Here is a 57671-nt window from a genome sequence, read left to right on the forward strand (position 1 = left end):
TGCTGTAGTTTTCAAAGGAAAAAAATTAGCTGGAGGTAGCTTTACAGTTGACATGACTTCATTAACTGCTACAGATTTAACTGGAGAATACCAAGGAAAATTAAACGGTCACTTAAAAGCTGACGATTTCTTCGGAACTGATAAATTCCCAACTTCAAAATTAGTTTTCAAAACTGTTAATGCAAAATCTGCTGACGTTTATTCTGTAACTGCAGATTTAACTATCAAAGGAATCACTAAACCAGTATCTTTTGACATCACTGTAAAAGGAAACACTGCTACAACTGCTTTCAAAGTTGACAGAACTAAATACGATATTAAATACGGTTCAGGTAGCTTCTTCGACGGTTTAGGAGATAAAACTATCAACGACGAATTCGAATTGGCTGTAGCTTTAAAATTCTAATATTTCAGGCTTACTAAATTCAGAAATACAATAAACCCCAACGGTGTAAAACTGTTGGGGTTTTGTTTTTTTTAAATTATTTATTTCTATAGATTTTCTCGGGATTTTGTCTGGTATCAAATACGTCCAAAATTTCGATAGTGTTTTTCTCCACATTAATCCAATAAATAATTTTATAGTTTTTGTATATTAAATAACGTATTCCGTTCGGATTATTTATTAAAAGCTCTTCTTCTTGACCAATTTCCAAATGTGAAATTAATTTGACAGTTTCTTTTGTAATTCCTGACACAAGATTTCTCGCGACATTTAAACTAGCTTCCCTTTTATAATAATCAAAAATATTCCGTAACTCTTTCTTCGCAAAATCTGTCCAAAATATTTTTAATCCCATTTTTCAATTTCTGTAATTAAATCATGAACCTCAGTCACATGACCATTTTTAGAATCTTGCAAAGAAAGGTCAATTCTTTTTTGAAATTCAGAAATAGACATAGGATTTAATTTAGACTCTTTTTCATTTTCTTTACGCAACAATTTTTCAAACTGTAAAATAGCTTTCTCGCTCTCAAGCTTTAAAAACTCTTTTATGAAAATTATTTTTCTAGTATCTAAGTCCATTTTTACTATTTTTTTCAAAGTTACAAATTATCTGAATATCAAGATTTAATTCTAACTATTTAACAGGTACTGAATATTCAGAACTTCTAACCTTAAACTTTCCACAATCTTAACATTCTTAATATTATAATAACGCTTTCGTAATAAGTATCGGGGCTTTGATTAACATACGGCTTCTAATTTTGGGACAATTAAAAAAAATCACAAACTAGAAATTAAAATCATAGTTATGAAAACAAAATTACGTATTGCATCTATTATCTTCATTATCAGCTTTTTCGCACAAGCTCAACAACAGCAAAAAGGAATCGTTGGTGCAACAAACTGGATGAATAACTGGACGAACTTTAAACCAGCGATAAATGAATACGATGAAGCAACCAATATAATTGCCGGAACAATTGACAAAGATACTAGATTAGTAAAACGTAGTGTTTACCATTTAGTTGGCGTTGTGTACGTTACCAACAATGCTACCTTAACTATCGAGCCTGGAACAGTAATTCGCGGAGACGATAAAACCTGCGGAACTTTGGTTATTACCAATGGTGCAAAAATTATGGCTGAAGGTTTAGAAACTGATCCAATTGTTTTTACTTCAGAAAATGAAAAAAACAATAGAAAACCTGGTGACTGGGGCGGAATTATTATTTTAGGAAAAGCACCAATTAACTCGCTAGGAGGAATCAACACTTTGCCTTTTGATCTAGATCCAACTTTAAACCATTATGGAGGTCAGGATCCAGAAGATAATTCAGGTGTTTTAAAATATGTTCGTATCGAATATGCTGGAAGAAAATTAAGCGCATCTAAAGAGTTAAATGGACTTTCGCTTGCTGGAGTTGGAAGAAAAACTACGGTAAGTAATGTTCAAATTAGTTTTTCAAATGATGATTCTTTCGAATGTTATGGAGGAGATTTAAATTTGAGCAATTTAGTTTCATACAGAACAACAGATGATGACTTTGATTTTACTCAAGGTGCTCAAATCAACATTAGCAATAGTATTGCAATTCGTCACCCATTTTCATCGGATATTTCGGGTTCAAGATGTTTTGAAGTTGATTCATACGAAAAAGTTGCAACGACAGATATGACGAAAAAAATGACCAAAATAAACGCAAACAATATTACTTTGGTCAATTTGGAAGAGAATAATCAGGGCTTAGTAAGAGAATCAGCTCACATTAAAGAAAACACTTTTTTTAATTTAACGAACAGTGTCGTTTCAGGATTTGCGCCTTTTATTTTATTGGAAGGAAATATCGGAAATGGTGAAGCTAATTTATCTAAAATTACTTTTAAAAATGTCGTGGCAAACAACTGTCAAGGTGAAATTGAAAGCGAATCTGGCAGCAATATTCCTGGCATAAAAAGCTATTACAGCAATCCTGCTTTTGGAATAGAATATACTAAAATGAAACTTACAGAGTTATTTGCTATTCCAAGTATTAAAGGAAATCCAGATTTTAGATTAAATGTAAACAACACGTTAGCAATTGGAAATTAAAGAATTACAAAAACACTTTCGATTAAAATTTAACAAATTTCACAGAATCGAAAAGTTTTTTTTCAAATTTTATATACTCTAATTCAAATTACATTTATATCTTTGTGACATCAAAATAAGATATGAAAACAACAATGAACAATATTTGGTGGTGGAAGAATTTACGTCAGACGTCGTGAACGAAGCTTCCTATGGTATTGTAAAAACTATAAAAATTTAAAGGGCTTGTCATCACGACAAGCCTTTTTTTTTGATCAAAACTGAAACACATTAACGAACAACATAAAACTATATATTTTGAAACCTTTTATTCTTAATACACATTACAAACAAATTCTGGCAGATACCGTTACGCCTGTGAGCATTTATTTCAAAATCAGAGATAAATTTCCAAACAGTTTATTGCTGGAAAGTAGCGATTATCATGGTAACGATAACAGTTTCTCTTACATCTGCTGCAATCCGATTGCTACAATTAAAATTGAAAACGAGGTTATCTCCAAAACTTTCCCAGACGGAACTTCAGAAAAAATCACAATCGATTCTTCAACAAATATTCCTCAAGTCATTCAGGAATTTTCAAGTCAGTTTCAATCGGAGAAAAACGATTTCAAATTCATCAACAATGGTTTATTCGGCTACATTTCTTATGATGCTGTTCGTTATTTTGAAAAAGTTTCGATTGCCAAAAAAGACAATGCGACTTCTATTCCAGATGTTTTTTACGCGGTTTACCAGAATATTATTGCGATTAATCACTTTAAAAACGAAGCTTATATTTTCTGCCACAGCGTAGACAATAAAAATAACATTGCAGAAATTGAGCAATTGTTGCAATCCAGAAATATCGCTTCATATAAATTTTCTAAAGAAGGAGAAGGTTTTTCAAATTTAACAGATGAAGAGTTTAAAGCAAATGTGGCTTTAGCCAAAAAACATTGTTACCGCGGAGATGTTTTCCAATTGGTTCTTTCTCGCCGATTTACTCAAGGTTTCAAAGGAGATGAATTTAATGTGTACCGAGCTTTACGAAGCATCAATCCTTCGCCATATTTATTCTTCTTTGATTATGGTGATTTCAAAATATTTGGTTCTTCTCCAGAAGCCCAAATTATTGTAAAAAACAGAAAAGCTGAAATTCATCCAATCGCAGGAACTTTCAAAAGAACTGGAAATGATGAACGCGATGCTCTTTTAGCAAAAGAACTTTCAGAAGATAAAAAAGAAAATAGCGAACACGTTATGCTTGTGGACTTAGCAAGAAACGATTTAAGCCGCAACGGACATGATGTAAATGTAGAAAAATACAGAGAAGTTCAGTTTTTTTCTCACGTAATTCATTTGGTTTCAAAAGTTACGGGGCATTTGCACGACAAAGCAACTACTATGCAAGTTGTAGCCGATACTTTTCCTGCAGGAACTTTGAGCGGAGCGCCAAAACACAGAGCAATGCAGTTAATTGAAGAATGCGAAAAAACAAATCGTAATTTTTACGGAGGCGCAATCGGCGTGATGGATTTTGACGGAAACTTTAACCATGCGATTATGATTAGAACTTTCCTTTCTAAAAATCATCAATTGCATTGTCAAGCCGGAGCCGGAATTGTAGCAAGTTCTGACGAAGAAAGTGAAATGCAAGAAGTTTATAATAAGTTAAGAGCGTTGAATACAGCGCTTGAAATGGCAGAGAAAATATAATTTTTTTTTCAAGTTTTCTTTGTTTAAAGTTATTGGAACGCAAAGCAAACTTGAAACCATAAAAAACAAATCAAAAAACAAACCATAAAAACCACAAATCACATGAAAAAAGCAATGTCAATTTTAATTCTAATCATTACCATTACTTCTTGTAATTCAGAAAAAAAACAGAATCCGATTGAAGGAACCTGGCGACTTATATCGGCAGAAACTACGGAGAAAGATTCGACTTTTTCTACATTCAATAAAAACACCAAAATGATTAAAATTATAAACAGCACTCATTTTGCTTTTATGAACCATGATTTAAAAAACGGCAAAGATTCTACAACAGCGCTATATTTTGCTGGAGGTGGAAAATATACATTGAAAGACAGCATTTATACCGAAAATCTGGAATATTTTAATAATCGTGATTGGGAAAATGGAAAATTTGAGTTTGTGGTAAAAGTTCAAAACGACACTTTAATTCAAAAGGGAGTAGAAAAATTAGAAAAATTAGGAATAGACCGAATTATTACTGAAAAGTACGTTCGAGAGAAATAGAAAAAATTGGTTTCAGGTTTAAAGTTTAAAGTTTCACGTTGCTGGAACTTGAAACAAAAAAACTTGAAACCTGAAACAAAAAATAAAAATGAAAAAAATACTAGTTATAGACAATTACGATAGTTTCACTTACAATTTAGTGCACTATTTAGAAGATTTAAACTGCGAAGTTACAGTTTATAGAAACGACGAATTTGATATTGATGAAATTGCATCTTTTGAGAAAATTTTACTTTCTCCGGGACCTGGAATTCCAGATGAAGCGGGCTTATTAAAAGCGGTAATCGAAAAATACAGTCCTACGAAAAGCATTCTTGGAGTTTGTTTGGGACAGCAAGCAATTGGAGAAGTTTTTGGCGGAACGCTTTCGAATTTGGATAAAGTGTATCATGGTGTAGCTACAAACGTAAAAACTGTGGTTTCAGACGAAATTTTATTTGAAGGTTTAGGAAACGAATTTGAAGTAGGAAGATACCATTCTTGGGTCGTTGACAGTAATTTACCAGACGTTTTAGAAGCAACTTCGGTAGATGAAAATGGCCAGATCATGTCTTTACGCCACAAAAATTATGATGTAAGAGGCGTTCAGTTTCACCCAGAAAGTGTTTTAACACCAAACGGAAAAAGGATTTTAGAGAATTGGATTAAGAGTTAGTGATCAGTGGTCATTATTTTTAGTACTCAGATACAGTAAAACTTTATTCATTTAACATCTTATTGCCATAAAAAATGGAAATATCAATTCTAGAAACTAAAGAAATCAAAATTGAAGATATTTTGATTTTATATAAAGCCAATGAATGGAGTTCGGCGAGCAAACCAAATGAGTTGTATAACGGCCTTTTGAATTCTGAAACTTTGATAACAGCTTGGGAAGGGAAAAAATTGGTCGGACTTGGAAATGCAATTTCAGATGGATTTTTAACCGTTTATTATCCGCATTTATTGGTGCTTCCTGAGTACCAAGGAAAAGGAATTGGAAAGATGATTTTGGATAAAATGCAGGAAAAATATCGTCGCTTTCACATGCAGATGCTTACGGCAGACGGACGCTCCGTTGATTTTTATAAAAAAAACGGATTTGAACGAGCAGGAAAAACAGAGCCGATGTGGATTTATCACGGTAACGAACATTAAGAAATATTATTCAGTTACAGTTTACAGTCAAAAAAACTTAGAACCTTAGCATCTCAGCACCTTAGAACCTTAGAATAAAAAAAATGAAAACAATATTAAATAAATTAATCAATCACGAAGTGCTTTCTAAAGAAGAAGCAAAAAATGTATTGATTAATATTTCAAGCGGTCAGTATAATCCGAGTCAGATTTCGGCATTTTTGACTGTTTTTATGATGCGAAGCATTACAATTGAAGAACTTTCAGGTTTTCGCGAAGCTTTATTAGACCTTTGCGTAAGAGTAGATTTATCAGCTTACAACACGATCGATTTGTGCGGAACAGGCGGTGACGGAAAAGATACTTTCAATATTTCGACTTTGGCTTCTTTTGTTTCTGCAGGAGCAGGAATTAAAGTGGCTAAACACGGAAATTACGGGGTTTCTTCTATTTCTGGATCAAGCAACGTGATGGAAAAAATGGGAATTAAATTTAGCAACGATCCTTCATTTTTAGAAAAATGTATGGACAAAGCAGGAATCTGTGTTTTGCACGCTCCCCTATTTCACCCAGCAATGAAAAATGTCGGACCAATCAGAAAAGAGTTGGCGGTAAAAACCTTCTTTAATATGTTGGGCCCAATGGTAAATCCGGCATTCCCGCAAAATCAATTGGTTGGAGTTTTTAACTTAGAACTAGCGAGAATGTATGCTTATTTATATCAAAATACCGATGTGAATTTTACCATCCTGCATTCGCTTGACGGATATGATGAAATTTCACTGACAGGACCAACCAAAACGATTTCAAATCATATGGAAGGAATGCTAAACCCAGAAGATTTTGGTGTTCGTCTTTTATCTCAAACTGAAATTGAAGGCGGAAAAACGATTGAAGAATCGGCTGAAATTTTCACGAATATCATTTCAGGAAAAGGGAATGAAGCGCAGAATAATGTCGTTTGTGCCAATGCTGCAATGGCGATTTCAACCGTTACAAAATGTTCTCCGCAAGAAGGATTTGAATTAGCAAAAGAAAGTTTATTGTCTGGAAAAGGATTAAAGGCATTACAAACGTTACAAGAATTGAGTAAATAAAATTAAACACAAATTTCACGAATTATCACGAATAAACTTTACGTCTTTGTGACTTTGTGGCAAAACAACAACAATGAACATTTTAGATAAAATAATAATAGACAAAAAACGAGAAGTGATTCTGAAGAAATCAATTATTCCGGTTTCTCAATTAGAGGCTTCTGTGTTTTTTGAAAAGAAAATCATTTCTCTTAGTCAAAAATTGAGAGAAAGCAATTCTGGAATTATTGCCGAACACAAGCGTCGTTCTCCTTCAAAATCAATTATCAACAATAATTTTACTGTTGAAGAAGTCGTTAAAGGTTATGAAAATGCTGGTGCCTGCGGAATCTCCGTTTTAACCGATGGAAAATATTTTGGAGGTTCACTTGACGATTTACTTTTAGCAAGAGCTAGTGTAAATATTCCGCTTTTGCGAAAAGAATTTATTGTAGACGAATATCAGATTCTGGAAGCCAAAGCGCACGGAGCTGATTTAATTTTGCTAATCGCAGCGGTTTTGACGAGAGAAGAAATTAAATCTTTATCTGAATTTGCTAAAAAATTAGGTTTAGAGGTTTTATTGGAAGTTCACAATCAGGAGGAATTAGAAAAATCGATTATGCCAACTTTAGATATGATTGGCGTAAACAACAGAAATTTAAAAACTTTCGAGGTTAGTTTAGATTTCAGTAAAGAATTGGCATCGCAGATTCCAAACGAATTTGTAAAAGTATCAGAAAGCGGAATTTCATCCGTAGAAGCCATTCAAGAACTGAAACCTTATGGATACAAAGGATTTTTAATTGGAGAAAACTTCATGAAAACCGACAACGCAGGAGAAGCTGCAACTGAATTTATTAAACAGCTTTAAAAGTTTTGCCACAAATTTCACAAATTTTCGCGAATTTTTCTTTAGCCACAGATTAAAAGGATTAAAATGATTTAATCTGTAAAATCTTTTAATCTGTGGCAGATAAAAAAGAAATTAGAGTAATTCGTGAAATTCGTGGCAAAAAAACAAAAAGCTTAGTGACTTAGTGTCTTCGTGGCAGAAAAAAAACAAAAACTTAGTGTCTTAGCGCCTTCGTGGCAAAACAACAATAACAATGAAACTTAAAATTTGCGGCATGAAAAATCCAGAAAACATCCTCGAGGTAGGTGCGCTCCTACCCGATTATATGGGATTTATTTTCTGGGAAAAATCCGCTAGATATTGCAATGGGAATGTTCCCGAACTGATCAAAACCATCAAAAAAGTAGGTGTTTTTGTCAATCAGAGTTTGGAAGAAATTCTGGAAAAAGTAGAAAAATACAATTTACAAGCTGTTCAATTACACGGAGAAGAATCAGTCGAATTCTGTTCAGCCTTAAAAGAAAAACTTCCCAAGAAAATTGAAATTATCAAAGTCTTTTCTGCAGATGAAAATTTTGATTTTGAAGTTATTAAGCCTTTTGAAAATGTCTGCGATTATTTTCTGTTTGACACGAAAGGAAAACTGCCAGGCGGAAACGGAACCACTTTTGACTGGACAATATTAAAAAAATACAATTCGAAAAAGCCTTTCTTTTTAAGCGGCGGAATTGGAATGAACGAATTAAAAGCCATTGAAGAAATTTCAAAAACCAAATTGCCTATTTACGCTATTGATGTAAACAGTAAATTTGAAATCGAACCAGGGCTGAAAAATAGAAATCTATTAAGCAATTTCAAACGCAAATTTGATGTTGCCAACTTTTAAAATTTAAAAAAATGAGTTTTAACGTTAACGAAAAAGGATATTACGGAGAATTCGGAGGAGCTTTCATTCCAGAAATGCTATACCCAAACGTAGAAGAATTACGCCAGAAATATCTAAGCATAATGGACGAACCTGATTTTAAAGCAGAGTTCAATCAATTACTGAAAGATTACGTTGGGCGCCCTAGTCCGTTGTATTTTGCAAAACGCTTGTCTGAAAAATACAATACCAAAGTTTACTTGAAAAGAGAAGACTTGAACCATACCGGAGCGCACAAAGTCAACAATACTATCGGACAGATTTTATTAGCAAAACGCCTTGGTAAAAAAAGAATTATTGCAGAAACAGGTGCTGGACAGCATGGCGTAGCAACTGCAACAGTTTGTGCTTTAATGGGAATTGAGTGTATTGTATACATGGGTGAAATCGACATTGCGCGTCAGGCACCAAACGTGGCACGTATGAAAATGTTAGGCGCAGAAGTTCGTCCGGCGCTTTCGGGTTCAAGAACTTTGAAAGATGCCACAAACGAAGCCATTCGCGACTGGATTAATAATCCTGTTGACACGCATTATATTATCGGATCTGCGATTGGACCACATCCTTATCCAGATATGGTAACTCGTTTTCAAAGCATTATTTCAGAAGAAATTAAATGGCAGTTAAAAGAAAAAGAAGGGCGTGAAAATCCTGATTATGTAGTAGCTTGTATTGGCGGAGGAAGTAACGCTGCGGGAACTTATTATCACTTTTTGCACGAACCAGAAGTTGGAATTATTGCGGTTGAAGCAGCAGGAAAAGGTGTTGATTCAGGACATAGCGCCGCGACTAGTAAATTAGGGAAAGTTGGTGTTATTCACGGTTGTAAAACTCTTTTAATGCAAACTCCGGATGGACAGATTACAGAACCGTATTCTATTTCTGCCGGATTAGATTATCCAGGAGTTGGACCTTTACATGCGCATTTGGCGCAAACTGGACGCGGAGAATTTTTCTCTGTTACCGATGATGATGCGATGAATGCTGGTCTGCAGTTAACTAAATTAGAAGGAATTATTCCAGCTATAGAAAGTGCACATGCATTTGCGGTTTTAGATCAGAAAAAGTTTAAGCCGACAGATGTTGTCGTAATTAGTCTTTCTGGTCGTGGCGACAAAGATTTAGATAATTACATTGAGTATTTTAAATTGTAATAAAAGTTATACTTTTGGTGTTAGCGCTTCGGCGATCTGAGATTTATTCTAAATGCTAAAAATTAACGGGAAATATAATTATTATGGAACTATTATTCTCATACGGAACATTAAGATCAAAACAAATTCAAATGCAGATTTTCAATAAAGTTTTAAGTGGATCTCCAGATCAGATTCTGGGCTTTAAACTTAAAAGTTTACAAATTGAAGAAGAATTTGGAATGGCAGATTATGTTGTTGCAGTGCCAAGTGATAATCTTGAAGATATTATACATGGAGTTGTTTTTGAAGTGTCGAGTTCTGAAATGTTAAAAGTTGACCAATTTGAATCTAATTCATACAAAAGAGTTCAGGTGAAACTAAAATCTGGAAAAACGGCTTGGGTTTATACCGAAAACAAATAATAAAAAATGATTTTAGCAGCAGCGCAGACCAAACCAAAACGCGGAGATATATCTTCTAATTTATTAAATCATTATCAGCTTATTGAATTGGCTGTTGAAAACGGGGCTAATTTAATTGCATTTCCAGAATTATCTATTACGGGTTACGAAAGAGAAAATGCTGAAGAATTGGTTTTTACAGAAGACGATTATAGAATTGATCATTTAAAGGAGCTGTCGACTAGATATAACATCGTCATTATAGCTGGAGCTCCAATTAAGATAGATTCGAAAATGTTTATTGGCGAATTTGTCATTGCTCCAGATGATTCGGTTTCTATTTACACGAAACAATTTTTACATGAGGGAGAAGATGAATTTTTCGAATCTTCTTTTGATTATAATCCGATGATTGAGATCGAAAACCAGAAGATTTCTTTGGCTATTTGTGCTGATATTGACAATCCGCTGCATCCTGAAAATGCGAAGAAAAGAGATACCGATATTTATATTGCCAGTATTTTCTTTTCGCCAAACGGAATTCCGAATGCCTACAACCATTTACAAAGCTATGCCGAAAAACATAAAATGAATATTATGATGTCCAATTTCAGCGGTGAATCGTGGGGATCGCCTTCTGCAGGACAAAGCGCTTTTTGGAATAACAAAGGAGAATTAGTTGCCCAAATGAATGATTCTGATTCTGGATTATTGCTTGTTGAAAAACAAGGCAATGATTGGGAAAGCCGAATCGTAAAATTTTAAAATTGTTTCACACTCCCGATAGCTATCGGGATGGCAGATCATTGCAGATTAAAATTAAAAAAATCTGTGAGAATCAGCTTAAATCTTTTTAAATCTGCGTGAAATAAAATTTATTGATAATAAAAACATAAACATACCTACAAGGTTTTGGAAACCTTGCAGGAGTAAAAAATATAGTAAAATGAACAGAATAACTCAGAAATTACAAGAAGATAAAAAGATACTTTCTATTTATTTTTCTGCCGGATATCCGAACTTAAACGATACGGTGCAGATTATTCAGGACTTAGAAAAAAATGGAGTTGATTTAATCGAAATCGGACTTCCATTTAGTGATCCTTTAGCAGATGGACCTACAATTCAGGCGAGTTCGACAGCGGCACTTCATAATGGAATGACAACTCAAATTCTTTTCGATCAGCTGAAGAACATTCGCGAAAGCGTAAAAATTCCGTTGATTATCATGGGATATTTTAATCCGATGTTGCAATATGGTGTTGAAGCTTTCTGCCAAAAATGCGCTGAAATCGGAATTGACGGTTTAATTATTCCAGATCTACCAGTTGACGTTTATGCCGATGAATACAAAGGGATTTTCGAAAAATATGGATTAATCAATGTCTTTTTAATTACGCCTCAAACCTCAGACGAAAGAATTCGTTTTATCGACAGCGTTTCAAACGGATTTATTTATATGGTAAGTTCTGCGAGCGTGACGGGTTCTCAAAGCGGATTTGGCGATACTCAAGAAACGTATTTTGAAAGAATTGCCGATATGAACTTGAAAAATCCTCAAATTGTTGGTTTCGGAATTTCAAATAAAGAAACTTTCAATCAAGCAACTAAATATGCTAAAGGCGCTATTATTGGAAGTGCTTTTATTAAACATTTAAGCGAAAGCGGAAGTGGAAAAATTGAGGAATTTGTTGGAGGGATTCGATAAAATTAATCTTTAATTAATTTGTATCTTTGAAGAAAATCAAACAAAATGGACTTAGAAGCTCGTAAAATATCTTTTGTTCAAGAATTCTTGAGACTTGAAAATGAAGAAATTGTAACTCGATTAGAAGATTTCATGCATGAACAAAAAGTAGAATTATCAGATTCAGAAATGAAGCCGATGAGTATTGAGAAGTTTAATAACGAAATCGATCAATCTCTTAATGATGCTGCTCAAGGAAGAGTCATTTCTGCTAAAGATTTAAAATCTAGAATTCAAAAATGGGATTAAATGTTTCTTGGACTCAATTTGCAGAAAATAAATTGGAGGACATTTTTGAATATTACAAATTTAAAGCAGGCGTTAGAGTTGCTCAGGCATTAGTAGATGGGATAATTGATTCTACTTTAACTTTAGAATTTAATGCATTTGGAGGCCAGAGAGAGGGACTTTTATCTGACAGAATTCAAGATTTCAGATATTTGGTTTTTAAGAACTATAAAATAATCTATTGGATTGATGAACCTCAAAATACTGTTTTTATCTCCAATATTTTTGACACTAGACAAAATCCTGATAAACTTAAATTAGGAAAATAAATTTTTATATCTATTACAAATTGATAAAATAGTTTCATCATTTATTGAACTATTATTTAAAAAAAAGCTGAAACAACAACTGTTTCAGCTTTTTTTTGCTTCAAAATATCGAAACCGTTTTATGTTAATATTGTGTTAAAATAAAATTAAACAAGTGTTTAAATTAAACAAGTGTTTAATTTTGCATCCGATTAGAAACAATACCATGTCCAACATCGAATTAAACGACAAAAAAATTCAGATTCTTGAAGTCGCAGAAAAGCTGTTTTCTGAAAAAGGATTTGAAGGTACATCGATACGAGATATCTCCAAAGAGGCAAAAATCAACATTGCCATGGTCTCGTATTATTTTGGTTCAAAGGAAAGGCTCTTGGAAGCTCTAATTCTCTACAAAACCGTTGATTTAAAATTACAACTCGAAAATTTATTGCAGGAAGATCTTGAGCCTCTTGAAAAAGTCAATAAATTAATCGAAATTTACATTAGTAGAATTTGCCTTAACAAGGGGATTTACAGGGTTTTACATTTTGAACTTAACGCAAAAAAAAGAGAAAAAAGCTTAAATGCTTTTACAGAACTTAAAAAAGGAAATTTAAAATCTGTTGAAAGCATTATCAAACAAGGGCAAGCTCAAGGAGTTATTAGAAAAGATATTAATATCCAACTTATAACGCCAACCATTATTGGAACCTTTTTTCACTTTCACATGAATCGCTCTTTCTTCGAAGAATTACTGGATTTAAAAACAGAAGAAATGTTTAACAATTACATTAAAAACGATCTCACAAAGCACATTCAACAAACTATAAAAGCGCTACTTGTTTATGAAAATTAGTCAATTAATGCTCTTTGGAGTTTTCTTTATCGGAATATCTTCAATTGAAGCACAAGAAAAAACAAGTTTAACCTTAAGCGAAGCCGTGCAAATGGCTTGGGAAAAGAGTAACGAAGTTACGCTTGCCAATACTAAGGTAAACACAAAAATGTACGAATTAAAAACCGTAAAAAACAATCAGTACCCAGATCTTAAAATTTCTGGCCAATATCAGCGCCTTACAAAAGCATCGATTGATATGCCAAATCAAGGTGAAAGCGCTTCTTTAGCATCTCCAGATCGTGCAATGTTGGGAATGGCAAATTTAAGTCTTCCTATTTTTGCTGGATTTAAAATTCAAAGTAGCATAGATGCCTATGAAGGAATGTACGAAGCAGAAACTGCTAATGCTGAAAAAACTAAAGAAGATGTAGCTTTAAAAGCAATCACTTATTACACAGCACTATACAAAGCTCAAAAAACATTAGATGTTTTAAACGAAAATCAAAAAAGTGCGAAACAGCGTGTTACCGATTTTACAGAGTTGGAGAAAAACGGAATTATTCCGAGAAATGATTTATTAAAAGCGCAATTATTAGTTTCTAAAACGCAATTATCTATCGATGAAGCTAATAATAATATTAATAACATCAATTACTACCTAACTACTTTGCTTAAATTAGATCCTAATGTAAAAATTGAGGTAAACGAGCAAGATTTCTTTAATCTGAAAACAAGCAACACTATAACATCTGATGCTGTTGCACTTGAGAGCAGAAAAGATTTAGAAGCAATAAGATTGCAAAGCAAAGCTTCTGAAGCTAATGTAAAAATTGCAAAAGCAGGATATTATCCAGCAATCTCATTACTTGGTGGTTATACAGCGTTGGATCTGAAAGATATCATAACTGTAAAATATGCTATGAATTTTGGAATCGGATTATCTTATGATTTATCAGGAATTCTAAAAAACAATGTGCACGTTAAAGAAGCAGAAAGTAGAGCTTTGGAAGTAAAAAACACAGAAGCAATTATGACGGATCGTATTAAAGTTGAAGTTCAAAAATCTATTGAAGATTATGACTTAGCTATTAATCAAAGTGTTGTTTATGATGAAGCGCTTCAGCAAGCGGCAGAAAATTACAGATTAGTAAAAGATAAGTTTGACAATGGTTTATCTGACACCAACGATCTGGTAGAAGCTGACGTAGAACATTTAAATGCCAAAATTCAAACTGCTTTATCTAAAGCCACAATTATTCAAAAATATTACGAATTACTTTCAGTATCAGGACAATTATCACAATCATTCAATCTTTCTAAAATATAATCGATAGCTCTCATGGAAAAGAAAAAGACAAATAAAAAATTCATCATCATACTAACCGTTTTGGTTTTAGTGGGCGGAACTTACGGAATATCTAAATACTTACACGCTCAAGCACACGAAGAAACTGATGATGCTCAGATCGAAAAAAGAATGAATCCGATTATCCCGAGAGTATCAGGATATATCAGCAAAGTATATGTGAAAGATAATGATTATGTAAAAAAAGGTGATACTTTGTTTACAATTGATAAGAGAGATTACCAATTAAAGATTGATGAAGCTAATGCTGCTTTATTAGGAGCTGAAGGGCAATTTGAAGCTGCAAAAGCAGATATCGGAAGTGCTTATGCAAGTATTTCTGTTTCAGATGCTCAAATGAGATCTGCAAGTGGTTCTATCGAAAGTGCAAGAATTAGATTGAGACAGCTTACAAATGATTATAACCGTTACAACAACTTGTACAAAACGCATACAATTACAAAACAGCAATATGAGCAAGCTTTAACAGCGAAAGAAGAAGCTGAAAATCAAGTTCGCGTTTTAGAACAACAGCAAAAAGCTACTTCTTACCAAAAATCGGTTATTCAGTCAAAATCTAAAGTTTCTGACAAACAAACAGAAGTTGCTGCTGCAAACATTAAAAAAGCAAAAACAATGCTTGATGTTGCACACTTAAACCTTTCTTATACTGTAGTTACGGCTGCAATTGATGGTCAGGTTTCTAAAGTTGATATTCAACCAGGACAATTAGTTCAGCCAGGACAATCTTTATTCTATATCATCAACAATAATGAAGCTTGGGTTGTAGCTAACTTTAAAGAAACACAGTTAAACAAAATGGTTGTAGGACAAAAAGTAAGCTTAAAAGTAGATGCTTATCCAAACTATGAGTTTAAAGGAACTGTATCTTCTTTTTCTCCTGCAACAGGATCTCGTTTTTCATTATTACCTCCTGATAATGCAACAGGAAACTTCGTAAAAACAATTCAGAGATTACCAGTAAAAATTACAATCGATCAATCAAACGATCCTGAAAAAGTAAAACTTTTAAGACCAGGAATGAATGTTGATGTAGATGTACATTTGAAATAAAATAAATGGCTACAGCAGTACAAGATGACGATTTAGTAGAATACGGTTTCAGACGTGTTATCATTACGATTACCGCAGTACTTTGTGCATTGCTGGAAATTGTTGATACGACGATTGTAAACGTAGCGCTAACAGACATGCGCGGAAGTCTTGGTGCTACCTTGACCGATGTGGCATGGGTAATTACAGCATACGCAATTGCGAATGTTATTGTAATTCCGATGACGAGCTGGCTATCACAGCAATTTGGACGACGTAATTATTTTGTGGCTTCGATCATAGTATTTACGGTCTGTTCCTTCTTGTGTGGTAATGCCACAAATATATGGGAACTTGTCGCTTTTCGATTCGTACAAGGTATGGGCGGTGGAGCGCTTCTAGTAACAGCCCAAACTATTATTACAGAAAGTTACCCCGTAGCAAAACGTGGAATGGCACAGGCGATTTACGGAATGGGTGTAATTGTTGGTCCAACTCTTGGTCCGCCTTTAGGAGGATATTTGGTTGATAATTATTCTTGGCCTTATATTTTCTACATCAATATTCCGTTGGGAATTATTGCAACGATTTTGGCTCTAACATTTGTGAAAAGTCCAAAATATGGTGAGAAATTAAAAGCCAATCAGGTGGACTGGTGGGGAATTATATTGTTGACCGCTTTTATCGGATCTTTACAATTCGTATTGGAACACGGACAGCAAGACGACTGGTTTAATGATTCTACAATTGTAGCGTTAAGTGTTGTAACCGTTTTGGGATTGGTTCTTTTTATTTGGCGAGAACTTACATATGATTATCCAATTGTAAACTTGAGTGTTTTAAAAGATGGAAACTTAAGAATTGGAACCATAATGTGTTTTATTCTTGGTTTCGGATTATATGGATCAACATTAATTATTCCGATTTATACGCAGTCTATTTTAGGATGGACCGCAACAGACGCAGGTTTATTATTAATTCCGGGATCTATTACAACGGCGATCATGATGCCATTTGTTGGTAATATGATCCAGAAAGGAGTTCCGCAGGGATATATGGTTGGAGTTGGATTTTTAGTTTTCTTCTTCTTTACCTTTATGATGTATAGCCGCATGACCCCTGATACTGGAGTTGAACATATGTATTGGCCATTAATCTTAAGAGGGGTTGGTTTAGGATTGCTTTTCGTACCTATTACAACGCTTTCTCTTTCTACTTTGAAAGGAAAACAAATTGGTGAAGGAGCTGCATTTACAGGAATGATGCGTCAGTTAGGCGGATCTTTTGGTATTGCGATTATTACCACTTTCATTACACGTTTCAGCCAGTCACACCGAGTAGATTTAATTAATAATTTAGATCCTGCCAAGTTTGAGGTACAGCAGCGTATTGCAGGAATGCAGCACGCCTTCATGGCAAAGGGTTACAGTGCAGATGTCGCTTTGAAAAAAGCCTATCAAGCTATAGAAGGCTCTATAATGAAGCAAAGTACTGTAATGGCTTATATGGATATTTTCCTTTACCTAGGGATTATGTTTTTATGTTGCATACCGATTATTCTCTTTATCAAAAAAGGGAAGAACAAAATTAGTGCAGCCGACGCAATGCATTAATAATAATAATTTTATAATACGCAAAAACGCCGAATTCAATTTAGAATTCGGCGTTTATTTTTTTGTTTTAATTTGATTTATTAAATCTGCAGGGATTAAAATCCCTGCCTACAATATGTTTCGAGTCTACGACTCTATAATAACCTTTGTCGCTTTGTCGCTTTGTCACTTTGCCCCTTACTACGATCTAACGAGTAAAAACCAAATGATTCCCTTTAGAAAGATTCGCATCAAACTGATATCCTTCGTAATTGAAACCTTTTAAATCATCAATAGTTTCTGCATTGGTATCAATAATATAACGAACCATCATACCTCTCGCCTTCTTCGCAAAGAAACTGATCATTTTTAGTTTTCCATCTTTGTAGTCTTTAAAATCTGGAGTAATTACAGGAACTTTTAAAGCTTTTACATCAACAGCTGAAAAATATTCGTTACTGGCTAAATTCACGAATAACTCGTCTTTTTTCAATTCTTTGTTTAAAGCCTTTGTTACTGTCGGTTTCCAAAACTCGTGCAAATTTTTAGATTCGCCAACTGGCATTTTGGTTCCCATTTCTAAACGGTACGCCTGCATTAAATCAAGCGGTTTCAAAAGTCCGTAAAGTCCAGATAAGATTCTTAATTTATCTTGCAAAGCGTCTAATTTCTCTAACGGAATGGTATAGGCATCTAAGCCTGTATAAACATCTCCATCAAAAGTATAAACAGCTGGACGTGCATTTTCTGGAGTAAAAGGCGTTTTCCATTCCTGATTTCTTTTCCAATTTAAGTCGGCTAGTTTGTCTGAGATGGACATTAATTCTGATAATTCAGACGGCTTTTTTGTTTTTACTACTTTATGAACGATTCTTGCTTCTTTTAGAAAAGCTGGTTCTGTATGTTGTTTTGTAGGTAATTCTTTTTCGAAATTTAATGACTTCGCTGGCGATATAACAATTTTCATTTGTGCATTTTTAAGTGATTCAAAAATACAAATTGAATTTCGAAAAATGGAGATAATGTAATTGATTTGTTTTATGGACATATAGTTTTTTTTCGCCACGAATTGCACAAATTTCACTAATTTTCTTTTGCCACTCCCGATAGTTATCGAGATAAAAGATTTTCACAGATTAATATTGCTGGAGTTTCTAAAAGACAAGCATAAAACAGAATCCGAAGGATTCAAATATTTATAGAATTGTTATATTGACAGAGGCGTGCGACCCCGAAGGGGTCGAATCAAAAGCACCAAATTATTTTTCTATAAACATTTGAATACTTCGGATTCATATTTTCTAGAATTGCCCATTTTTTTCTGCCATAGATTAAAAGGATTTTCACAGATTTAATCCTTTTAATACTTTAATCTGTGGCAAAAAAATTATACGGTTTACAATAAAATAATTCTTGGAAATTCGTGTAATTCGTGGCAAACCTTTTTCTGCTTTTCTATTTCAATAAAAATTGATGCCTCAAACTAAGAATTTCTTCAAAAAAGTCGTCGATAGATTGTATTAGGCATTTTCTATGTTGTAAATTTGCAGTCGTTCATTCTCTTCAAGAATAAACATATTTAAAATCCGTGAATTCGTGGCTGTACAAACAAACTATAAATCTGCTTTACAAAACAAAATCTTCGATATCATTTCGAAAGCTTCTAAGGAATTAAACGTTGACTCTTACGTAATCGGCGGATTTGTCCGTGACTTGCTTTTAAACCGAGGTTCTAAAAAAGACATCGACGTTGTGGCTGTTGGAAGCGGAATTGAATTGGCGCTTAAGGTTTCTGACTTACTTCCGAACAAACCAAAAGTTCAGGTTTTTAAAACTTACGGAACTGCAATGCTTCGTTTTGAAGATACGGATATTGAATTTGTTGGTGCTAGAAAAGAATCTTACACTCGTGACAGCCGAAATCCGATTGTGGAAAACGGAACATTGCAAGACGATCAAAACCGCCGTGATTTTACGATCAATGCATTTGCTCTTTCCTTAAATGAAAATAATTTTGGAGACCTTTTAGATCCTTTTAATGGTCTTCAAGATTTAGAAAATAAAACAATAAAAACACCTTTGGATCCAGATATTACGTATTCTGATGATCCATTGAGAATGTTGCGTGCGATTCGTTTTGCTACTCAACTGAATTTCGAAATTGAAGAAAATTCATTGAATGCAATTACAAAAAATGCAGATCGCATTAAAATTATTTCTGGCGAGAGAATCGTAGATGAATTGAACAAAATTCTTTTAACAGATAAACCTTCAACAGGATTTTTACTTTTATATAAAACAGGACTTTTGGATATCATTTTACCTGAATTGACAGCGTTGAATCAGGTAGAAGAAATTGAAGGCCATACCCATAAAAACAATTTTTACCATACGCTAGAAGTAGTGGATAATATTTGTCCAAATACTGACGATGTTTGGCTTCGCTGGTCAGCTTTATTGCATGATATTGGAAAAGCGCCAACAAAACGTTTCAGTAAAAAACAAGGATGGACTTTTCACGGTCATGAATTCTTGGGCGGAAAAATGGCTAAAAAAATATTCGAACGCTTACACATGCCTTTGAACCATAAAATGAAATTCGTTCAGAAAATGGTTATCATGAGTTCTCGCCCGATTGTTTTGGCACAGGATATTGTGACAGATAGTGCGGTTCGCCGTTTGGTTTTTGATGCTGGCGAAGATGTAGAAAACTTAATGACTTTGTGTGAAGCGGATATCACAACCAAAAATCCAGCAAAATTTAAAAAGTATCACAAAAATTTCGAGCTTGTCCGCAAGAAAATCGTTGAAGTCGAAGAACGCGATCATGTTCGTAATTTTCAACCGCCAATTACGGGAGAAGAAATTATGGAAATGTTTGACTTAAAACCTTCACGCGAAATCGGAATTTTAAAAGAAGCGGTAAAAGAAGCTATTTTAGAAGGAGATATTCCAAACGAATATCAAGCTGCTTATGATTTTGTGATTAAAAGAGCTGAAAAGTTAAATCTTACACTTAAGAAGTAATGGATCTAGTAAGCTATTTAATTTTTATTTTATTTTTTGCACTCATATCATTATCTTATTTTCTTTTTTTCAAAGAATTAAGAAGAAGGCAAGAACAAATAAAAAGCAAATACAAGTGGATCGTTATATTTTATTGTATAGCTATAAATATCACAGTTGTTTTACTATACTTTAGTTTCGAACTTTACATTTTAACAGACACTTTAAAATTCAAGTTAAATAATAATTTTATTGAAAGAATACTTAAAACATTAGTAATATTTGCTTTGAATGGTATTTCAAACTTCTTTATACTGAAATTTTATTTAAAAAGAATTTCTCAACAAAAAACTGAAATCGAATTAATCGGAAAAGAATGAAAACACAGAATAAATCAGTAATCATTTGGTTACTATCAGGTTGCGTATTATTATTTTTAATGGTTGTTGTTGGCGGAATCACCCGTTTAACCAATTCAGGTTTATCAATGACCGACTGGCATTTGGTAACCGACACCTTCCCTCCTCTAACAGAAGCCAAATGGCAAGCCGCTTTTGACGAATACAAAAAATTCCCTGAATATCAAAAAATCAATATTCATAACGATTTTCAATTGGCAGATTATAAATTCATTTATTTCTGGGAATGGTTTCACCGTTTTATCGGTCGTATTATCGGTTTGGTTTTCTTTGTTCCGTTTCTTTACTTTTTAGCTAAAAAGAAATTAGATACGGATACAATCAAAAAATGTATTGTGCTTCTAGCAATGGGAGGTTTCCAAGGATTTTTAGGCTGGTTTATGGTAAGAAGCGGATTAATTGACAATCCAGATGTGAGCCATTTTAGACTTTCATTACACTTAACTTTTGCTTTTATTACTTTTGCTTATACGCTTTGGGTTGCATTAGATTTAATTTATCCAGAGAGAAATATCAATAAAATTCTGCCTCTTCGAAATATTGCCCGTTATGCTTTAGTGGCTTTATTAATTCAAATTATTTACGGCGGATTTGTAGCGGGGTTAAATGCAGGATTAATTCACAATCACTGGCCTTTAATGAGCGATGGCGAATTTATTCACGAATCGGTTTTTATTGAGCAATCGACTTTAGTGAAGAATTTAATTGAAGGAAAAAGCGGTGTTCAGTTTGTGCACAGAACTTTCGCTTATGTAGTGGTTGCCATTATTCTTTTTCTTTTCTTCAAAAGCAAAAAATATACGCTTACGCACACTCAAGCAAACGGAATCAAAACTTTAGTCGTTTTTGTTTTCATTCAGTTTTTATTGGGCGTTTTTACTTTATTATACAGTGTGCCATTGGCTTTAGGACTAATTCACCAGATTATGGCATTTTTCCTTTTGAGTGCTATGACGTATACATTGCACAGATTGAGCAAATAATCTTGAAATATTTAAATAGAAAAACAGCCGATAATAATCGGCTGTTTTTTTTATCTGTTTTTATATGAATTGAGCCGATGGCTCTCTTTTGATTTTGATACCCTTCGCCCCCGGATTAAAATCCGGGGCTACAATATTGGTCGAACCGATGGTTCTTTTTCAACTGAATAATTTAATCTAAAAAGAAATTCCGTAGGAATGGCAAAAATATTGTAGCAACGGATTTTAATCCGTTGAAATCATAATGCACATTTTGCATCTTACATTTTACATTTCACATTAAAAAAACCTATCCCAACCAAGATTTAAAATCCTGAACTTTTTCTCGGCTTACAATTACCTCATCTTCTTTGTAAGTTGGAAGAATCACTTTTAGACGAGAATTGGTATAAACCTGAATTTCTTTAATTGCTTTTAACGGAACAATAAATTTTCTGCTTACGCGAAAGAAATCCTTTTTGTCTAATTCCTGTTCTAAAATCTCTAAAGTCGAATCGATCAAATAATCGCGATTGTCGTAGGTATGAATATAAGTTCCTTTGTTTTCACTAAAAAAACATTCGATTTCTTCTGTGGTAATTACTTTTAGGTGCTGACCGATTTTAACGGTAAATCTTTTTTTATACGTCTTCTCAAAAGGGTTAGAAAGCATCTGACGAATCTGTTCAAAATCCAGATGTAAGTTTGAAGTCTCTGTTGTGGCTTTTGGAAGACGCGATTTGAATTTTGCTACGGCCGTTTCCAGATCATCTTCGTCAATTGGTTTTAAAAGATAATCTATACTGTTAAGTTTGAAGGCTTTTAAAGCATACTCATCATAAGCCGTTGTAAAAATGATAGCGCTTTTAATGTCTATTTTTTCAAAAATTTCGAATGACAAACCATCTGAGAGCTGAATATCCAGAAAAATCAAATCGGGATGCGGATTATTGGAGAACCATTCTACCGATTCTTCAACAGAATGAAGCATTGTTTCTACGGTTACGTCTAATTTTTCAAGCTTTCTTTGCAGCAGTCTTGCCGCTGGTTTTTCGTCTTCTATAATTAATGTGATCATTTACTCGATTGTAAAATTTAGAAAAAATAGTATTTCAAAGTTACTCCCATTTATTTTGATTTGCGGCGTCTTTCTCCATATATTTTTGAATTTTTCTCTTTTCCCAGTCTTGACCGAAAAACAGATCAGAACCAAAAACAGACAATCCGTGAGCCGCTAAACCAATTCCCCAGAAAAATGCAGTCGAATAAGTATGCCATTCAGATAAACCGCTAAAATCAATTCCTCTAGTAAAACTAGATCGGGTTAAACTGGATATAATGATGATAATATTTATGATAATGTAAATTTTCACATGAGAATAAAACCCTTTAAGTTTCTTTACTCTTTTATAAGCTGCATTATAACTTTCGTCATTAGTATACTCTTCTCCAAAATGCTGGCTTGTATAATCTTCGTATCTATTTCTTCTAAAACGTCCCATAACTATATTTTAAATTATTGCCACTTATTTTTATTCTGTTTTTCCTTTTCTTTTTCCATAAACTCCCTGATTTTTCTTTCTTCCCATTCTTTACCCATTCCTGGAAAAACTTCAAAAACTTTTAATCCGTGAAAAAGAACGCCAACTCCCCACCACAGCAATGGCCAGAAAAACCATAAATAACTTGGCGATGTGTATAAATTAATAAAGATTAAAATTGCATTTACTAATACGAAAGCCAGAAGATTTCCGTAAAATCCCTTAATGTTTTCAACCTTCTTTTTAGCTTGGATATATTTTTCCTCTTCGCTTAAATTCCTTTCCATAATTATTCCCATTTTTGTTTTTTATATTTTTTTTCTAGAATGCTTTTCATTTTACGCTTTTCCCATTCTTGCCCAAATATTTTAGTCGAAGCAAACAAATCTATTGCAGAACCTGCTACTACAGCCGACCAGATAATCATAACTACCCAATTTAAATATTTTATCGGAATGAAATTAACGGGAAGATTTGTGTATTCTTTTAAAAGAAAAAGAAGCATTACAATAGTGTAAATGAACAAATGTTTGTAAAAATATTTCAGCTGAATTACTTTTTTACTTGCCAATTCTTTTAGAATTGTTTCTTCCTGATCATTACTCAAATTTGTTTCCATGATTATTTTCAAGTCGTTTTTGGTTTTCTTTTTCTAAAATTTCCTGAATCTTTTTCTGCTCCCATTTTTTATTATAAAAAGGCGGATATTCAAAAGCTTTTAACCCATGCAATACGATTGCCATTCCCCATCCCATTACAGACCATACCCACCAAAGATATTCTGGAGAAGTCATATAATTGACAACAATCACAATGGGATTGCATAAAACGTACACGGTCAAATGCTCGTAAAATCCTCTTATTTCTTTTACTTTTTTCTGGGCATCATAATAACGCTCTGCTTCTGTGAAATCTTTTTCCATTATTTCCACGTTTTTTGTTTGTTGTCTTTTTCTAAAATCTCACGAATTTTTCTTTCTTCCCAATCTGAGCTGTAACCAAAAACCTTAAAAGCATGCATGGCAACTCCGAACCCCCAGCCTAAAGCAGAAAACCAAAACCATTGAAATTGTGGTGAAAATCTTAGATTGATAAAAATCAAAAACGGAATTACACAACAATATGAAATTACATTTCCATAAAATCCCTTTAACTCTTCTACTCTTTTTTTGGCTCTATAATACGCTTTTGCCTCGTCTGTATATTCTGCACTCATTTCCATAACCGCAATTTGTTTGGTTAAAATCGGAATCCTAACGGTGAAATTCTTTTCATCTTCCTGAACTTTCACTTTCCTGTCGGTTATAATTCCGTATCGGTTTACAATATTCTGCAGTCCGACACCTTGTCTGTCCTGCAAAACTTCTTTTTTCTGAAGATCATTCTGAATCGCCAGATAATCTCCATCAATAAAAATTCTAATATGAAGCGGTTTTTGTTCGCTTACCACATTGTGCTTTACGGTATTTTCTAGCAAAAGCTGTAAAGAAAGCGGCACCACTTTGGCTTCTGGATTGATGTTTTCTGTTGGCAATTCGTAAAACAAGCTATTTTCGAAACGCATTTTAAGCAAATTCATATAGGTTTTTGCAAATGACAATTCATCTTCAACCGAAACCAATTCTTTATCTTTCTGTTCTAAAACATAGCGGTAAATTTTAGACAACGAAGTCGTAAAACGCTGTGCATTATCTGGATTTTCTTCAATTAAAGAACTAAGAACATTTAAACTGTTAAAAAGAAAATGCGGATCGATCTGGTTTTTTAAACTCTCAAATTTGGCATTTGCCGTTCCTGCGATAATCTTTTGCTGCGTGACTTTGTTTTCCTGATAGAGTTTATAAAAATTAAGTCCATGAAAAAATAGCAGCACAATAAAGGTCATAACTGCAGATTCTATATAATTTTCTGCCTTTTCATTTGCCAGAAAACCTATGATGGTCTTATTCTCGATTATTACACTTGTAAACAAACGCAATACTCCAATAATGATCATCGATATAAAAAATGAACTTACAAAACCTATTACAATTCTCTTTATGGAATAGGGATTTGCCTTGAAAACTTTATCTAAAAACTCAAAAAGAACAACGTTTACGATATACAAAACCACACTGTAAAGCATGCAGTACAAGAAATAAATAGAAAGATTCTTATTGAAAACTGCAGTTCCTAAAGAAGCAAATCGAATTAGAAAAGAAAATAAAAATACTATTCCTCCAACTAAACATGCTTTTAACAAATTGGGTTTTAATATCATGAGGCTTATAACGATTAAATTATTTACAAGTTTTTTGAATTTCTAACGCTCTTTCTAATCCCCATTTTGGAGAATATGGCGTAGCTGGTTTAAAATTATTAAAAAGTTCGATAGATTTATCAACTTGCGCACATAAAGGTTTTGTGTCTACTCCCGTCCATTTTGCACCGCCCAACTGATAATCTGCTTCACCAAAAACTGCTCTCGGATTTGTTGGGTCTAATGCTTTTGCTTTCGCGTAAGCTTCCATTACTTTACCAGAATATTTCATTCCGTTTGTCATCGGGTCTGCCACAACATATCCTGTGTAAATTAAAGCTTGTAAAACATACAATTCTGAATTGCTTTGATCTTTAATCATTTCAACATCAACAGCATCTTGAGCTTTTGTCAATAGCAAGTCGATTTTTGTTTTATCTTTTTCAGTAAAAACGGCCAATGAATTTATTAAGCCTACATAATAATTTGGCAGGTAACTGTTTTTTTCGGCAGCCGCAATTCTTTCAAATAAAGCAGAAGCTTCAGTATTTTTTCCTTCTTTCCAAAGTCCGAAAGCTTTGTTCATTCCTTGTTCAAATTGTGTTTGTGCTGAACTTATTCCTACTATAAATAATGCGATTAAAGTGATGATTTTTTTCATTTTATAAATAATTAAATGGTTGTTTTTATATGGATTAGTTATTTGTTATTAGAATGTAATTTCAATTCTTGAATCTTTACTTACAGTAAATTTAGCATCATTATACGAAGGAGGTCCCATAAATCCTTTTGCATTGTTTGAAGCTGCATATTCTTCAGACGGAATTCCCATTGCGTTTCTGTCAAGCTTTCCGTTGCTATTTTCATCATGATAAGTCGAAATGGCATATACTCCCGCAGGAAGATTATCAAAAGTTACAACGGCCTTATTGTCTTTAATTTCAGAAGCAAGGCTTTTGTAAATTGTTTTAAGAAATGTCACTTCTGAATTGTACAATCCTACTTTAACGTTTCCCGTATCATTTTTCAATCCTGAAACAGCAACAGTCAATTTCACATTCTGTGCAGACATTAAGTTGCAGATAAATAAAATAGTTATGGTAATAATTTTGGTCATGATTTGTTTTTTTTAAGGTTCTTTTTTTAAGCTTCTAAGGTTCTGAGATGCTAAGGTTCTAAGCTTTGTTTCTTTGTCACTTTGTTTCTCAGTCTCTTTTAATTTACTCTTCAAAAGTATGCTGGTTTTTAGTCTTTTAAAACTAAATGATACTGAGTTGTTGATTTTGGTTACTGAATTGTTTTTTTTGGAGTGACAAAGTTTCAAAGTAGCAAAGTGACAAAGTTTTTACCTGCTTTTTTAAAATCTTTGCCCCTCTGTCACTTTGCCCCTTTGCAACTTATTTACAAATTCTTCAACTGATTCTCATTCTTATTCTGACTAATCGTCCAGAAGAAACCTACGAAGAAGAATCTGTCTGCTGTTGGCACTACCGCTTGTCTTTGATATACTCCGCTTGGGTCTGGGGTTTTAGCATAATCGTAACCGAAAACGTTTTGCGTTCCTAAAAGATTTGAAACGGAGAAATAAAGGATTTTTTGCGTTGTTAATAAATACGCCCAGTTAAAACTCAAGCTATTGTACGATTTTGTTTTTCCATTCATAAACTGCGTCTGATTTGGATCGTTGTACGGACGTCCTGTGCTGAAGCTGTTTGTAAAACCAATTTGCGATTTCCAGTCTGTGATAAAATATTTGGTTACGACAGATAAATTATGATTGGCAATAAAACTTGGAGTTGCCATGTTTGGAAAATTCTTGTATTGTCTTTCTGAATCGATGTAAGAGTATGAGATCCAATATTCTAAGTTTTTGTATAAATTGCTGTCTCTCCAAAAAATATCCAATCCTTTTGCGTAACCCGATCCGTTATTATTAAAAACCGAATTGTATTGAATATCTCTCGTATCGTATTGAACTAAATTGCTGTAATCTTTGTAATAAGCCTCAGCTCTCAGCGTCTGACCAGGTCTTGTAAAGGTGTAATTTAAAATATAATGCTGTGCTTTTTCGCTTTCAAACTGATGGTATTTCGAATATTTAATATAATCTACAACAGGCGTTTGCGAAAAATCTCCGTAAGCAAAAGAGAACTGGCTCGTTTTTGAAACTTTATATCCTAATGAAGCTCTTGGCGCAATATTGTTTTCGTTTAGCAAACTATTATTCGAAAATCTCAAACCTACTTTTAAAGCTAAGTTTTTAGAAAATGAAACATCTCCTTCTGTGTACGCTGCAAAAATGTTAGAATTATAACCATTTGTTACATCAAGCGAAATATTATCAGCTACATTTTCATTGTATTTTGTAATGAAATAATCTGTTCCGGCAGACAATCTGAAATAGTTTGAAAACTTCTTGCTCAACTTCAATTTCAATTGAGCCGCATTTTCTTGAGCATCGATTCCAGTAATATCATATTTCAATTTGTTTTTGCTGTAACCGTAACTCACTCCAGAAGTCAACGTCCAACCTGTTCCGAAACTTCCTTTATAAGATGAATTCAAATAGAAGTTATTATTGTTCATGTCAGTGCGAATCGGGTTTTCGAAGTTGATGTTTTTCTGATTTAAATCGAATTTTTCAGAATCGAATGAAGCATACAATTTAAAAACTCCATTTGTGAATTTATATCTGTAAACCGTTTCACCTCCAAGCGATTGATACGGATTATTCCAATCTACGTTTTGTGGAATCACCGCTTGGTACGGCGCCAGATTGATGTAAGCCATATTTACGCTCAAAGTGCTTTTTTTGAATTTCTGCGTATTTCCTAAACTCAAACCAACGGTCATTAATCCGATATCTGTTTTTTCGTGATCTTCATCATCATTCGTATTCAAAAGCAAAACACTCGATAAAGCTTCACCATACTCTGCAGAATAACCTCCTGTAGAAAATGCGATTCCGCTAAACAAGAAAGGAGAAAAACGGCTTCTAGTTGGCAAATTATTCGTTGTTGCTCCGTAAGGCTGTGCTACGCGAATTCCGTCCACAAAAGTTTGCGTTTCGCTCGCCTCTCCTCCACGTACAAACAAACGTCCGTCTTCGCCAACACTCTGCGTTCCTGGCAAAGTTTGCAATGCCGCCACAATATTTCCAGCAGAACCTGCTGTGGTTACAATATCTAAAGGTTTTAAAACCGAAACTCTTGCCTTGTCTCCAGATTCTAAAGTTCCAGCCGTGATTACAACTGCATCCAACGCGTTTACATTTTCTCTCAGTTTTACTGTTTGATCTTTATAATTGGCAACATCAATTTCTTGTTTGTAAGTTTCGAAAAGTAAAAAACTAACCACTAAAAATTTGTTTCCTGTTTCTGTAGTTTCAAAAGAAAAATCTCCAGTTTCAGAACTTGTTGCTCCGTCGTAAGTTCCGTCAATATATATGTTTGCACCCGCAACTGGTTTTCCTTTTTGATCTACGACTTTTCCTGAAATAGTGTTCTGAGCAAAAATTAATGCCGTAAAAAATAAAAAACTAAGGGTAAAAAATAATTTGGTTTTCATGTCATCTTTGGTTTTGATGAAGCAAATGTATTTCAACCATAAACGTTAAAAAATATATAATAACCCAATTGTAGAATTTCGAGGATGAGTTGTAAATGACTAATTTGTATCTTAGCTTGGAATTCCAAAATCATCATTTTATGTCAGAAAGTAAAAGAATCTCAAATTTATATCAATCCATCTATAACGGAAATCCTTGGCTAGAAGTTAATTTAGCCGATACCTTAAAAAATGTTACTGCAGAACAAGCTTACAAAAAAGCCAATCCGAATCTTAATACGATTTGGGAAATTGTGAATCATTTGATACAATGGAGAAGAAATATTCTAGAGCGCATGCAAGGCGAAGTGATTATTACGCCAGACCATAATTATTTTGTTCCTGTTCTGGATCCTTCAGAAGTAGCTTGGGAACAATCTCTTCAGACTTTAGCAAAATCCCAAGATTCTTGGACTGCTTTTTTCGAAAATTTTAATGATGAAGATTTAGCTAAAATCTACGTTAATAATGGTCATACGTATTACGAACATATTCATGGAATTATTCAGCATGATGTGTATCATTTAGGGCAGATTGTTATTTTGAAGAAACTGGTTTAGTTCAATTGAAACACATAGAAACATAGATTTTTTATTTCTCAGAAAAGAATATTTAAAAATCTAGATTTTACACATAGTCTATGTGAATGTATGGAAATGAAATGCCTTTACTACGCTTTTAAACTATGTTTCTATGTGTTAAAAATAAAAAAACATTTATATGAAAACCTCACTTTTTATTCTAGCATTTCTATTTTTCAGTACAATTGGTTTTTCACAAGAAACTGAAGTAAAATACGATGAAGCCTTAGCCAAATCTCTCCATGCCGACGAATACGGAATGAAGAAATATGTTTTTTGTCTTTTAAAATCTGGAAGCAATACAACGGCTTCTAAAGAAGAAACCAAAAAACTTTTTGAAGGCCACATGGCGAATATTAATAAATTGGCTAAAGAAGGAAAGCTAGTTGTTGCTGGGCCTTTTATGAAAAACGATAGAAATTATCGCGGCATTTATGTTTTTAATGTAGAAACTGTAGAAGAAGCCAAAGCGCTTGTTGCTACCGATCCCGCCATAAAAGCCAATCTGCTCGAAGCCGAATTAACGCCTTGGTATTGCACCGCAGCACTACAGGAAACTGTAAAAATTCATGACAAAATTGCCAAGACGAAAATGTAAAATATGAAATCAGAAAAAGAAAAAATGATCTCTGGCGAATATTATAATGCCTTTGATCCAGAATTAGTTAAAGGACGTCGTGCTGCAAAAAATCTTTTGCACAATTTAAACGTAAAAGAATATCGAGTTACCAAAAAAGCAAAAGAAATCCTGAAAGAACTGATTCCCAATACTGGAGCTGGTTTTTATATTGAACCGCCGTTTCATTGTGATTACGGCTATAATATTTTTGCTGGTGACAACGTTTATTTTAATGTGAATTGTGTCGTTTTGGATTGTGCCCCTGTACATATTGGCTCCAATGTTTTCATAGCGCCAAATGTTCAAATTTATACCGCACACCATCCGCTTGACGCTGAATTGAGAAGAACTTTAGAAAATGCTTATCCCATTACCATTGGTGACGACACTTGGATTGGCGGAAATTCGGTGATCTGCCCTGGAGTTACCATCGGAAAAGGCTGTGTTATCGGAGCCGGATCTGTTGTGACAAAAGATATCCCAGACAATTCGCTTGCCGTTGGAAATCCGGCAAAAGTTATTCGAAAATTAAATCAAGAATCTGAATCAAAAAAATAATGCTTACCCTCAATAAAGTCCACCATATTGCCATTTTATGTTCTGATTACGAAAAATCGAAATATTTCTATACCCAGATTTTAGGTTTAACCATAATTAGAGAAATTTACCGAGAAGAACGCCAATCTTACAAATTAGATTTGGCTTTAAATGGCACTTATGTAGTCGAATTATTCTCATTTCCTAATCCACCGCAAAGACCTTCAAGGCCTGAAGCTGTTGGACTTCGTCACTTGGCTTTTGAAGTAATTAATTTAGAAGAAACAATTGCTTTTTTAGATTCAAATAATATAGAATCTGAACCTATTAGAATTGATGAAACCACTGAAAAACGTTTCACTTTTATCTCCGATCCAGATTTACTGCCGATTGAGTTTTATGAGCGTTAAGATTTTTAGCCACTAAGGCGCAAAGGCACTAAGTTTTTTTGTCCATCTCTAAAAATAATTATTAAAATAAATTGCGTCCAGCTTTAGCTGGATGAATAAATTCTAATCTCTTAGAAGGGCTTTAGCCAAATATCATTTATTTGGCTAAAGCCTTTTTTACTTATCTTATGTTAACCTCTAGCTAAAGCTAGAGGCAATTCAAATAAAAAACTTCGAGCCTTAGCGACTTCGTGGCAATACCATAAAGAGAAAGAATTTTCTTGTTTATATCGATTTTAACACACTAAAATCAATATTTTCTAGAAAAAACCGAATTTGCTTCTTAATTTTGTAACCCGCATAAAAAAAGTGCGGACAGCAAACTTACTTCTGATGAACAAAACGGCGCAAATCAAAAAAAATCATCAATTCATTAAATTCCGAAAATTAGTTATTGTTTCTATCTTAATTGGCTTTCTTTCAGCCTTTCTCGGAATCTCACTTAAAAAAATAACCGAATATTACGAAGAAATCTTCTTTCATGAAGTCTCTGTTCATCCGATATTTTACATCGTATTTCCAGTTTTCGGATTATCAGTAATTTATTTCTTGAGACAGTATCTTTTCAAGAAGAAAGAAAACAAAGGCATCAAAGAAGTTTTTGAAAGTACCGCATCAAAATCTAAAAATCTTCCTTCTTATAAAATTCCATCACACTTCATAAACGGATTATTAACGGTTATTTTCGGAGGCTCAACTGGAATCGAAGTTTCTACTGTAGTAGCTACAGCAACGATTGGTTCTGTTGCGCACGAAAAAGAAAATGTTTTCCGCCAGTATAAAACCGAATTAATATGTGCAGGAGTTGCAGCGGGTGTTACAGCGCTTTTCAGCAGTCCAATTGCGGGAGTTTTATTTGCTTTCGAAGTAATTTCAAGAAAAGTAACCCGCGCTTTTATCATTTCAAATTTAATTGCGGTTTCTATAGCTTTCGGTTTATTGACAATTTTAAAAGAAGAACCTTTGTTTGCCGTTTCAATTGCAACTTGGAATCTAAAAGCAATTCCGTACTTCATTCTTTTAGGAATTTTAGCGGGAATGAATTCGGTTTATCTAACGCGTTGTGTTTTATTCTTTAAATCACAATTTGGTAAAATCGATACGCATTATTACAAAATCATTTTAGGATCTGCAGTTTTAAGTCTTTCCTTATTCTTTTTCCCACAGTTATACGGAGAAGGTTACCACGCTATTAAAGGAATTTTCGGAAATGCACATCAAGCACAGCTTACGATAACTTTAGCACTAACATTTATTGGTATTTTAATTCTAAAACCAATTGTAACTTCGATCACGCTGGCTTCTGGAGGCGATGGAGGTGTTTTTGCTCCAAGTTTATTCATTGGTGCGTTTTTAGGATTATTGCTGGCTTCTATCTTAAACAGCTTTTTTCATGTAAATGTAATTCCGGTTAACTTTATGATTATCGGAATGGCAGCGGTTTTAAGTGCAAGTATTCATGCTCCTTTTACTGCCATTTTCTTGGTTTGCGGTTTAACGAATGATTATACATTATTTTTCCCAATTCTGGTTGTTTGTTTAATCTCAAAATATACGGCAAAAACTATTTATCCGTATACCGTATACAGTTATTCTCCAAGTTTAATTAAATAATTTTAACACCTAAATTTTAGAAAAATAGCATTTAGCTATGTTTAATAGCAGGGATCGAAATGTATTAAAAAGCACAACGCTCAAGTAAAATACCACACATTATGCCAACTGAAAAAATAAAAAGAAGCTATCGAAAAACACGCTACATTTTATATAAAGAAACATTAATTGATTATAAAGAACACTTTTGGTCATTTTTAGGTTCTTTCGTCGGAATCGGAATTTTGGCTTATGTGCAATCCATCCATTTTTCAGGTCCAGATGCTGTTTATTTAATTGGTTCTTTTGGAGCGTCGAGTGTTTTGGTTTACGGAATTATTCAGAGTCCGTTTTCTCAACCTCGAAATTTAGTTGGCGGACATGTAATTTCTGCTTTTGTTGGGGTTACAGTTCATAAACTGGTTCCAGACATTATGTGGATTGCTGCACCTCTTGCGGTTTCAATTGCCATTATTTTAATGCAGATTACCAAAACGCTGCACCCGCCTGGAGGAGCAACAGCTTTGATTGCAGTTATCGGAACTGAAAAAGTAAAAGCTTTAGGATATATGTATGTTCTTTCACCAGTTTTTACAGGAGTTCTGATTTTACTTTTAACAGCTTTAATTTTTAATAATATGACTTCGAGCAGAAGTTATCCAAGCCATAGTACGTATCACAAGCACTATCATAAATTAAGAAAGAGATTGGCGAGAAAATAGTTTTTTGTTTCTTTCCTGCAAGGTTTCCAAAACCTTGTAGGTATATCTTTAACAACAAAAACAGACCTACAAGGTTTTGGAAACCTTGCAGGACCGCGATAATTAAAAAACAGAAAACCAGAAGATTAAAATCTTTTCAACAAATCACGATTCGAGATTCGTATTTCGTTTTTTATATTTTACCTTTGACCTCTCAATAAAAACAAAGATTATGGTTTATAAATTTAGAGTTATTCTAGACGCCGAAGAAGATATTTTTAGAGACATTGCAATTCTTGAGGAGGATACTCTTGAGGATTTACACAATGCAATCTTCAACTCTTTTGGCTTTGACGGATCAGAAGTGGCTTCATTTTATACTTGTGATGATACTTGGAATCAAGAAGATGAAATTCCGCTTTTTGATACAGGAGATGTTCCTGGCGAAATAAGAACCATGAACGATTATCCGTTATCTAGCATTTTAGACAAAGAAAATACAAAGATTATCTACGTTTATGACTTCATCAGCATGTGGACTTTCTTAGTTGAATTGGCTGCTGTAGAAGACGAACAAGTTGGAGTTACCTATCCAGAAACTTTATTTTCTCACGGTGAAATGCCTGCAGACGCCATCGAAAAAAACTTTGAGGCAGATGACATGCACGACGATATCTACGGAGAATTTGAAGACGATCTTGACGAAGATGATCTTGACATGTTCGAAGGCGACGATAGCTTCGAAGATTATGGATTTGAGGAGAATTGGAATTAGTTTTATAGATTCAAAGTGACAGAGTGACAAAGGAGCAAAGTTTTTTGCTTTTCGAGATTAACACTTTGTAAGTTTTTTCTTGTTTTTATATTTAATTTTCTAAATATAAAATATGAAAACTTTTCGAGACCTTTTTATCTGGCAAAAATCTATGAATCTGGTAACTGAAATTTACCAACTAACAAATTCATTTCCAAAAGAAGAAATTTATGGGTTATCTTCGCAAATTAGAAGATCCTCAATATCAATACCTAGTAATATTGCTGAAGGATACGGCAGAGATGGAAAAATTGAATTATTAAGATTCTTAAATATTTCTATGTCATCATTATTCGAAATGCAGACACAACTTGAAATTTCATTCAATTTAAAATATATAAACGAGTATCAATTCAGTAAAACAAACGGAGAAAGTAGAGAATTGGAACGAATGCTGAGCGCTTTTATAAAAAAATTAAAAGACCGCAAATAAACCTTTGTCTCTTTGTCACTTTGTTTCTATGAAACTAGAAAAAAAATGATCAATCTATTCAACACCCACATCGATACCCTTGCGATACATCGCGTAGGAAACAAAAGCCGTAACGAAGCTATTTTTTTATCGGAGCAACCATTTAATTTAAATGATGAAATTGTTCCTTTGATAAAAGAATTCTTTTTTAAGCCTTTTAGAGAAAAAGAAGAAAACTATTATCAGTTTGCACACGAAGTGGACTTGGATTACAATGACATGTTCAAATATGCTACTGAGATTTTTGCTAATCCGGCTAATATTCATGAGGTTTCTAAAAACATCACAAAACATTTATACGAACAGTCAAATCACCCGCACATTAAAAACGGCGAAGTTTATGTGACTTATTTGACTAATCTAAGTATTGACAACAATGTTGTTGATGCAATCGGAATTTTTAAAAGCGAACTTCAAGCAGATTTTTTACAGTTTGAAGAAAACGGAAGCAACCTTGAAATGATTTTACAGCAGGGAATTAACCTAAGTAAATTAGATAAAGGATGTTTGATTTTCAATTACAAAAAAGAAGAAGGATACAAAATCCTGACTGTAGACAGCAACCGTTATGATGCGCGTTACTGGCTAGAACACTTTTTATCTGTTGATGCTTTTGAAGATGAAAATTTCATCACTAAAAAATATTTAAAATTCTGTCAAAACTTCGCAAAAGACGTTGTTTTGCCAGCAGAAGACAAGAAAGAGGAAGTAATGTTTATGAACCGATCTGTGAATTATTTCGCTAAAAATGATCAGTTTGAAGAGCAGAATTTCTTGAATGAAGTACTAGACAATCCTGATTTGATTCCTGAATTTAAAAACTATAAAGTTGATAAAGGAGAAAAATACAGCATCGAAGATGTAACCTCATTCCCTATCGCCAACGCAGCAGTTTCTGACGCTAGAAAATCGATTAAAAATGTGATTAACTTAGATACTCACATTCAGATTAAAATGGATTTTATTAATCCAGAAAGTGCAGAAAAATTTGTTGAAAAAGGCTGGGATGAAGAAAAACAAATGTATTACTACTTAGTTTACTTCAATAAAGAAGAAAAAAGCTAAGAAGTTTTCATTTTCTATTACTTACTTACAACACAAAAAACGGCAATTACAATTTGTAACTGCCGTTTTTTATTTCTTTATAATTTTTAAAATTTAAACGCAAAGATCGCTAAGTTTTTAAAACTCGGTTTGTTTTATCTTTATATAAAAAGTTCGCAAAGCAGTATGGATAAAGCTTTGCAAACTCTTTGCGTTGGTTTGAAAATCTTAAATAAAATCCTTTGCGATCTTTGCGTTTAAAATAATTAGCATTTAGTATTGCTTCAAACTTTATAGATTAAAACAAACTAAACATTGCTTTTAGAATATCATCATAAACTTGTTTGTTCTTTTCACCCGCTCGTGCCAAAACCCGAATTCCAGAATAATTATTGTATAAAAATCTGGACAATGTTAGCGCATCGAGTTTAGTTGAAATTTGTCCTGCCTTCTGCCCTTTTTCTACCGCTTTCAGAAAAATATCTTCCATCGTTTGGCGATTCTCGCTTACCACTTTTGCAATCGCTTCGTCATGCATGGCTAATTCGACTGAAGAGTTTACCATAAAACAGCCTTTTGTAATTCGGTCTTCAAGGCTTTCTTTTACAGCTTGTTTAAAAATTTGAGTAAAAGCCTCTTTTATATCTTCAGATTCTTCCAAAAGTTCTTTTATAGCATCTTGACCTTGAATCTGGTATTTTTTCAAAGCTTTAAAAAAAAGTTGCTGCTTATCGCCAAAAGTATCGTACAAACTCGAACGACTCAATCCCAAATGTGTGACCAAATCCTGCGCCGAAGTGCCGTTGTAACCTTTGTGCCAAAAAATTTCTACCGCTTTGTCTAAAGCCTGATCTTCATTAAATTCTTTTGTTCTAGCCATGACTTCAAAATTTGAATTACACTGTAAAGATACAAAAAATACGGAACAATCGTTCCTGAATTAGAGCAAAAAATTAAACTACAGAATTTACTGTAAGTCCACCGTCTACCACTATTTCGGTTCCTGTAATGAAAGAAGCATCATCTGAAGCTAAGAAACTTACAGTTTTAGCAACTTCTGCTGACTGACCAAAACGTTTTAATAAAATCTTTTCGCTTAATACAGCTCCAAAACCTTCAACTTCATGTTTTTCTAAACCTAATTTGCCATAAAGCGGCGTTTCAACTGGCCCAGGAGAAACAGCATTTACTCTAATTTTTCTTGGAGCCAATTCGGTTGCAAATACTTTATTAAAAGATAATACTGCTGCTTTACTTGCTGCATAAACACTAGAATTTGGCATTCCGACGTGTGCATTGATAGAAGTATTAAAAATGATAGATCCACCGTCGTTTAAAATTGGAAGCAGTTTTTGAACTGAAAAATAAACTCCTTTTACGTTCACATTCATGATAGTATCATAATGATCTTCAGAAGCTAAATCTAAAGGCGCAAATGACGCTGTACCAGCATTTAAGAATACAATATCAATTTTTCCGTATTGTGCTTTTACTTCTTCAACCAAATTATCGATCGATTTCAAATCAGATTGATCGGCTACAATTCCTTTTACTCCCAATTCTGTTTCCGCTTTTGCTAGAGCTTCTTTGTTTCTTCCAGTTACAATTACTTTTGCTCCTTTTGCTGCTAAATCTGTCGCTGCTGCGTATCCAATTCCGCTGTTACCCCCTGTTACTATAGCAACTTTGTTTTCTAAATTTTTCATTTTATTTGTTTTTAAGTTATTGATTATTCAATTATTATGATACAAAGATATAATAACGGAACGATCGTTCCGTTATTTAATGTGTTAATTTTTAGTTAAAATAAAATACTGCTTTTCTAAAGCCTTTAATTATAAGGAAAACTATTATGCAGCAATAGACGAAAGAAATCGAAAAATGTCGAGCATTCTTAATTTATCCTTAATTTTGCATTAAAAAATTACTCCCATGGATATTCAATTTTTTAAAGAAAGTCCTTTTACCACCATAATTTCATTTCACAAGTTAATTGAATCTTTTGAAGAAATTGCTTTGTCTGATGTTGATTACAGATCCAACTATGCCAAAGCGATTTTAGAACAAATTGAATTGATTCCAGAATTAAGAACCGGAATCACAGATTATTCAGTTATCAAAAAAAATGAAGCTTTAATCAAAAACATTCTTGCTGACTTATTTCCTACTGCCTTAACACACAACGAAATAAAAGCGGTAACGATTCCATTTCAAAACATTTCTTTCAATTATTCAGAACGCTTTAAAAAGATTCTTAAAAATGCTGGGGACGAGTTTTATATGGAAATTCGTGATTTTAGCGACCATCAATTCTATATTAATAATTGTTGCCTAATTTTAAGTTACTATTACAATCAGCGTATTGATTTTAATCAACCTTTTTTCTATGACATTCCAGATGAAAATGGTGTAGAAAAGCATTACAGAATTTTATATAATGCTGATTTTATGGAAATTATTCCAACTGAAAACTCTGTTCCATTAACTCAAGAAGATATTGATCAATTAATAGATAATTATAACGATATTAATTTGTGGAAATCTAAATTCCCAAAAGGAAGCTGGATTTTAAGAGGTTTCGGAATTGTTTCTTTGTTTGATGCTACAACAGAAAGTGCTATTTCTATACTTAAAAGTAATTTGCTGAAACCTGGACCAAAAACAGTTGCAACAGATCAGGAAATTTCTAATATTTTTCAGTCGATTTTTAATCTTCCGAACCTAAAAGTAGGTTTTATTATTTATAATCCTGAGGAAGAGAAATTTATAAGACCTTCTAAATACGAAAATCAGATGAAAAGCTTTTTACTTTCTGCCGATCAGGAAGTAGATTGCAAAAATGCTTTTTTCGGATGTTCTTTCGAAAATTTACTCGACAATAAAGAACCTTTTGTTATTTCGAATGTCAGCAAATTTACAGAGCAGTCAACCAATAAAAGACTTGGCGAGCATTTATTAACGCAAGGAATTCAAAGCTGTATTTTTGCACCGGTTATTAAAAACGGACATTTATTGGGTGTTGTCGAATTGGTTTCTAAAAATCCTCGAGATTTAAACAGCGTAAATGCTACAAAACTAGATTTGGTTCTGCCGTATTTGACTGATACTATTGATCGCTACAATACCGACATGCAGCATCAGATTGAGGCCATTATTCAGCGAGAATATACTACGATTCATCCAAGTGTGTATTGGAAATTTAAGAGAGAATCGCAGAATTATTTTCAGAATATGAGTCATACTAAAGATTATATTTTTAAAGAAATCGTTTTTAAAAATGTATATCCGTTGTATGGTCAGATTGATATAAAAGGTTCGTCTGAACATCGAAATGAAACCGTAAAAATCGATTTGAAAAATCAGCTTACGGCTCTTTTGGAAATTTTTGACAACCAAAAACCAAATTCTAATCTTGTTCTTTTGGAACAAAGAAAATTTGAATTGGAATCGTTGAGAAGCGAATTGGATTTCCCTTTAAAAGCAGATACAGAACAGCATGTTCAGCGCTATATAGAAGAAGAAATTCATCCAATTTTAAAAAACACCCAAGGCAATGCAAAAAGCGAAAAGCTGACTACATCATACTTTGATAATCTTGATGAAAAAACCGGAATGTTTTATCAGGAAAGAAAAAAGTTTGATAACGCAATGTCTATTATCAACAAAAGATTGGCTACGGTTTTAGACAGAAAACAAGTTGAGGCACAGCAGATTTATCCGCATTATTACGAGCGTTTTAAAACAGATGGTGTAGAACACAATTTATACATTGGAGCTTCAATTTCTCCAACCAAACCATTCGATATTATGTATTTGCACAACCTTCGTTTATGGCAATTGCAGACTTTATGCGAAATGGAATTGGAGCATCATGATTTGAAGACTTCGCTTCCTTATGAATTGGACGTTACTTCTTTGATTTTGGTTTTCAGTTCTCCTCTTTCCATCCGCTTTAGAATGGATGAAAAACGATTTGATGTCGACGGAACCTATAATGCGAGATATGAAGTCGTTAAAAAACGAATTGACAAATCGCATATTAAAGGAAGTACAGAAAGAATTACAGAAAAAGAAAAAATCACAATTGTATATTCTCAAAACAGCGAAGAAGCAGAATATTTAAAATATATTAAATACCTGCAGCACAAAAAAATCCTAGAACCTTCAATTGAACAATTTGAAGTTGAAGATCTTCAGGGCGTTTCTGGTCTGAGAGCCATTCGTGTAAAAGTAATCAACAACGCAACAGTTTCAGAAATTAAAAAAATAACATATCAAGATTTGTTGGATGAAATAAATTAAGCTAATGCGTTATAAATAATTGAAAAACCAACCTCGGAGAGGTCAAATATTCATAGCCATCAAGAATTTTCTGCCGAAGAAAACTGACCTCGGAGAGGTTAAATATTTATAGCAAAAAATTACGATAATGTATGTATGACCCCAACGGGATCAAATACCAATTAAAAAAGCTTTGTCAAAGTTTTAAACTTTGACAAAGCTTTCTGCATTTTTAGCTATGTGTTAAAAACTAGTTTCTTTCAATAATCTTTTTCAAACAAAAAAAATCTATGTTTCTATGTGTTTAATCAAAAATCACACTAAAGGGTAAGGCCTTTAAAAGCAATAACAAAAGCAATAACGGTTATAATTATTCCGACCATAAAAAAGTTATAGGCAATTCGAAGCAGATTATATTTTCGCTGTAAAACCAATCCCAGATAATATAAATCCTTAATCATAGTAGAGTACAGATAATCACGGTCTTTCATCATTTCATTCATTGCCCAATCGTAGTCTTCCAGAGGCATTTTATAGAAATTTCCAAAAAACATCAAATTGACTTTCTTATCTTCAACGTCCTTTCTGGTAAAAAATCCTGAAGTTACTTTTGGACGCGTAGAAAGAATGGCAAAAATAATGGTAATTACACTAGACATCAGCATAATAAAAGTTGGAACCACTAAATGAGCATTTTTTGGACTATCCAATTTTGGAATAATAGACGATAATGCAATTGAAATAATAATAGCATTTACAGACAATAAAATATTGGCTTTACTATCGGCAATACCGCTCAAACGCGTATGATTCCCGAGCGTGACACGAAATAAAGTATCGATTCCGCGATCTGGTTTTTCGGCCTTTTCTGCTTTTTCTTTCTTTTTATTTTCTTCTTCTAGTGCCGCCGCCGCTTTCAATTCCTGCTTATTTATTTTTTTCTGAATTAATAATAGATTTTTTTCTTTCAGAGGCTGCCATTTTCTTAAGGCATAATCGGTGTAAAAACGGTGTTTATTCAATAAGAAATTTAAATTTTCCCTCGTCCACTCGGCATTAGAAAAACTTACTATTCCGGCATTTTTCAATTCCAGACGAAGCAATTCGCAGGTTGTAGCATATTCTTCACCCATTAAATGAGCGTAATCTGCATCGCGAATAATTTTTTCTAAATGTGTTCTAGGCTCATATTCTTTAACGGTAGCCATAATCAGACTCGACACTAAGGCTATAAATTCTTCCGATTTTCCTTTTTCACGTAAAAATTCAGCAGCTATTTTAGTGCTCTCTTTTTCATGATTTTCATATCCTTCAATATACCCCGTGTCATGAAACCATGCGGCAACCAAAAGTGCTTCTTTGTCCTCATCTTTTACATCTTCTTTCTTACAAAGTTCTTTTACCGCTGTTACAACAGTAAAAGTATGATTAAAATTATGGTAAGAATATAAATTAGAAAGTTTATCTTTGAGTAAATTACTGACGAAATCTTCGGATTGTTCTATTAGATTCATAGAGAATATTTTTATACCACTAAATTATGAAATTGTTTTTGGATAATCATTTTATTGCAAAGATTAAAAACTTTTCTTTAGCAATTGCATCGCTATTCATTGTTTATTCTTGTTCGACCAGCAAACCGCAATACGGGAAAAATGTTAGCGCCAACGAAACAGAAAACGCAACTGATACCCTAAAAATTGCACATACTTTTTTTCTTGTTGGTGATGCTGGAAATGCCGACGAAGAACAAGCACAGCAAACCTTAGAACTTTTACACCAAAAGCTAAAAAAAGCAAGTAAAAAATCGACACTTCTTTTCTTAGGCGATAATATTTATCCAAAAGGTTTTCCTAGTGATAATCATCCAGAAGACAAGGCTTTAGCCGAAACAAAACTCACGAATCAATTAAAACTGACGAAAGGTTTTAAAGGAAGAACAATCGTAATTCCAGGAAATCACGATTGGTACAGCGGTATCAAAGGTTTAGAACGCCAAGCCGATTTTGTAACGAAATATTTAAACGATAAAAAGGGTTTTCTGCCAAGAAAAACCTGCCCGATTGAAGATGTAAAAATTGATAGTGTAACAACATTGATAGCTGTTGATAGTGAATGGTTTCTGGAAGACTGGAACGATCATCCAACTATAAATGACAATTGCGAAATTAAAACCCGAGAAGATTTTTTTGAAGAATTAGAAAGTCTTTTAAACAAAAATCAAGAGAAAACAGTTGTTTTGGCGATTCACCATCCTTTATTAAGCAACGGAACTCACGGCGGGCAATTTTCATTAGAAAAACAATTATTTCCTTTAGAGCAAAAAATTCCGCTTCCTGTAATTGGCTCCTTCATTAATTTAGTGCGAAAAACATCTGGAGTTAGTCCGCAGGATATTCAGAATAAGCAATATACGATTTATGCTAAAAGAATTAAAACACTTTTGCAAAAGCAGAAAAATGTAATTGTAGTTTCTGGTCACGATCACAATCTGCAATTTATCAGCAAAGAAAATATCCAGCAGATTATTAGCGGTGCAGGATCAAAATCTGAAGCAGCAAGAGCCATCAATCCTTATGATTTTTCGTATGGCAAAAATGGTTATGCCACTTTGACTTTATTTAAAACCGGTGATGCAAAAGTTACTTTTTACGGAAATGAAAATAACAAAGAGAAAATGCTTTTTGAGCGCGAAATCATAAAAGCAAAAGAAATCAACTGGTCATCAGATATTCCGAATAAGTTTCCTTCAAAAGTGACCACTTCGATCTATTCTACAAAAATGACAGATAAGAGTGCGTTTCACCGATTTTTATTTGGAAAACATTACAGATACTATTATAGTTTGCCAATTGAAGCAAAAACTGCAACTGTAGATACGCTAAAAGGCGGTTTGAAACCTATTCGCGAAGGCGGTGGACATCAATCAGTTTCATTAAGAATGTCTGATCCTCAAGGTCGTGAATATGTGATGCGCGCCATGAAAAAAAGTGCTACGGTGTTTTTACAGTCCGTTGCTTTTAAAGATCAATATATTGTAAATGATTTTGATAAAACTTATGTAGAGGATTTCCTGTTTGATTTTTATACTACTTCTTACCCTTATTCTTCTTTTGTTATTGGCGATATGTCTGATAAAATTCGATTGAGACATACTAACCCGATTTTATATTATGTTCCGAAACAAAATGGTTTGGGCGAATTTAATGCAAGTTTTGGAGATCAATTGTATATGGTGGAAGAAAGACCGGCAGACAATCATCTTGACGGAAAAGATTTTGGCAAACCAAGCAATATTATCGGAACTGATGATATGATGCTGAATCTTCATAAAGATGAAAAATATACAGTTGATGAAAAAGAATACATAAAAGCGCGTTTGTTTGACATGCTTTTAGGAGATTGGGACAGACATAGCGATCAATGGCGCTGGGCTGAATATAAAGAAGACGGAAAAGTGATTTACAGACCAATTCCAAGAGATCGTGATCAGGCATTTGTGAAATATGACGGAGCGCTGCTTTCACTTTTGATGAATATCCCGGCATTGCGTCATATGAGAACTTTTAAAAATAAAATTGACAATGTAAAATGGTTAAGCAGAGAACCTTACCCAATGGATTTGGCTTTTTTAAGAACTTCTCAAGAAAAAGAATGGGTAGAACAGGCCAAATACATTCAAGAAAATTTAACTGATGCTGATATCGATCAGGCTTTCAAAAACTTACCAAAAGAAGTTCAAGATGGAACAATTGACGAAATCAAAACCAAACTGAAAAATAGAAAAAAGGATCTTCAGAAATATGCTCGTGAATATTCAGACGTTTTGAGCAAAACGGTTATGATGGCTGGAACGGATAAAAAAGACAAATTTGTTTTAAATCATAAGACGAAAAAAGAAATAGAAGTTCAAGTTTTCAGAGTTAAAAAAGAAGGCGATGAATTGCTTTATACCAAAACTGTAACTGATAATAAAACTAGAAATCTTTGGATTTACGGATTGGACGATAACGATACTTTTGAAGTAAAAGGAGATCAGAAATCGAGCATCAAAATTCGTTTGATTGGTGGTCAGAACAATGATGTTTACAACATTGAAAACGGAAGAAAGGTTATCGTTTACGATTTTAAATCAAAAGAAAACACGTATAATTTAGATTCTAAAACTCAGACACAACTAACAGACGATTACGATGTTAATTTGTACAATTACGAAAAACCAAAATACAATGTAATTTCTGGACTTCCGAATATTGGTTTCAATCCGGATGATGGTGTAAAAGTGGGAATCAATGTCAATTATACAGTTAATAATTTCAAACAAAATCCATATACACAACGCCATATTTTTAATGCATTTTATTATTTCGCTACTGGTGGTTTAGAATTTAACTATGCGGCACATTTCCCTGGTTTATTAGGAAAATGGGTTATAGATGTGGAATCGCTTTATACGACTCCAAATTTTGCGATGAATTATTTTGGATATGGAAATGAAGCGCAATACGATGACGAAGTAAGCATGGATTATAACCGTGTGCGTATCAGAAAATTCAATGCTTCGGGCGCTATCAGACACGTTGGAAGATATGGTAGCGAATTTAGTATTCAGCCAATTTTCCAGAGAATGACGGTTGAAGAAACTGAAAATCGATACATTGATATTCCGGGAATTGTAAATCCAGATGTATTTAACAGTCAGAATTTTGGAAGCTTAAAAGTTAAATATGTATTTAAGAATTCTGATTTTGCAGCAAAACCTACATTGGGAATGCATTTTATGATTGCTGGAACTTGGACGACAAATTTGGATGAAACCAAAAAGAATTTCCCAACGCTTGAAAGCATTTTAGGTTTTACGCATAAAATTGATCATAACGGAAAACTTATTCTGGCTACTTATTTAAAAGGTAAAGCTATTTTAAATAACAATTACGAATTTTATCAAGGTGCTTCATTAGGGGGCGATACCGATTTACGCGGATTTAGAAATGAGCGTTTTTTAGGAAGTTCTTATTTCTCTCAGAGTTCTGATTTACGTTTAAGCATTGGAAAAATCCAGCGCACGATTGTGCCAATGACATACGGAATCTTAGGTGGTTTCGATTACGGAAGAGTTTGGCTTGATGGCGAAAATTCTAAGAAATGGCACCAAGATTACGGCGGCGGACTTTGGTTGAACGCTATAAATGTTATTACAGCAAGAATCTCATACTTCAAATCTCCAGATGAAATCGGAAGGGTGATTTTTGGAGCGGCCTACAGTTTCTAAGGTTTTGCCACGAAGACACAAAGTCGCAAAGTTTTTTTTAGCCACGAATTCACGAATTATTTTATTTAGATTCGTGAATTCGTGGCTAACTTTTTTTGCTTCTAAGGTTTTGCCACAAAGGCACAAGACACAAAGTTTTTAGCCACGAATTCACGAATTATCATAAAAAAAAATTCGTGAATTCGTGGCTAACTTTTTCTTAGAAGCTTAGCATCTCAGAACCTTAGTGGCTTAGTGAAAACTCATACACCTTTCCTCCTACTTTATTTGTTTTTTCGTCGGCTATAAGTAAGGTGTTGTTGTCTTTAAAAACCATGGCTTCTTTTTGTGAGAAGTGGTTTAGATTCAATTCTGTTTGTTTTCCTTTATGAAATAAATCTCCTTTAAAATCTTTAAACAAAACAACTTTATCGTGACTCAATAAAGCTACTTTTTTTCCGTCTGGGCTAATAGTTGCACTTGTCAGAACGCAATGATTGTAATTGCTGCAAGTTTTAAATTCGCCAATTTTTACTGCTTTCTGAGTTCCTGCAGCATTTTTGATTTTGTAGATAAAAGCAGTTCCGTCAAAACCTTTACTTCTATTTTTGGTAAAAAGATAGAAATAGCCATTCAGTTCAAAAAAACCTTCTACATCATAAAACATTTCTTTTTTCTTTGGAGGAAATTCTTTTTGTTCTGGATACGAAAATGAAATTTTATATTCGGCTTTGGCCAAATCATTATGCAACTGATTTTTCGCTACTTTATAAATGCATAAATCTTTTCTTTCGTTATCATTATTTCCAAAATCGCCAATGTAGATATTTCCAGATTTATCTTTTGTAATATCTTCCCAATCAACATTTGTAGCATTAGAAATCGTAATCGTTTTACTTAATTTTCCTTCAGAATCAATTGCGTAAATAGCATTTTTATTCCCGCTGTCTTCTAGAGTATAAAGAGTTTTCGTTTCAGGAAAATAAGTAATTCCCGAAACTTCCTTTAATTTTTTCGGAAGCGAATACAGTTCTTTCAAATCAGAACCAGACTGCTTCTGGCAAGCTAATAGAACAATTGAACAGATAACTAAAAAAGACTTTTTCATATATTATTTTGTTTTTGAACCATATAAGTTATATAAGTTCAATTTAGCCAAGCTTAGCTAAAATTACTTATATAACTTATATGGTGAAAATTTTTAAACCAAGTTAGTGTTTTTAAAATTGCGAATGATAAACTCGAATGCGGCATGCATGACGTGTCCCATCGATTTTGCGTTTTTAAATTTCATGTCGTTCGTATAACGATACAATTCCATTTTTAATTGCATCAAATGTTCGTGTGTCGAAATGGTATCGTGGCACATAATATTCAAGAGCTTTTTAATTCTCGTTTCGGCTGAATGAATACGTTTTGCCAGAATCGCTCTTTCTTCGTCTTTATACTGGATAATCGAACGTTCTTCCAATTTCTCTTTAATTAATTGAATCATCGGAAAGTTTTCCTTGAAAAACTGCGGACGATACACTTTAAAATTTCCCTCGTAACATTGCTGGTCAAAATCGATTGGACGAATTTTATAGACAACTTGGTCAAAATCGTGAATTGGAACAATTACATAATTGTAAGCGCGCATGTCTCCCAAAAGACGAATCATACAACGCTCGTTAAATTTCACAAACTCTTTTGCAATCTGTGCTTTTTCCATTTCACTGCATTTATCCAGCAGCGTATCCATAAAAACATCACCGGGAATTCCGATAATATGCTCTTCGATCAAAGTATCTTTATAAACCAGAAAATTGATTTTATCTGGCGAAAGAATATCTTCCAACTCCAATCCGTAAATACGTGAAGCATCTGCTTTTTTAATATAAAAATGGACGTAATTGTCATTGAGAATATTTCGAACTTTAATTCTAAAAGGCTTCGAATTTCCGAAAGTACAGTAATCAATCGCATCGACATTCAAGAACTGAATAATCTCACTGTTACCATCAGAATGCAGAAGCGAATATATTTTCTTTAAATTTAAATCAATTTCATTGCGTTCAAATTCGCCGTAATACACTCGAATCCAAAGCGTATCGGTATCATGTTTATCGTAAACGTTTATAGAACCCGTAAAACGAAGCAAGTCATCATAAAACACAGAAACTTTAGAAATACGTTCGTATCGCTCTAAGTAACTTAAAAGTGGCTGTGTTAAAGGGTAAGACGGTTTTTTTAAAACCATTAAAGGCTCGCTCATTTTGAATATCTTTATTACAAATTTACATCAATACGATTTAATGTTAGAATTTAAAGTAACAAAAATCAAATTGGCTCGTCATACTAAAAACTAAAACCAGAAAAATTTGGAAACCATATTAACCATTGAGAATTTAAGCAAAAGATACGGCCGAATTCAGGCCTTGAAAAATGTATCTTTTCAAATACAAAAAGGTCGTGTTTATGGCATTCTAGGGCCAAACGGCAGCGGAAAATCGACTACATTAGGAATTGTTTTGAGCGTTGTCAATAAATCTTCTGGCAATTATCGCTGGTTTGACGGCACTATAGAAACGCACGAAGCTTTGAAAAAAGTTGGTGCGATTATAGAAAGACCAAATTTTTATCCGTACATGACGGCTGAGCAAAACTTGAAATTGGTTTGCAAAATCAAAAACATCAATTATTCTAAGGTTAACGAAAAACTGGAATTGGTTGGTTTGAGCGAAAGAAAAGACAGCAAATTCAGCACTTTTTCTTTAGGAATGAAACAGCGTCTGGCTATTGCATCAGCACTTTTAAACGACCCAGAAATTTTAATTTTAGATGAACCCACCAACGGATTAGATCCACAGGGAATTCATCAGATTCGAGATATTATTAAAAAAATTGCATCGCAGGGAACAACTATTTTACTCGCTTCTCATTTATTGGACGAAGTAGAAAAAGTTTGCTCGCAAGTAATTGTTTTAAGAAAAGGTGAAGTTTTGTATTCTGGCCCTGTTGACGGAATGTCTTCTAACGAAGGATTCTTTGAACTGCAGACAGATGATAATTCAATTTTGAAAACTATTTTACTAGAACATCCTTCAGTAGATCGAGTTACTGAAGAAGACGGAAAAGTTTTAGTTTACCTAAATTCAGATTTATCTGCTTCAGATTTAAATCAGTTTTTATTTTCTAAAAATATTGTTTTAAGCCATTTAGTAAAACGAAAAAACAGTTTAGAAGCTCAATTTTTAGAATTAACCAAAAACGCAATCGCTCAAAAAAACTAAACCATGAAAAGACTTCTCTCTATAGAATTGCAAAAAATCTGGATGAACAAAGCCAGCCGTGTATTAACCTTAACTTATTTTGTTTTACTTTCTTTTATCGCTCTTATTGCAGCCATAAAATTTGATATCGGAGTTTTTAAATTTCATTTGGCCGAAATGGGAATCTTTAATTTTCCATTTATCTGGCATTTTAATACGTATGTAGCGGCTTGGCTGAAATTCTTTTTAGCGATTGTAATCGTTTCGATGATGGCGAATGAATATAGCTACGGAACTTTAAAACAGAATTTAATTGATGGTCTTAGCAAAAAGGAATTTATTTTATCTAAATTCTTAACTGTAGTCTTATTTGCTTTTGGATCTACTGTTTTCGTTTTTATCATGAGTTTGCTTTTAGGCTTATCTTTTTCTTCTTATACCGAATTTGGAATCATTTTTACTGACTTAGATTATCTTTTAGCCTTCTTTGTCAAACTAACTGGATTCTTTTCTTTCTGTCTGTTTTTAGGAATCTTAGTAAAACGTTCTGCATTTGCACTTGGTTTCCTTTTAGTTTGGAGTATCATTGAAGCAATTGCGAGAGGAACTTTAGCTTTTAAAATTTTCCCAAATAGTGATACTGACAAAATAATTACACAGTTTTTCCCTTTAGAATCAATGTCAAATTTGATTGTTAATCCCGGCCCGAGGCTGTCTGTAGTTAAAAATATTGGAACTCAAATCGGAATTAACACAGAAGGCGATTTTAGCGTCGATTATTCTGCTGTTTTAATTGTTTTAGCGTGGACTTTTGTGTTTGTTTATTTTTCTTACAAATTATTAAAAAATAGAGATTTGTAGTATATTTGTTACTATGAGTCACCTAAGAATTTTTCTATTTTTCATTTTGTGCTGTTTTTGCCATAAAATCAGTGCGCAGAATATTTCTGTTAATCCAACAGCAACACCTGTAGATTTAATTCAAAATGTTTTAATAAATAGTTCTTGTATTGATACCGAAAGTGTAAATGCAACCGGCAACCCTACTCCAAATGAGCAGAGTTACGGTTCTTTCACTGCTGGTCCAAACTTTCCTTTTGCTAGCGGAATCGTTTTAAGCACTTCGCCTAGTGTAAAAGCTCAAGGACCTTACATTCAGCAAGATTCTAAAGGTACGCAAGTTCGAAATTGGGATGGTGATACAGATCTTAATACTGCCTTAGGAATTAATAACAGTACGCAAGCAACAGTTTTAGAGTTTGATTTTATAGCATTGACCAATTCTATTAGCTTTAATTATATTTTTGCTTCGAATGAATATCAGAATAATTTTCCCTGTATTTATTCAGATGGATTCGCTTTCTTAATTAAAGAAGCTGGAACCACTGATAATTATAAAAATCTTGCCGTTTTGCCGAATACCACAATAGCAGTTTCGGCTACAACCGTTCATCCTAAAATCAATACTGTCAACAACAGTCAAGGAATACCTTTGGTTGGGTGTGAGGCTGTAAACGAAAACTACTTTAACGGCTATAATACTGTAGCAAGCCCTATTAATTATGCGGGACAGACCGTAGTAATGAATGCCTATACAGAGGTAACTCCAAATAAAACATACCATCTAAAAATGGTAATTGCCGATGATGCTACAAGACAATACAATTCGGCGGTTTTTATTGAAGCGGGCAGTTTTGTAACTAAAATAAATTTTGGAGAAGACCGAACCGTTGCCAATAATAATCCTGTTTGCTTTGCCGAAAATTTTGTTTTAGACACACATCTAAACGCAGCCAATTATACTTTTAAATGGTTTAAAAAAGATGCATCTAATAATTACGTTCAAATTCTAGGCGCAACATCTTCTACTTATGCTATACCATCAACTGGAACTTATAAAGTTGAAGTGAACCTAAACACCACAACCTGTATTTCCGTTGGAGAAATTACTGTCGAGTTTTCTTCTGAAATTGCTAAAACCAATACTTCTTTACTACAATGTGATGACGATAGTGATGGATTTACGATTTTTGATCTGACTAAAGTAGCTAACATTGTAAAAAACAATAACCCTCAGATCACCAATCAAGGGTATTATGAAACTTTGGCAGACGCGCAAGCTAAAACAAATCCGATTTCAAATCCGCAACGTTATACCAACAAAACTCCAAATCAAATTGTTTTTGCAAGAATTGAAAATAGTTTTGGCTGCAGCACAACAGCAGAAATCACGTTAAATGTTTCTAATACTGTTATTCCAAATCAACCTGCAGTAGAAACTTGTGATGAAGATGCAATACAAGACGGTTTATATCAATTTAATTTACAAGATCAAGTAACGCCTCAAATTTTATCTGGTTTGCCTGCAGGACTCGTAATCGATTATTTCTTAACTGCTTCAGATGCTATTACAGAAACAAATAAGTTAGACAATATTTTTAAAAATACAACTCCAAATAGCCAGACTATTTACGCACGCGCTGCAAATGGTTCAGATTGTTATGATATAGCTCCTGTAGAATTAATTGTGCACACTTTTGATCCGCCTAATTTTGAAGAGGAAACACGTTATTTATGCAAAGGCGATGAAATGACTTTAACAGTAGCTACCGGTTTTAGCAGTTATACTTGGACTAATAATGACAGCACTACAAATACAGCATTCATTAATAGCGCGGGAGATTACTCTGTAACTGTAACAGATCTAAATGGCTGCGAAAAAACTAAAAATTTCAAAATCATTTTATCTGAACCTGCTACAATTACTGGAGCAGATGTAAAAGATTTTTCTGGAACCGACAATACCGTACAAATTAAATATACTGGTGTTGGAAATTATGAATTTTCTCTTGACGGAATCGTTTATCAAGACAGTCCGACTTTTACTCAAGTTGTTCCAGGAGTTTATAATGCAATTGCCAGAGACAAAAACGGCTGTGGTCCGTCTAATACATTTTTAATCTATGTCTTAGATTATCCGCGTTTCTTTACTCCAAATGGAGATGGAATCAATGATTTATGGGTAATTAAAGATATGGATCAAATGCCGAATTACACTATTTCTATTTTTGATCGCTACGGAAAATTATTAAAACAAATGACTCAAACCGGCACAGGCTGGAATGGACTTTTCAACGGTAGAGAAATGCCTTCAGACGATTATTGGTTTACGCTGCTTTTTGTTAACGGAAAAAATGTAAAAGGACATTTTAGTTTGAAAAGATAACTTTTTAGGAAATTCCAAATTCTCAAAATTCCAAATCCCAATCCTGAATCTCAAATTTAAAATTTAAAATTTGAAACTCTCAAGATTTCAAATTCCAAGCTGAACTTGAAACTTTAAACCTGAAACATTAAACTAAAATGTGTCTGAAAAAAAGAATCCCAAACTCCTTGATGGAATTTGGGATTTTTATTTTGAAAGTTAAACCGAATTAGATTTTGTATCTTTTTCTATCTGTTTCACTTAGGTAAATTTTTCTTAAACGTAAAGATTTTGGAGTAACTTCAACATATTCATCTTTTTGAATGTACTCTAAAGCTTCTTCTAATGAGAATTTGATAGCAGGAATAATTCTAGCTTTATCATCAGCTCCAGAAGAACGTACGTTAGAAAGTTTTTTCGTTTTAGTAACGTTAACTGTCATATCGTCGCTACGAGTATTTTCTCCAATTACCTGACCTTCATAGATATCCTCGTTTGGATCAACGAAGAATTTACCACGATCTTGTAATTTATCGATAGAATAAGGAATAGCTTTTCCGTTTTCCATAGAGATTAATGAACCGTTGTTACGTCCAGGAATTTCTCCTTTGTATGGCTCATATCCGATAAAACGGTGCGCCATGATAGCCTCACCAGCAGTAGCAGTAAGCAATTGATTTCTTAAACCAATGATTCCACGAGATGGAATGTTGAATTTAATAATCATACGCTCTCCTTTACCTTCCATAGAAAGCATTTCTCCTTTACGGATTGTTACGAATTCAACCGCTCTACCTGAAAGATTTTCTGGTAAGTCGATAGTTAATTCCTCAATTGGCTCACATTTAACACCATCAATTTCTTTGATGATAACTTGTGGCTGACCAATTTGAAGCTCATAACCTTCTCTTCTCATAGTTTCAATAAGAACAGATAAGTGAAGTACTCCACGGCCAAAAACCATGAATTTATCAGCAGAATCAGTTTCTCCAACTTTCATCGCTAAGTTTTTCTCCAACTCTTTTGTTAATCTTTCACGGATGTGACGAGAAGTAACAAATTTACCTTCTTTACCAAAGAAAGGAGAATCGTTAATCGTAAACAACATACTCATTGTTGGCTCATCGATAGCGATTGTTTGTAAAGCTTCAGGGTTTTCGAAGTCAGCGATAGTATCACCAATTTCAAAACCTTCAATACCTACAACAGCACAAATATCTCCAGCAACAACTTCTTCCACTTTTCTACGGCCAAGACCTTCAAAAGTGTGTAATTCTTTAATTCTAGATTTGATTACTTTACCATCTCTTTTTACCAAAGAAATTGGCATTCCTTCTTTTAAAGTACCTCTTTCAAGACGTCCGATAGCGATACGACCTGTAAAAGAAGAGAAATCTAAAGAAGTAATCAACATTTGTGGAGTACCTTCAGAAACTTTTGGAGCTGGCACATTAGCAATAACCATATCTAATAATGGCTCAATGTTTTCTGTTTGGTTTTTCCAATCATCAGACATCCAGTTGTTTTTTGCAGAACCATAAACCGCTGGGAAATCCAACTGCTCTTCAGTAGCACCTAATTCAAACATTAAGTCAAAAACTTTTTCGTGAACTTCTTCAGGAGTACAGTTTTCTTTGTCTACTTTATTGATTACTACGCAAGGCTTCAAACCTAAGTCAATAGCTTTTTGTAAAACGAAACGAGTCTGTGGCATTGGACCTTCAAAAGCATCCACTAACAAACATACACCATCGGCCATGTTCAACACACGTTCTACTTCACCTCCAAAATCGGCGTGGCCAGGAGTGTCAATAATATTGATTTTTGTTCCTTTATATTGAACAGAAACGTTTTTAGAAGTAATAGTAATACCTCTCTCACGCTCTAAATCGTTATTATCTAAGATTAAATCACCTGTGTTTTCGTTTTCACGAAATAACTGACAGTGATACATAATTTTATCAACCAAAGTGGTTTTACCGTGATCGACGTGGGCAATAATTGCAATGTTTCTAATAGATTCCATCTGTGATTTTTAATGGGCGCAAAGGTACACTTTATTTTCTAAAAAAAAACGTTTCTAACATAGTTTGCGTATATACAATCAATTAGTTAATATAAAACATCAAAATATCGGTTTCAAAATGGCATTAACATACGTTTAGTTATAGTTAAATTAACTATATTTGAGGTGATGAAAAGTAAAACTCTCCAAATTACTCTTATTTATATAATCATCTCGATAATTATGGCAGTGATATGTCATAAATTACTCACAACCTACTTTTCTTCTTCAGAATATCTTTTTCTTTCTTTATTAAAAGACATTGCTTTTATTTTAATTACTGGCCTAGTTTTCAGTTTTATTCTTTCAAAAAACGAAAAAAGAAACATCACCATCTTTGAAAAGTTAAACAAAACTAACGAAGAAATAGAAGAGTCAAATGAGAAGTACGACATTGTAGCAAAAGCAACAAGCGATACCATTTGGGACTGGAAAATTCAAGAGGATAGCATTAATTGGAACAAAGGAATTGAAGGTGTTTTTGGTTATGACCCAAAAGAAGTAGGCAAAACTTCTAAATGGTGGTTTGATAAAATTCATCCGGAAGACAGCATCCGAATGTCCATAAAATTATACTCTTTTATAGAACAAAAAACCGAAAAATGGCAAGATCAGTACCGTTTTAGATGTGCAGATGGTTCGTATAAATATGTTTTGGACCGAGGTTTTTTATTAAAAGATGAAAACGGAAGAGCCATCAGAATGATTGGTGCAATTCAGGATATTACAAAACAAAAAGAAGAAGAACAGCGATTAAAACTTTTAGAAACAGTAATTACTCAATCTAAAGATTCTATTTTAATTACCGAAGCCAATTCATCAGAAAGAAGAATACCAAAAATAGTTTATGTGAATCCTGCTTTTTCTCAAATGTCAGGTTATCAATCCAATGAAATTATAGGAAAATCCCCAAACATTTTTAAAGGGCCAAAATCTGATTCTGATGAATTAAAAAAACTTTTAAGAGCCATAAAAAATGAGGAAGAATGTCTCATAGAAACCATTACATATACCAAAAATAAAGAAGAATATTGGGTACGTTTTTCTATGATTCCGATTTTTAACAATGAAGGAGTAATTTCGCACTGGATTTCTATACAGCGCGATATTACAGATGAGAAAAAACTCGAAACAGAAAAAGAACATCTTATTCGAGAACTGACACAAAACAACAAAGACTTAAAGCAATTCTCTTACATCACTTCACACAATCTTAGAGCGCCGCTTTCTAATTTAATCGGTTTGTTAAATTTGATAGAAGACATTCCGATAGAAAATGAAGAACTTCAAGAAATTTTAGCCGGATTTACAAAATCGACTCACTTGCTAAACGAAACCATCAACGATTTAGTAAAAGTTATTATTATTAAAGACAATCCTTCTATGCAAAAAGAAGAAGTATCTTTAAAAGAGGTTTTTGAAAATGTTTTTAGCCAGCTTTCCTTTCAAATTGAATTACACAAACCAATAATTAAGCTTAAATTTGATAAAGTCCCAGAACTTATTACCAACAAAGCTTATATTGAAAGTATATTATTAAATCTGCTTACCAATTCTATAAAATACAAATCAGAAAACAGAAAACTAAAAATATCTATAACAGCCGAGCAAATAGAACAAAAAACAATTTTAACCTTTAAGGACAACGGAATCGGAATTGACTTGGAAAGAAATCGCGATAAAGTATTCGGACTTTATCAAAGATTCCACAATTACCCTGACAGCAAAGGATTAGGATTATATCTTGTAAAATCTCAGGTAGAAACGATGGGCGGCACAATCTCTATCGACAGCGAGGTCAATAAAGGAACTACATTTACCATAACATTTAAAAATTAATTATTATGCTTGAGCAGATTTTATGCATTGATGATGACCCTATCACATTGATGTTATGCAAAAAAGTAATTTCAAAATCTTCATTTTCTCATGAAGTTATTACAGCTCAAAACGGCGAAGAAGCTCTTCATCATTTCAATGTATTAAAGTACACCAACGATAAAGCAAAAATAAGACCCGAATTAATTTTTTTAGATTTAAACATGCCTATTATGGGCGGATGGGAGTTTTTAGATCATTTTACCTCTCCAGATTATAAAGAATTTAATACTGTTCCTGTAATCGTACTATCTTCAACTATTGACCCTGAAGATCTTGCTAAGGCAAAAAAATATCCTATTATAATAGATTTTCTTTCAAAACCTATTACACTGCCAATGCTGGAATACCTTAAAAAGAAAATAGATTTATAAGTTCTGAAAATTCCAAATTCCAAAATTTTTTAAATTCTCAATAAAAAAATTCCAAATTCCAACTTTACAAAAATTGGAATTTGGAATTTTTTTATTGGAATTTCATTTCCATCTATAACAAAAAAGTCCTCTAAAAAGAGGACTTTTGTATATCTAACAATTGTATTAATTACAATTTAGCAACATGTTTAGTTAACTTAGACTTCAAGTTAGAAGCTTTATTGTCATGAATGATGTTCTTTTTAGCTAATTTATCAATCATAGAGATTACAGTTGATAATTTTGCAGTAGCATCAGATTTATCAGTAGCTAATCTTAAAGCTTTGATAGCGTTACGAGTAGTTTTGTGCTGATATCTGTTAAGAACTCTTCTTTTTTCGTTACTTCTGATTCTTTTTAATGCTGACTTATGATTTGCCATTTTCTTTTAATTTTAGATGTAATAATTATTATAAATACTAGTTAAAAAAGAAAAACCTCCCACAATTATAAAAACAATCACTTTGGTTTTAACTAATAAAATAAAAACCGAGACACCAATCTTTATTTTACAAAACTTATTTACAACTAATTTTGTAGTCTGTAAGGGAATCGAACCCCTGTTACCAGGACGAAAGCCTGGAGTCCTAACCCCTAGACGAACAGACCGTTTCTTCTAAGTTACCTTCAATTTAAATAAAATTGAAGTTGTAGTCCGTGGGGGAATCGAACCCCCCTTACCAGGATGAAAACCTGGCGTCCTAACCGATAGACGAACGGACCATTATATCAAGTTAAAGAACTTAAAATTGCAGAAAAAAAAGTAGTCCGTGGGGGAATCGAACCCCCCTTACCAGGATGAAAACCTGGCGTCCTAACCGATAGACGAACGGACCGTGTATTTCTCTAATGCGGATGCAAAGATACATCTATTTTTTAGTTGCACAATAGTTGATACAAAAAAAAATATTTTTTTTTAATATGCCTTAGCAAAAAACACTCTTTTAGAAGAAGGTTTCCCAGTAAACACACAGGTTCCCGCCTCTTCAACAGCATCCAAAGGAATGCAACGAATAGTCGCTTTTGTCAACTCTTTTATCTTTTCTTCTGTCTCAGCAGTTCCGTCCCAGTGAGCAGACAAAAAGCCTCCTTTTCCTTCTAAAACTTCTTTAAATTCCTCAAAACTATTTACTTCCGTAATATGAGTATTGCGATAATCTAATGCTTTTGCAAATAAATCAGTTTGAATCTGCTCTAAAAGATCATTTACGTGTTCAACGATTTTTTCGCCAGCAACCACTTCTTTTGTCAAATTATCTCTTCTTGCCACCTCAAAAGTTCCGTTTTCTAAATCTTTTGGACCAACAGCAATTCGAACAGGAACTCCTTTCAATTCCCATTC

At 33.4% G+C, this 57671-nt stretch carries 57 protein-coding genes and 3 tRNA genes (2 of these 60 running past the window's edge); 37 read left to right on the forward strand and 23 right to left on the reverse strand.

The annotated features are described in order from the left end of the window. Positions 1–406 carry the 3' portion of a YceI family protein gene (locus tag Q9Q97_RS07920; RefSeq protein WP_306156021.1) on the forward strand. Its footprint begins 161 nt before the window's first position, so only the last 406 of its 567 coding nucleotides appear in the window; its start codon lies off the left edge, out of view; its stop codon occupies positions 404–406. Positions 407–482: 76 nt separating this feature from the next. Here the strand turns inward: Q9Q97_RS07920 and Q9Q97_RS07925 are convergent, their stop codons facing one another. Both Q9Q97_RS07925 and Q9Q97_RS07930 read right to left on the reverse strand, forming a co-directional pair. Continuing rightward, positions 483–800 carry a type II toxin-antitoxin system RelE/ParE family toxin gene (locus Q9Q97_RS07925; protein WP_306156022.1) on the reverse strand — a complete coding sequence of 106 codons (318 nt, stop codon included), beginning with the start codon at positions 798–800 and terminating at the stop codon, positions 483–485. Then, positions 791–1027 (reverse strand): hypothetical protein, encoded by a 237-nt coding sequence (locus tag Q9Q97_RS07930; protein WP_306156023.1) that lies wholly within the window; start codon positions 1025–1027, stop codon positions 791–793. The genes Q9Q97_RS07925 and Q9Q97_RS07930 overlap by 10 nt, the downstream gene beginning before the upstream one ends. Before the next feature lie 229 nt (positions 1028–1256). On the opposite strand from Q9Q97_RS07930, the gene Q9Q97_RS07935 reads away from it, so the two are divergent. From Q9Q97_RS07935 to Q9Q97_RS08020, 18 genes are all read left to right on the forward strand, one after another. Beyond that, positions 1257–2537, forward strand: a complete 1281-nt coding sequence (locus Q9Q97_RS07935; protein ID WP_306156024.1) for a hypothetical protein — start codon at positions 1257–1259, stop codon at positions 2535–2537. A 297-nt stretch (positions 2538–2834) separates the two neighbouring features. Beyond that, positions 2835–4235, forward strand: a complete 1401-nt coding sequence (locus Q9Q97_RS07940) for an anthranilate synthase component I family protein (RefSeq protein ID WP_306156025.1) — start codon at positions 2835–2837, stop codon at positions 4233–4235. Between the two features lie 102 nt (positions 4236–4337). Next, complete coding sequence (locus Q9Q97_RS07945; RefSeq protein ID WP_306156026.1) at positions 4338–4781, forward strand: hypothetical protein; 444 nt, start codon at positions 4338–4340, stop codon at positions 4779–4781. Positions 4782–4869: 88 nt separating this feature from the next. Further along, complete coding sequence (locus Q9Q97_RS07950) at positions 4870–5436, forward strand: aminodeoxychorismate/anthranilate synthase component II (protein ID WP_306156027.1); 567 nt, start codon at positions 4870–4872, stop codon at positions 5434–5436. Between the two features lie 74 nt (positions 5437–5510). Next, entirely contained in the window at positions 5511–5918 is a 408-nt protein-coding gene (locus Q9Q97_RS07955; RefSeq protein WP_306156028.1) for a GNAT family N-acetyltransferase, read from the forward strand. 83 nt (positions 5919–6001) lie between these two features. After that, positions 6002–6994: an anthranilate phosphoribosyltransferase gene (gene trpD / locus Q9Q97_RS07960; RefSeq protein ID WP_306156029.1), complete on the forward strand. Its 993-nt coding sequence runs from the start codon at positions 6002–6004 to the stop codon at positions 6992–6994. Positions 6995–7067: 73 nt separating this feature from the next. Further along, complete coding sequence (gene trpC / locus Q9Q97_RS07965) at positions 7068–7847, forward strand: indole-3-glycerol phosphate synthase TrpC (protein ID WP_306156030.1); 780 nt, start codon at positions 7068–7070, stop codon at positions 7845–7847. Positions 7848–8082: 235 nt separating this feature from the next. Then, positions 8083–8715 (forward strand): phosphoribosylanthranilate isomerase, encoded by a 633-nt coding sequence (locus tag Q9Q97_RS07970; RefSeq protein ID WP_306156031.1) that lies wholly within the window; start codon positions 8083–8085, stop codon positions 8713–8715. 11 nt (positions 8716–8726) lie between these two features. Next, the gene (trpB, locus tag Q9Q97_RS07975) at positions 8727–9908 is read left to right on the forward strand and encodes a tryptophan synthase subunit beta (RefSeq protein ID WP_306156032.1); all 1182 of its coding nucleotides are present in this window, start codon (positions 8727–8729) and stop codon (positions 9906–9908) included. Positions 9909–9991: 83 nt separating this feature from the next. Continuing rightward, positions 9992–10312 (forward strand): gamma-glutamylcyclotransferase family protein, encoded by a 321-nt coding sequence (locus tag Q9Q97_RS07980; RefSeq protein WP_306156033.1) that lies wholly within the window; start codon positions 9992–9994, stop codon positions 10310–10312. Positions 10313–10318: 6 nt separating this feature from the next. Next, a complete protein-coding gene (locus tag Q9Q97_RS07985) occupies positions 10319–11056 on the forward strand; it encodes a carbon-nitrogen hydrolase family protein (protein ID WP_306156034.1) in 738 nt (245 codons plus the stop codon). 181 nt (positions 11057–11237) lie between these two features. After that, on the forward strand, positions 11238–11999 hold the full coding sequence (gene trpA, locus Q9Q97_RS07990; RefSeq protein ID WP_306156035.1) for a tryptophan synthase subunit alpha: 762 nt from the start codon (positions 11238–11240) through the stop codon (positions 11997–11999). 45 nt (positions 12000–12044) lie between these two features. Beyond that, positions 12045–12287 (forward strand): hypothetical protein, encoded by a 243-nt coding sequence (locus tag Q9Q97_RS07995; RefSeq protein ID WP_306156036.1) that lies wholly within the window; start codon positions 12045–12047, stop codon positions 12285–12287. Continuing rightward, the gene (locus Q9Q97_RS08000) at positions 12278–12595 is read left to right on the forward strand and encodes a type II toxin-antitoxin system RelE/ParE family toxin (protein WP_306156037.1); all 318 of its coding nucleotides are present in this window, start codon (positions 12278–12280) and stop codon (positions 12593–12595) included. Before Q9Q97_RS07995 ends, Q9Q97_RS08000 begins: the two co-directional genes overlap by 10 nt. A 205-nt stretch (positions 12596–12800) precedes the next feature. After that, a complete protein-coding gene (locus Q9Q97_RS08005) occupies positions 12801–13430 on the forward strand; it encodes a TetR/AcrR family transcriptional regulator (RefSeq protein ID WP_306156038.1) in 630 nt (209 codons plus the stop codon). Beyond that, entirely contained in the window at positions 13420–14739 is a 1320-nt protein-coding gene (locus Q9Q97_RS08010; RefSeq protein ID WP_306156039.1) for a TolC family protein, read from the forward strand. The genes Q9Q97_RS08005 and Q9Q97_RS08010 overlap by 11 nt, the downstream gene beginning before the upstream one ends. 12 nt (positions 14740–14751) lie before the next feature. Further along, the gene (locus Q9Q97_RS08015; RefSeq protein WP_306156040.1) at positions 14752–15831 is read left to right on the forward strand and encodes an HlyD family secretion protein; all 1080 of its coding nucleotides are present in this window, start codon (positions 14752–14754) and stop codon (positions 15829–15831) included. A gap of 5 nt (positions 15832–15836) precedes the next feature. Beyond that, positions 15837–17423 carry an MDR family MFS transporter gene (locus Q9Q97_RS08020; RefSeq protein ID WP_306156041.1) on the forward strand — a complete coding sequence of 529 codons (1587 nt, stop codon included), beginning with the start codon at positions 15837–15839 and terminating at the stop codon, positions 17421–17423. 187 nt (positions 17424–17610) lie between these two features. Here the strand turns inward: Q9Q97_RS08020 and yaaA are convergent, their stop codons facing one another. Further along, positions 17611–18369: a peroxide stress protein YaaA gene (yaaA, locus tag Q9Q97_RS08025; protein WP_306156042.1), complete on the reverse strand. Its 759-nt coding sequence runs from the start codon at positions 18367–18369 to the stop codon at positions 17611–17613. 629 nt (positions 18370–18998) lie between these two features. Between yaaA and Q9Q97_RS08030 the strand changes: the two genes are divergently transcribed. Together Q9Q97_RS08030 and Q9Q97_RS08035 are read left to right on the forward strand one after the other, a co-directional pair. After that, positions 18999–20429 carry a CCA tRNA nucleotidyltransferase gene (locus Q9Q97_RS08030; RefSeq protein ID WP_306156043.1) on the forward strand — a complete coding sequence of 477 codons (1431 nt, stop codon included), beginning with the start codon at positions 18999–19001 and terminating at the stop codon, positions 20427–20429. A gap of 355 nt (positions 20430–20784) precedes the next feature. Continuing rightward, a complete protein-coding gene (locus tag Q9Q97_RS08035; RefSeq protein WP_306156044.1) occupies positions 20785–21810 on the forward strand; it encodes a COX15/CtaA family protein in 1026 nt (341 codons plus the stop codon). Positions 21811–22099: 289 nt separating this feature from the next. Here Q9Q97_RS08035 and Q9Q97_RS08040 read toward each other — a convergent pair whose 3' ends face one another. From Q9Q97_RS08040 to Q9Q97_RS08080, 9 genes are all read right to left on the reverse strand, one after another. Further along, entirely contained in the window at positions 22100–22867 is a 768-nt protein-coding gene (locus Q9Q97_RS08040; RefSeq protein ID WP_306156045.1) for a LytTR family DNA-binding domain-containing protein, read from the reverse strand. A 40-nt stretch (positions 22868–22907) separates the two neighbouring features. Next, entirely contained in the window at positions 22908–23291 is a 384-nt protein-coding gene (locus Q9Q97_RS08045; RefSeq protein ID WP_306156046.1) for a 2TM domain-containing protein, read from the reverse strand. Positions 23292–23305: 14 nt separating this feature from the next. Further along, positions 23306–23617 carry a 2TM domain-containing protein gene (locus Q9Q97_RS08050; RefSeq protein ID WP_306156047.1) on the reverse strand — a complete coding sequence of 104 codons (312 nt, stop codon included), beginning with the start codon at positions 23615–23617 and terminating at the stop codon, positions 23306–23308. Positions 23618–23619: 2 nt separating this feature from the next. Beyond that, positions 23620–23949 (reverse strand): 2TM domain-containing protein, encoded by a 330-nt coding sequence (locus tag Q9Q97_RS08055; RefSeq protein ID WP_306156048.1) that lies wholly within the window; start codon positions 23947–23949, stop codon positions 23620–23622. Further along, positions 23930–24253 (reverse strand): 2TM domain-containing protein, encoded by a 324-nt coding sequence (locus tag Q9Q97_RS08060; RefSeq protein WP_306156049.1) that lies wholly within the window; start codon positions 24251–24253, stop codon positions 23930–23932. The genes Q9Q97_RS08055 and Q9Q97_RS08060 overlap by 20 nt, the downstream gene beginning before the upstream one ends. Beyond that, a complete protein-coding gene (locus Q9Q97_RS08065; RefSeq protein WP_306156050.1) occupies positions 24253–25590 on the reverse strand; it encodes a 2TM domain-containing protein in 1338 nt (445 codons plus the stop codon). Before Q9Q97_RS08065 ends, Q9Q97_RS08060 begins: the two co-directional genes overlap by 1 nt. 19 nt (positions 25591–25609) lie before the next feature. Continuing rightward, complete coding sequence (locus Q9Q97_RS08070) at positions 25610–26230, reverse strand: hypothetical protein (RefSeq protein ID WP_306156051.1); 621 nt, start codon at positions 26228–26230, stop codon at positions 25610–25612. A gap of 48 nt (positions 26231–26278) precedes the next feature. Continuing rightward, complete coding sequence (locus tag Q9Q97_RS08075; protein WP_306156052.1) at positions 26279–26686, reverse strand: DUF2141 domain-containing protein; 408 nt, start codon at positions 26684–26686, stop codon at positions 26279–26281. 284 nt (positions 26687–26970) lie between these two features. Further along, a complete protein-coding gene (locus Q9Q97_RS08080; protein WP_306156053.1) occupies positions 26971–29136 on the reverse strand; it encodes a TonB-dependent receptor in 2166 nt (721 codons plus the stop codon). Positions 29137–29276: 140 nt separating this feature from the next. Here Q9Q97_RS08080 and Q9Q97_RS08085 point away from each other — a divergent pair, with 140 nt between their 5' ends. The 9 genes from Q9Q97_RS08085 to Q9Q97_RS08125 all read left to right on the forward strand — a co-directional run bounded on the left by Q9Q97_RS08085 (position 29277) and on the right by Q9Q97_RS08125 (position 36006). Further along, complete coding sequence (locus tag Q9Q97_RS08085; RefSeq protein ID WP_306156054.1) at positions 29277–29735, forward strand: DinB family protein; 459 nt, start codon at positions 29277–29279, stop codon at positions 29733–29735. A gap of 160 nt (positions 29736–29895) precedes the next feature. Continuing rightward, on the forward strand, positions 29896–30354 hold the full coding sequence (locus Q9Q97_RS08090; RefSeq protein ID WP_306156055.1) for a YciI family protein: 459 nt from the start codon (positions 29896–29898) through the stop codon (positions 30352–30354). A gap of 3 nt (positions 30355–30357) precedes the next feature. Continuing rightward, positions 30358–30933, forward strand: a complete 576-nt coding sequence (locus Q9Q97_RS08095; protein WP_306156056.1) for a sugar O-acetyltransferase — start codon at positions 30358–30360, stop codon at positions 30931–30933. Then, entirely contained in the window at positions 30933–31322 is a 390-nt protein-coding gene (locus Q9Q97_RS08100; protein ID WP_306156057.1) for a VOC family protein, read from the forward strand. The genes Q9Q97_RS08095 and Q9Q97_RS08100 overlap by 1 nt, the downstream gene beginning before the upstream one ends. A 372-nt stretch (positions 31323–31694) precedes the next feature. After that, on the forward strand, positions 31695–32975 hold the full coding sequence (locus tag Q9Q97_RS08105) for a chloride channel protein (protein WP_306156058.1): 1281 nt from the start codon (positions 31695–31697) through the stop codon (positions 32973–32975). Positions 32976–33076: 101 nt separating this feature from the next. Beyond that, positions 33077–33676, forward strand: a complete 600-nt coding sequence (locus Q9Q97_RS08110; protein ID WP_306156059.1) for an HPP family protein — start codon at positions 33077–33079, stop codon at positions 33674–33676. Between the two features lie 211 nt (positions 33677–33887). Next, on the forward strand, positions 33888–34430 hold the full coding sequence (locus tag Q9Q97_RS08115) for a hypothetical protein (protein WP_125719847.1): 543 nt from the start codon (positions 33888–33890) through the stop codon (positions 34428–34430). A gap of 112 nt (positions 34431–34542) precedes the next feature. Further along, the gene (locus Q9Q97_RS08120) at positions 34543–34902 is read left to right on the forward strand and encodes a four helix bundle protein (protein ID WP_306156060.1); all 360 of its coding nucleotides are present in this window, start codon (positions 34543–34545) and stop codon (positions 34900–34902) included. 45 nt (positions 34903–34947) lie between these two features. Beyond that, on the forward strand, positions 34948–36006 hold the full coding sequence (locus Q9Q97_RS08125) for a nucleoid-associated protein (RefSeq protein ID WP_306156061.1): 1059 nt from the start codon (positions 34948–34950) through the stop codon (positions 36004–36006). Positions 36007–36283: 277 nt separating this feature from the next. Here the strand turns inward: Q9Q97_RS08125 and Q9Q97_RS08130 are convergent, their stop codons facing one another. Both Q9Q97_RS08130 and Q9Q97_RS08135 read right to left on the reverse strand, forming a co-directional pair. After that, positions 36284–36865 carry a TetR/AcrR family transcriptional regulator gene (locus tag Q9Q97_RS08130; protein ID WP_306156062.1) on the reverse strand — a complete coding sequence of 194 codons (582 nt, stop codon included), beginning with the start codon at positions 36863–36865 and terminating at the stop codon, positions 36284–36286. A 73-nt stretch (positions 36866–36938) separates the two neighbouring features. Beyond that, positions 36939–37691: an SDR family oxidoreductase gene (locus Q9Q97_RS08135; RefSeq protein WP_306156063.1), complete on the reverse strand. Its 753-nt coding sequence runs from the start codon at positions 37689–37691 to the stop codon at positions 36939–36941. 226 nt (positions 37692–37917) lie between these two features. Between Q9Q97_RS08135 and Q9Q97_RS08140 the strand changes: the two genes are divergently transcribed. Then, positions 37918–40287, forward strand: a complete 2370-nt coding sequence (locus tag Q9Q97_RS08140) for a GAF domain-containing protein (RefSeq protein WP_306156064.1) — start codon at positions 37918–37920, stop codon at positions 40285–40287. A gap of 299 nt (positions 40288–40586) precedes the next feature. On the opposite strand, the gene Q9Q97_RS08145 is transcribed toward Q9Q97_RS08140, so the two are convergent. Then, a complete protein-coding gene (locus tag Q9Q97_RS08145) occupies positions 40587–41780 on the reverse strand; it encodes a Pycsar system effector family protein (protein WP_306156065.1) in 1194 nt (397 codons plus the stop codon). Between the two features lie 26 nt (positions 41781–41806). Here Q9Q97_RS08145 and Q9Q97_RS08150 point away from each other — a divergent pair, with 26 nt between their 5' ends. Further along, entirely contained in the window at positions 41807–45538 is a 3732-nt protein-coding gene (locus Q9Q97_RS08150; RefSeq protein ID WP_306156066.1) for a metallophosphoesterase, read from the forward strand. A 223-nt stretch (positions 45539–45761) separates the two neighbouring features. On the opposite strand, the gene Q9Q97_RS08155 is transcribed toward Q9Q97_RS08150, so the two are convergent. Both Q9Q97_RS08155 and Q9Q97_RS08160 read right to left on the reverse strand, forming a co-directional pair. Continuing rightward, complete coding sequence (locus tag Q9Q97_RS08155) at positions 45762–46625, reverse strand: SdiA-regulated domain-containing protein (protein ID WP_306156067.1); 864 nt, start codon at positions 46623–46625, stop codon at positions 45762–45764. Positions 46626–46718: 93 nt separating this feature from the next. Beyond that, positions 46719–47771, reverse strand: a complete 1053-nt coding sequence (locus tag Q9Q97_RS08160) for a hypothetical protein (RefSeq protein WP_306156068.1) — start codon at positions 47769–47771, stop codon at positions 46719–46721. Positions 47772–47877: 106 nt separating this feature from the next. On the opposite strand from Q9Q97_RS08160, the gene Q9Q97_RS08165 reads away from it, so the two are divergent. From Q9Q97_RS08165 to Q9Q97_RS08175, 3 genes are read left to right on the forward strand one after another with little or no spacing between them, the layout of a single operon-like run. Next, the gene (locus Q9Q97_RS08165) at positions 47878–48789 is read left to right on the forward strand and encodes an ABC transporter ATP-binding protein (RefSeq protein WP_306156069.1); all 912 of its coding nucleotides are present in this window, start codon (positions 47878–47880) and stop codon (positions 48787–48789) included. A 3-nt stretch (positions 48790–48792) separates the two neighbouring features. Next, complete coding sequence (locus Q9Q97_RS08170; RefSeq protein WP_306156070.1) at positions 48793–49629, forward strand: ABC transporter permease; 837 nt, start codon at positions 48793–48795, stop codon at positions 49627–49629. Positions 49630–49642: 13 nt separating this feature from the next. Continuing rightward, positions 49643–51994, forward strand: a complete 2352-nt coding sequence (locus Q9Q97_RS08175) for a T9SS type B sorting domain-containing protein (RefSeq protein WP_306156071.1) — start codon at positions 49643–49645, stop codon at positions 51992–51994. Positions 51995–52202: 208 nt separating this feature from the next. Here the strand turns inward: Q9Q97_RS08175 and typA are convergent, their stop codons facing one another. After that, positions 52203–53999 carry a translational GTPase TypA gene (gene typA / locus Q9Q97_RS08180; RefSeq protein WP_306156072.1) on the reverse strand — a complete coding sequence of 599 codons (1797 nt, stop codon included), beginning with the start codon at positions 53997–53999 and terminating at the stop codon, positions 52203–52205. Between the two features lie 222 nt (positions 54000–54221). Here typA and Q9Q97_RS08185 point away from each other — a divergent pair, with 222 nt between their 5' ends. Both Q9Q97_RS08185 and Q9Q97_RS08190 read left to right on the forward strand, forming a co-directional pair. Then, positions 54222–55877, forward strand: coding sequence for a PAS domain-containing sensor histidine kinase (locus Q9Q97_RS08185; protein WP_306156073.1), 1656 nt, complete (start codon positions 54222–54224; stop codon positions 55875–55877). 5 nt (positions 55878–55882) lie between these two features. Further along, the gene (locus Q9Q97_RS08190; RefSeq protein WP_306156074.1) at positions 55883–56290 is read left to right on the forward strand and encodes a response regulator; all 408 of its coding nucleotides are present in this window, start codon (positions 55883–55885) and stop codon (positions 56288–56290) included. Positions 56291–56459: 169 nt separating this feature from the next. Here the strand turns inward: Q9Q97_RS08190 and rpsT are convergent, their stop codons facing one another. The 5 genes from rpsT to proS all read right to left on the reverse strand — a co-directional run. Further along, entirely contained in the window at positions 56460–56711 is a 252-nt protein-coding gene (gene rpsT, locus Q9Q97_RS08195; protein WP_089052957.1) for a 30S ribosomal protein S20, read from the reverse strand. Between the two features lie 155 nt (positions 56712–56866). Then, positions 56867–56938 (reverse strand) — tRNA-Glu (locus Q9Q97_RS08200). A gap of 42 nt (positions 56939–56980) precedes the next feature. Further along, positions 56981–57052, reverse strand: a tRNA-Glu gene (locus Q9Q97_RS08205). Between the two features lie 41 nt (positions 57053–57093). Further along, positions 57094–57165 (reverse strand) — tRNA-Glu (locus tag Q9Q97_RS08210). An 80-nt stretch (positions 57166–57245) separates the two neighbouring features. Continuing rightward, positions 57246–57671, reverse strand: partial view of a proline--tRNA ligase gene (gene proS, locus Q9Q97_RS08215; RefSeq protein ID WP_306156075.1) — the end only. Its footprint extends 1053 nt past the window's final position; the window shows 426 of its 1479 coding nt (coding positions 1054–1479); its start codon lies off the right edge, out of view — the gene reads right to left on this strand; the stop codon is at positions 57246–57248.

Source organism: Flavobacterium sp. DG2-3, assembly GCF_030730925.1.
Classification (GTDB): domain Bacteria; phylum Bacteroidota; class Bacteroidia; order Flavobacteriales; family Flavobacteriaceae; genus Flavobacterium.

What these genes read in the sequence shown, in the direction of transcription:
- Q9Q97_RS07925 (WP_306156022.1), bottom strand. Translation starts at nt 800, where the DNA reads ATGGGATTAAAAATATTTTGGACAGATTTTGCGAAGAAAGAGTTACGG.
- Q9Q97_RS07930 (WP_306156023.1), bottom strand. Translation starts at nt 1,027, where the DNA reads ATGGACTTAGATACTAGAAAAATAATTTTCATAAAAGAGTTTTTAAAG.
- Q9Q97_RS07935 (WP_306156024.1), top strand. Translation starts at nt 1,257, where the DNA reads ATGAAAACAAAATTACGTATTGCATCTATTATCTTCATTATCAGCTTT.
- Q9Q97_RS07945 (WP_306156026.1), top strand. Translation starts at nt 4,338, where the DNA reads ATGAAAAAAGCAATGTCAATTTTAATTCTAATCATTACCATTACTTCT.
- Q9Q97_RS07950 (WP_306156027.1), top strand. Translation starts at nt 4,870, where the DNA reads ATGAAAAAAATACTAGTTATAGACAATTACGATAGTTTCACTTACAAT.
- Q9Q97_RS07955 (WP_306156028.1), top strand. Translation starts at nt 5,511, where the DNA reads ATGGAAATATCAATTCTAGAAACTAAAGAAATCAAAATTGAAGATATT.
- trpD (WP_306156029.1), top strand. Translation starts at nt 6,002, where the DNA reads ATGAAAACAATATTAAATAAATTAATCAATCACGAAGTGCTTTCTAAA.
- trpC (WP_306156030.1), top strand. Translation starts at nt 7,068, where the DNA reads ATGAACATTTTAGATAAAATAATAATAGACAAAAAACGAGAAGTGATT.
- Q9Q97_RS07970 (WP_306156031.1), top strand. Translation starts at nt 8,083, where the DNA reads ATGAAACTTAAAATTTGCGGCATGAAAAATCCAGAAAACATCCTCGAG.
- trpB (WP_306156032.1), top strand. Translation starts at nt 8,727, where the DNA reads ATGAGTTTTAACGTTAACGAAAAAGGATATTACGGAGAATTCGGAGGA.
- Q9Q97_RS07980 (WP_306156033.1), top strand. Translation starts at nt 9,992, where the DNA reads ATGGAACTATTATTCTCATACGGAACATTAAGATCAAAACAAATTCAA.
- Q9Q97_RS07985 (WP_306156034.1), top strand. Translation starts at nt 10,319, where the DNA reads ATGATTTTAGCAGCAGCGCAGACCAAACCAAAACGCGGAGATATATCT.
- trpA (WP_306156035.1), top strand. Translation starts at nt 11,238, where the DNA reads ATGAACAGAATAACTCAGAAATTACAAGAAGATAAAAAGATACTTTCT.
- Q9Q97_RS07995 (WP_306156036.1), top strand. Translation starts at nt 12,045, where the DNA reads ATGGACTTAGAAGCTCGTAAAATATCTTTTGTTCAAGAATTCTTGAGA.
- Q9Q97_RS08000 (WP_306156037.1), top strand. Translation starts at nt 12,278, where the DNA reads ATGGGATTAAATGTTTCTTGGACTCAATTTGCAGAAAATAAATTGGAG.
- Q9Q97_RS08005 (WP_306156038.1), top strand. Translation starts at nt 12,801, where the DNA reads ATGTCCAACATCGAATTAAACGACAAAAAAATTCAGATTCTTGAAGTC.
- Q9Q97_RS08010 (WP_306156039.1), top strand. Translation starts at nt 13,420, where the DNA reads ATGAAAATTAGTCAATTAATGCTCTTTGGAGTTTTCTTTATCGGAATA.
- Q9Q97_RS08015 (WP_306156040.1), top strand. Translation starts at nt 14,752, where the DNA reads ATGGAAAAGAAAAAGACAAATAAAAAATTCATCATCATACTAACCGTT.
- Q9Q97_RS08020 (WP_306156041.1), top strand. Translation starts at nt 15,837, where the DNA reads ATGGCTACAGCAGTACAAGATGACGATTTAGTAGAATACGGTTTCAGA.
- yaaA (WP_306156042.1), bottom strand. Translation starts at nt 18,369, where the DNA reads ATGAAAATTGTTATATCGCCAGCGAAGTCATTAAATTTCGAAAAAGAA.
- Q9Q97_RS08035 (WP_306156044.1), top strand. Translation starts at nt 20,785, where the DNA reads ATGAAAACACAGAATAAATCAGTAATCATTTGGTTACTATCAGGTTGC.
- Q9Q97_RS08040 (WP_306156045.1), bottom strand. Translation starts at nt 22,867, where the DNA reads ATGATCACATTAATTATAGAAGACGAAAAACCAGCGGCAAGACTGCTG.
- Q9Q97_RS08045 (WP_306156046.1), bottom strand. Translation starts at nt 23,291, where the DNA reads ATGGGACGTTTTAGAAGAAATAGATACGAAGATTATACAAGCCAGCAT.
- Q9Q97_RS08050 (WP_306156047.1), bottom strand. Translation starts at nt 23,617, where the DNA reads ATGGAAAGGAATTTAAGCGAAGAGGAAAAATATATCCAAGCTAAAAAG.
- Q9Q97_RS08055 (WP_306156048.1), bottom strand. Translation starts at nt 23,949, where the DNA reads ATGGAAACAAATTTGAGTAATGATCAGGAAGAAACAATTCTAAAAGAA.
- Q9Q97_RS08060 (WP_306156049.1), bottom strand. Translation starts at nt 24,253, where the DNA reads ATGGAAAAAGATTTCACAGAAGCAGAGCGTTATTATGATGCCCAGAAA.
- Q9Q97_RS08065 (WP_306156050.1), bottom strand. Translation starts at nt 25,590, where the DNA reads ATGATATTAAAACCCAATTTGTTAAAAGCATGTTTAGTTGGAGGAATA.
- Q9Q97_RS08070 (WP_306156051.1), bottom strand. Translation starts at nt 26,230, where the DNA reads ATGAAAAAAATCATCACTTTAATCGCATTATTTATAGTAGGAATAAGT.
- Q9Q97_RS08075 (WP_306156052.1), bottom strand. Translation starts at nt 26,686, where the DNA reads ATGACCAAAATTATTACCATAACTATTTTATTTATCTGCAACTTAATG.
- Q9Q97_RS08080 (WP_306156053.1), bottom strand. Translation starts at nt 29,136, where the DNA reads ATGAAAACCAAATTATTTTTTACCCTTAGTTTTTTATTTTTTACGGCA.
- Q9Q97_RS08085 (WP_306156054.1), top strand. Translation starts at nt 29,277, where the DNA reads ATGTCAGAAAGTAAAAGAATCTCAAATTTATATCAATCCATCTATAAC.
- Q9Q97_RS08090 (WP_306156055.1), top strand. Translation starts at nt 29,896, where the DNA reads ATGAAAACCTCACTTTTTATTCTAGCATTTCTATTTTTCAGTACAATT.
- Q9Q97_RS08095 (WP_306156056.1), top strand. Translation starts at nt 30,358, where the DNA reads ATGAAATCAGAAAAAGAAAAAATGATCTCTGGCGAATATTATAATGCC.
- Q9Q97_RS08100 (WP_306156057.1), top strand. Translation starts at nt 30,933, where the DNA reads ATGCTTACCCTCAATAAAGTCCACCATATTGCCATTTTATGTTCTGAT.
- Q9Q97_RS08105 (WP_306156058.1), top strand. Translation starts at nt 31,695, where the DNA reads ATGAACAAAACGGCGCAAATCAAAAAAAATCATCAATTCATTAAATTC.
- Q9Q97_RS08110 (WP_306156059.1), top strand. Translation starts at nt 33,077, where the DNA reads ATGCCAACTGAAAAAATAAAAAGAAGCTATCGAAAAACACGCTACATT.
- Q9Q97_RS08115 (WP_125719847.1), top strand. Translation starts at nt 33,888, where the DNA reads ATGGTTTATAAATTTAGAGTTATTCTAGACGCCGAAGAAGATATTTTT.
- Q9Q97_RS08120 (WP_306156060.1), top strand. Translation starts at nt 34,543, where the DNA reads ATGAAAACTTTTCGAGACCTTTTTATCTGGCAAAAATCTATGAATCTG.
- Q9Q97_RS08125 (WP_306156061.1), top strand. Translation starts at nt 34,948, where the DNA reads ATGATCAATCTATTCAACACCCACATCGATACCCTTGCGATACATCGC.
- Q9Q97_RS08130 (WP_306156062.1), bottom strand. Translation starts at nt 36,865, where the DNA reads ATGGCTAGAACAAAAGAATTTAATGAAGATCAGGCTTTAGACAAAGCG.
- Q9Q97_RS08135 (WP_306156063.1), bottom strand. Translation starts at nt 37,691, where the DNA reads ATGAAAAATTTAGAAAACAAAGTTGCTATAGTAACAGGGGGTAACAGC.
- Q9Q97_RS08140 (WP_306156064.1), top strand. Translation starts at nt 37,918, where the DNA reads ATGGATATTCAATTTTTTAAAGAAAGTCCTTTTACCACCATAATTTCA.
- Q9Q97_RS08145 (WP_306156065.1), bottom strand. Translation starts at nt 41,780, where the DNA reads ATGAATCTAATAGAACAATCCGAAGATTTCGTCAGTAATTTACTCAAA.
- Q9Q97_RS08150 (WP_306156066.1), top strand. Translation starts at nt 41,807, where the DNA reads ATGAAATTGTTTTTGGATAATCATTTTATTGCAAAGATTAAAAACTTT.
- Q9Q97_RS08155 (WP_306156067.1), bottom strand. Translation starts at nt 46,625, where the DNA reads ATGAAAAAGTCTTTTTTAGTTATCTGTTCAATTGTTCTATTAGCTTGC.
- Q9Q97_RS08160 (WP_306156068.1), bottom strand. Translation starts at nt 47,771, where the DNA reads ATGAGCGAGCCTTTAATGGTTTTAAAAAAACCGTCTTACCCTTTAACA.
- Q9Q97_RS08170 (WP_306156070.1), top strand. Translation starts at nt 48,793, where the DNA reads ATGAAAAGACTTCTCTCTATAGAATTGCAAAAAATCTGGATGAACAAA.
- Q9Q97_RS08175 (WP_306156071.1), top strand. Translation starts at nt 49,643, where the DNA reads ATGAGTCACCTAAGAATTTTTCTATTTTTCATTTTGTGCTGTTTTTGC.
- typA (WP_306156072.1), bottom strand. Translation starts at nt 53,999, where the DNA reads ATGGAATCTATTAGAAACATTGCAATTATTGCCCACGTCGATCACGGT.
- Q9Q97_RS08185 (WP_306156073.1), top strand. Translation starts at nt 54,222, where the DNA reads ATGGCAGTGATATGTCATAAATTACTCACAACCTACTTTTCTTCTTCA.
- Q9Q97_RS08190 (WP_306156074.1), top strand. Translation starts at nt 55,883, where the DNA reads ATGCTTGAGCAGATTTTATGCATTGATGATGACCCTATCACATTGATG.
- rpsT (WP_089052957.1), bottom strand. Translation starts at nt 56,711, where the DNA reads ATGGCAAATCATAAGTCAGCATTAAAAAGAATCAGAAGTAACGAAAAA.